Origin of the sequence: Cohnella xylanilytica (assembly GCF_014212175.1) — a bacterium.
GTDB classification, from domain to species: domain Bacteria; phylum Bacillota; class Bacilli; order Paenibacillales; family Paenibacillaceae; genus Cohnella; species Cohnella xylanilytica.
This window is the reverse complement of the sequence record NZ_JACJVR010000101.1, coordinates 378-42005: the sequence shown is the minus strand read 5'-3', so window position 1 is coordinate 42005 and position 41628 is coordinate 378. Positions and strand designations below refer to the sequence as shown.

The window sequence follows — 41628 nt, the reverse complement described above, 5'->3', positions numbered from 1 at the left end:
TTATCACAGACGTTTGACACGAATTTCATCCGTGTATTGACGAATGCTTTGGCGAAGAATATAATGGAGTCTAAATCGACCGAACATTTAACGGCCGTGAAGAGGAAGAAGCGGGAGGGCTCTTGAGCTCAGAGAGCGTCGGATTTGCTGAGACCGATGCCTTAATCCCTGTACGCTGGGTCTCCTCGGAGCTGTTCGCCTGAACCGCGGCGTCCGCCGCGTTGTAGGGGGAATCGGAATGACGCACGTTACCGCGTCCGAGGTATGAAGATCGGCGCTTGAGCGCTCAGGCGATCCGGCCATACTTTACGAGACCGTCGCCGCGAGGCGAGCGGTGAATCCGGGTGGTACCGCGGAAGGAACAGCCTTTCGTCCCAGAACGTCAATCGATGTTCGGGCGAAGGGCTTTTTTGATTTTCTTGGCGCCAATGCCAGAGAAGAATGAACATTCCGGAAGGAGGATGACGGATGAGCGCGCATAGTGCCACGCTGAAGTCCAAAGAAGAACTGATTGAGAAATGGAGCAAACCCGAAGTCATATCGGGATCGGAAATGCTGCTTCGAAGCCTGTTGTTGGAGGGTGTCGACTGCGTCTTCGGTTATCCGGGCGGCGCGGTTCTGTATATCTACGACGCCATGTACGGCTTCTCCGATTTCAACCACCTGCTCACCCGCCACGAGCAAGGAGCGATCCACGCGGCCGACGGCTATGCCCGCAGCACGGGCAAGGTCGGGGTCTGCATCGCCACCTCCGGCCCGGGGGCGACCAACCTGGTCACCGGCATCGCGACGGCTTACATGGATTCGGTGCCGCTCGTCGTCATCACCGGCAACGTCGCCACGTCGCTGATCGGCACGGACGCCTTCCAGGAAGCCGACATCGTCGGCATCACGATGCCGATCACGAAGCACAGCTACCTGGTGCGCGACGTCGAGGATCTGCCGCGCATCGTTCACGAAGCGTTCCACATCGCGAATTCGGGCCGCAAGGGGCCGGTTCTGATCGATATTCCGAAGGACGTGTCCGCCGCGAAGGCGCTGTTCCAGCCGGTGAAGGAAGTTCACCTGCGCGGATACAACCCGACGGTTCATCCGAACCGGAACCAAGTAGACAAGATGATCCGCGCGATCGAGCAGGCGGAGCGTCCGATCCTTCTTGTCGGCGGTGGGGCGGTATACTCCGGGGCGCATGAGGAAGTGTACGAGTTCGTCACGAAGACGCAGATTCCGATCACGACGACGCTGCTCGGCATCGGAGCGTTCCCGACCGGCCACGAGCTGCACATGGGCTTCCCGGGCATGCACGGAACGTGGACCGCGAACACGGCGATCCAGAACGCGGACCTGCTGATCAGCATCGGCGCCCGCTTCGACGACCGCGTGACGGGCAAGCTGTCGGGCTTCGCTCCGAAGGCGAAGATCGTCCACATCGACATCGACCCGGCCGAGATCGGCAAGAACGTGCCGACCGACATCCCGATCGTCGGCGACGTCAAGGCGGTTCTGGAGGTCGCCAACCAGCTGGCCAAGCGGGCGGACAAGGCCGACGCGTGGCGCGATCAGATTCAGGCCTGGAAGGCCGAGAAGCCGTTCGGCTTCAAGGATTCCGAGACCGAGCTGAAGCCGCAGTGGGTCGTGTCCATGATCCACGAGACGACGAAGGGCGAAGCGATCGTCACGACGGACGTCGGCCAGCATCAGATGTGGGCGGCTCAATTTTATCCGTTCAACAAGCCGCGCTCGTGGGTCACCTCCGGCGGCCTCGGCACGATGGGCTTCGGCTTCCCGTCGGCCATCGGCGCCCAGATGGGCAACCCGGACCGCACGGTCGTCTCCATCAACGGCGACGGCGGCATGCAGATGTGCGCCCAGGAGCTTGCGATCTGCGCGATCAACAACATTCCGGTCAAGGTCGCGATCCTGAACAACCAGGTGCTCGGCATGGTTCGCCAGTGGCAGGAGCTCATCTACGACAACCGCTACAGCCATATCGACCTTGCCGGCAGCCCGGACTTCGTGAAGCTGGCCGAAGCGTACGGCGTCAAGGGCTTCCGCGCGACGAACAAGGAGGAAGCGCGCCGCGCGTGGGAAGAGGCGCTTAAGCACCCGGGTCCCGCGGTCGTCGAGTTCGTCGTCCGCAAGGAAGAGAACGTCTTTCCGATGGTGCCGCAAGGCAGCACGATCGATCAAATGCTCATGGGGGATTCCGAATGAACCGCAAACATACCATTGCCATTCTCGTGAACGATCAGCCGGGAGTATTGCAGCGGGTGTCGGGGTTGTTCGGACGCAGAGGCTTCAACATCGAGAGCATTACGGTCGGAGCCTCCGAAGAACCCGGCCTGTCCCGGATGGTCATCGTCACGACGGGCGACGACCATACCCTGGAACAGATCCAGAAGCAGCTGTACAAGATCATCGACGTCATCAAAGTCGTCGACATCGGCTCGAATCCGATGGTCGGACGGGAGCTCGGCTTGATCAAGGTCAACGCCGAGCCTTCCGCCCGGCCGGAGATACTCGGCGTCGTCGAGACGTTCCGCGCCGCGGTCGTCGACATCGGACCGAACAGCCTGATCGTTCAGGTGGTCGGGGATTCCGAGAAGATCGACGCCATGATCGAGCTGCTGAAGCCGTACGGCATTCGCGAGCTGTCGCGCACCGGCGTGACCGCGATGACCCGCGGCAGCCGCTGATCGTCCAAGCGTCGGCGCCAGGCCGCCCTTATCGTTCTTCATCCGCTTCCCGCAGGAGCGGGTGTTCGAGGGGAGAAGCGGACGCATCGCCGCGGGCAAGGCTTGTCCGAGCCTGTGCACGAGCCCAGCTTCTCCCTTGGGACGCCCGTTCCATGAGGGTTGCCATACAAGGTTTATTTAATTAAGGAGGAACACATCAATGGCAGTCAAGTTATTCCATGAGAAGGACGCCGACCTCGGCGCTCTGAAAGGCAAGACGATCGCGGTCATCGGCTACGGCAGCCAAGGCCATGCTCAAGCTCAGAACCTGCGCGACAGCGGCCTGTCCGTCATCATCGGCCTGCGCGAAGGCAAATCCGCGGAAGCGGCCCGCAACGACGGCTTCGAAGTGCTGAGCGTCGCCGACGCGACCCGCAAGGCGGACGTCGTTCAAATCCTGATGCCGGACGAGACCCAAGCTTCCGTCTATAAGAACGAGATCGAGCCGAACCTGAAGAAGGGCGCCGCTCTCATGTTCTCCCACGGCTTCAACGTTCACTTCGGCCAGATCGTCGCTCCGGCGGACGCCGACGTTCTGCTCGTCGCTCCGAAGTCGCCGGGCCACATGGTTCGCCGCACGTACGTCGAAGGCTTCGGCGTTCCGGGCCTGATCGCGATTCATCAGAACGGCACGGGCAAGGCGTTCGAGATCGGCATGGCTTACGCGAAGGGCATCGGCTGCACCCGCGCGGGCGTCATCGAGACGACGTTCCGCGAAGAGACCGAGACCGACCTGTTCGGCGAGCAAGCCGTTCTGTGCGGCGGCGCCAGCGCCCTCGTCAAAGCGGGCTTCGAGACGCTGGTCGAAGCCGGCTACGCTCCGGAGATGGCTTACTTCGAGTGCTTGCACGAGCTGAAGCTGATCGTCGACCTCATGTATGAAGGCGGTCTCGCATCGATGCGCAATTCCATCTCCAATACGGCCGAGTACGGCGACTACGTCACCGGTCCTCGCGTCGTGACCGACGAGACGAAGAAGGCGATGAAGGCGGTTCTGGCGGACATCCAATCCGGCCGCTTCGCTCGCGACTTCATCCTCGAGAACCAATCCGGCCGCGCGTTCCTGACGGCTACCCGCCGCAACGAAGCCGAGCATCCGATCGAAGTGGTCGGCGCCCAGCTTCGCGGCCTGATGCACTGGATCAAGAAGTAAGCGACGAACGGCACCGGCTGTCCCGGGGGCAGGCTTCTGCCCTTGGGACAGCCTTTCTTTTACAGCCGCGGCGCCTTGGAATTGTGCTATAATTTAGAGCAGATGATCGTCTCTTCAGGAGGTGCGGGCCAACCCCTGCCATGAGGAAAATTTACGTATTCGACACGACTCTCCGCGACGGAGAGCAATCCCCGGGCGTCAACTTGAACACCCAAGAGAAAGTTGAAATCGCTCTCCAACTCGAGAAGCTCGGCGTAGACCGGATCGAAGCCGGATTCCCGGCGGCCTCTCCGGGCGATCTCGCGGCCGTCAACGCTGTGGCGCGCGCGGTGAAGAACGCGTCGGTCATGGGGCTTGCCCGTTCCGTGGAGAAGGACATCGACGCGGTATACGAAGCGCTGAAGGGCGCGGAGGACCCGGCGATCCACATCTTCCTCGCGACCTCCCCGATCCACCGGAAGCATAAGCTGCGGATGGAGAAGGAGCAGGTGCTCGAGACGGCGCAGAAGGCGATCCGCTACGCCAGGAAGTACTTCAGCCGGGTGGAGTTCTCGGCGGAAGACGCCGGCCGGACGGAGCTCGACTTCCTGTGCGAGGTGACCGCTCTCGCCGTTCGCGAAGGCGTGTCGGTCGTGAACATTCCGGATACGGTCGGCTACATGAACCCGCAGGAGTTCGGGAATATTTTCAGAACGTTGAAGGAAAACGTGCCGGATATCGAACGCATCCAGCTGTCCGCGCACTGTCACGACGACCTCGGCATGGCGACGGCGAACTCGCTGGCGGCGATCTTGAACGGAGCCGACCAGGTGGAAGGCACCATTAACGGCATCGGCGAACGGGCCGGCAATACCGCCCTCGAGGAAGTGGCTCTCGCCCTCGCGACGCGCGCGGATTATTTCGGCGCCCGGACGACGCTGAACCTGAAGGAGATCGCCAAGACGAGCCGGCTCGTCAGCAAGCTGACGGGGATGGTCGTGCCGGGCAACAAGGCGATCGTCGGCGCGAACGCGTTCGCCCACGAGTCCGGCATCCATCAGGACGGCGTCCTGAAGGAGAAGACGACGTACGAGATCATCTCGCCGGAGACGATCGGCCTGAAGGACAGCAAGCTCGTGCTCGGCAAGCACTCCGGACGCCACGCGTTCCGCGAGAAGCTGATCGACCTCGGCTTCGAGGACTTGACGGAGGACCAGGTCAACGCCGCCTTCGGCAAGTTCAAGGATTTGGCCGATCGCAAGAAGGATGTCAGCAACGAGGACATCATCGCTCTGCTCGAAGAGAAGATGGTCCAGACGCCGGAAGTGTTCGCCCTGGAGCAGCTGGTCGTCTCCTTCGACAGCCATGCCGCGCCGGCCGCGACCGTGCGTCTGAAGACGCAGTCCGGCATCGCCGAGACGACGGCGGGCGGCAACGGTTCCGTAGACGCGATCTACAAGGCGATCGACAAGCTGACGAAGGAAGAAGTCGTGCTGGACGATTACACGATCAAGTCGGTCACGGACGGAACGGACGCCCTGGGCGACGTACACGTCGTCCTGAAGCAAGGCGACGTCAACGCGCAAGGCCGAGGCGTCAGCACCGACATTCTCGAAGCGAGCGCCCGCGCGTACGTAGACGCGCTCAACCGGCTCGTCGACAAGCGCAACGCGCCGACCCGCAGCCGCAAGGACCGCGACAACGTCACGTTAATCTAATCGAACATGGATCACCGCCGCCCCATCGGACGACGGCAATATGAGAGCGGGGGCCCGCAGCTTCGCTGGGCTTCGCGACAAGGAATGGGGAACCCGAGATGAACTATCGGTTTTCCGCCAGACTGGGGAGCTTCTCCTCGTCGGCGGTTCGCGAGATTTTGAAGCTAACGCAAGGCGATTCCATTATTTCCTTCGCCGGCGGCTTGCCGGCCGAAGAGCACTTCCCTGTGGCGGCCATATCCGAAGCGTTCGGGCGCGTGATGCAGCTGGGGAACAAGGCGCTTCAATACGGCCTGACGGAAGGCTATTTGCCGTTGCGGGAGTCTCTGTGCAAGAGAATGGCCGGCAAAGGCATGAACGTGACGCCGGACAACATGCTGATCACGACCGGCTCGCAGCAAGTCATCGACTTGCTCACCCGCGTCTATATCGATCCGGGCGACGTCATCTTGGTCGAGCGCCCGACGTATTTGTCCGCGCTTCAAGTGTTCCGCTCTTACGGCGCTGTACCGGTGTCCGTGAACGGCGACAGCGACGGCATCGACCTCGACGATCTGAAGGCGAAGATCGCCAAGCATAAGCCGAAGATGCTGTACGTCATCCCGACGTTCTCGAATCCGACGGGACGGGTGTGGAGCGAAGAGCGCCGCCGCGGGGCTCTCGAGCTGTGCCATGCATCCGATACGCTTATTCTCGAGGACGATCCGTACGGGGAATTGAAGTTCGGAGACTCTTCCCGGAAGTATCCGTCGATCTTCGCGCTCGACCAGCATCCGGAAGGCTCCTGCGTCGTGTACACGAGCACGTTCTCCAAGACGGTCGCACCGGGTCTGCGCACCGGATGGGCTCTCGGCGACGCGGAAGTCATCCGCCAGATGGCTCGCGCCAAGCAAGCGGCCGATCTCCAATCCAGCTCGCTGGACCAGCAGACGCTTCATCAGCTGCTCGAGCACTTCGATCTGGACGGCCATATCGAGTTCGTCCGGAAGGAATACGAAGCCCGCATGAGGCAAATGGCCGACCTCATCCGGCAGCACGACTGGCCGGGCGCCGTCTGGGAAGAGCCGAAGGGCGGCATGTTCTTCTGGGTCGAGCTTCCCGAGACGATCGACACGGCCGAGCTTCTCAAGTCGGCTGTCGAGCAGGGCGTCGCGTTCGTGCCGGGCATCACGTTCTACGCGGATAACCCGCAGACCAACGCCATGCGCCTCAACTTCACCCACAACGATGCAGCAGGTACCGTCGCCGGCATGGAGCGCCTCTCCAAGGCTCTCGCCGCCGTGCTGGTTTAACCGCCGCGATCGTCCAATAGGTCCCGGGGTATCCATCTCGTCTCCCCGGTCCCATCCCAGCCGATCATTCGGGTTCATACCGGAATGGTCGGTTTTTTATTCGGCAGTAGTCCATGGCGTTCTACGTCCCCTTTCTCCCTCTTTTTAGTCTTATCCCCACTGCTCAGCCACGCCGCAAGAAGAAACTACACGTCTCAAATCGTACAATCGAAACCTCAGATGGAACAAATAATCGACTCGAATGGATAACGAACCCCGAATGGAACATAAAAGACTCGAATGTACAACGAACCCCGAATGGAATATAAAAGACTCGAATGTACAACGAACCCCGAATGGAATACCAATAACTTCGCATGCAACACCAAAGTGCTCGCATGCAATACCAAAAGCTCGCGCGCAACACCTAGAATAAAGCTACATATGGACATCACCGAAATAAAACTTCGAATAGAGTCCTCAAAAGTTCCATGGGCTCTCAAAGAAAGAATCCTCGAAACTCAATCCGAAGGCAGTCCAGACGGAATGATATACAAAGATAGGCTAAGTGAAGGGAGTCGCTGTCCTCAAATCGAAATCAGTTGTAGAGAAAGCATCTCCTCGGAATGCGTGTAGGCAGCCGAAGTCAGCTTGATCTTGCCATGCAATCTACCGAGAAGGAGTACTTGTTCGGAGAAGCGCTTCTACCGATCAATTGGGAGTATGTAACCACGGGGCGGAAAGAGCATTGATGCAGCAGGTCCGTAAGAATAGAAGCTCCGTCCTCCGATTCGAACCGGAAGCGGTATTCAAACTGGTTCAGGTACGCTTGAAGGTGCTTGGGGCCGAGGCCGCGGAACGTCTCGTTCATCCACCGCGAAGCCTCCTGGCATAGGCGGGCTAACGGGCGATGGCGGGCCGAGTTGTAGATGCCGATCGCTAACTGAACGGCGGATTCCGGCTTAACGTGATGCCGAATGAAGCTCTGAAAGCCGTCCCTCGTAATCATCCCGGCAAATAAATCGCCCGGAAGGACCTGATGCAGCTTAACGAGAACGATCCGGCCGTTCTCCGAGATAGAGGCGGCGGCGATCAGAGGATGCTTCTTGCGGCTCTGGTCGAACAGGGCGGTGAACGAAGTCGGCTCGTAACGGGCCTCGTTCACTCGTACGTTGCCGGCGAGCTTCACTTCGGATTCGGCCAGGCTTATCGCGCGGCGGATCTTATGGGCGATAAGCCAAGCCGTCTTGTACGTCACCTGGATCGAATCGGAGATGTGACGGGCGCTCGCGCCGAATGCGACCCAGTAAATGGCGAGGAACCATTTTCGAAGGGGGGTCTTACTCTTCTCCATGACGGTACCGGCAGTCAACGATACCTGATAGCGGCACTTCCGGCATTGATAAAGAGGGAGCCGCCGGGTACGAATGACCGATGCTTCGCGGTGGCGGCACAAAGGACACGTAAACCCTTCGGGCCACTTGGTTCGGTAGAGATGGCGAATGCAAGCATCCTCCGAATCCAGCAGCCGCAGGTGGTCGACAGAAGAAAATCGAGTCTCCATTGCAGCTCCTCCTTCGCCATAAACAGGAACATATGTTCGTTAATTTGATTCTACCAAACAAATGTTCCCATTTCAAGTTTTTTTGACGGGTGGAGGTTGGCTCGAAGCAGCTGAGGTATGGGGATAAGCCTAAAAAGGACGTTGATGGGCCTAAGGTATTGTAAGGGGGATGAAACATGAACGAAAGATGTAGACGCTAGTGGGAATAGATGGGTTAACGAGAGGGGAAGGATGGACGCCGGGGAAAAGATCAGGGGGAGTGGAGAGACGATCGGAGGAAAGACGAATTATGGAAGAGACGAATTGAGAAGGAAGAGATGAATTGAGAAGCAGGAGACCAAACGGAGAAGCAGGAGATGAATTAAGAAGCGGGAGATGAATTTGAGGGAGACGAATGGAGGCGGCTGAGCTGTGGGGATAAGGCTAAAAATGGCCGGGGAGCGGAAAGAGCCGAAAGAAATCGTGGCAGGCTGAGGAGGGGGGAGGATCGCGTCGGTTGCGAGGGGGACGTACGGTCGTGAGGGGAGTTCGAGAGGAATCGGAACGAGCCGGGCTGGTTGTTTATCCGAGCTCCATAGCTGCGGACTATAAAAACGATAGCTTTTATCTATTTTGCCATCGATGCCGAAGTGTGCTACAAATGATGTAGTGCCTTCATAGGACAATCGTATACGGGAGTGAACCTGAATCATGGCAGAAGTGAAGAAGATCGCCGTCATCGCCGGCGACGGAATCGGTCCAGAGGTCGTGGCCGAAGCGGTTAAGGTATTGAAGAAAACGGAAGAATTGTTCGGCTACAAATTCGAACTGGAATACGGTCTGTTCGGCGGCATCGCCATCGACGAGAAAGGAACTCCGCTGCCGCAAGAGACGCTGGAAATGTGCCAACGCGCGGACGCGGTGCTGCTTGGAGCGGTAGGCGGCCCGAAGTGGGACAACAATCCGAAGGAGCTTCGCCCGGAGACCGGCCTGCTCGGCATCCGCAAGGCGCTCGGCCTCTTCTCCAATATCCGTCCGGCGGTCGTGTTCGACTGCCTGAAGGACGCGTCCACGCTGAAGCCTGAAGTGCTGGAAGGCACGGACCTGATCGTCGTGCGCGAGCTGACCGGCGGCATCTACTTCGGCGAGAAGTTCCGCCGCGAGGGCGCGAACGGCCAGGAAGCGGTCGACACTTGCGTATACAACGTGCAAGAAGTCGAGCGCATCGTTCGCCAAGCGTTCGAGATCGCCCAGAAGCGCAGCAAGCGCCTGGCTTCCGTCGACAAGGCGAACGTGCTGGAGACGTCCCGCCTGTGGCGCGAGACGGTCAACCGCATCGCTCCGGAATACCCCGACGTGGAGCTCGAGCACGTGCTGGTCGACAACTGCGCGATGCAGCTGCTTCGCCGTCCGTCCAGCTTCGACGTTATCGTCACCGAGAACATGTTCGGCGACATCCTGAGCGACGAAGCCGCCATGCTGACGGGCTCCATCGGCATGCTCTCGTCCGCTTCGCTCGGAGAAGGCAGCTTCGGCTTGTACGAGCCGGTTCACGGCTCGGCTCCGGACATCGCGGGCCAAGGCATCGCCAACCCGATCGCGACGATTCTGTCCGTGGCGCTTATGTTCCAGCTCACTTTCGGATATGCTGAAGCAGGGCAAGTCATCGAGAACGCGGTGAAGAGCGTTCTGGACGCCGGCCACCGCACGGGCGACATCGCGGTCGACAAGAGCAAAGCGATCGGCACGAAGGAAATGGGCGATCTGATCGTCGCCGCCATGAGCCGCTAAACGGAAGATACTTATTTAGAATTGTTATAAATAAGTATTGATTCCATATTGATTTTCGTTCTCAATGATGGTACCATCTAGGTGTAGATCATGAGCCCGGCTGTTCAGGTCGGCAATATAGGAGGTTATTCACAATGGCAGAACGTTTGGTGGGCCGTCCGGCTCCGGATTTCACCCTTGAGACCGCCCTTGGCGACGGCAGCGGCTTCGGCAAGGCTTCCCTGTCCGATTACAAAGGCAAGTGGCTGGTATTCTTCTTCTACCCGCTCGACTTCACCTTTGTATGCCCGACCGAGATCGTCGCCCTCTCCGAAGCGGCCGATCAATTCAAGGCTCTGAATACCGAGATTCTCGGCGCGAGCGTCGACAGCATCCACAGCCACCGCGCTTGGATCAACACGCCGAAGAACGACAACGGCCTCGGCAAGCTGAACTTCCCGCTGGCAGCCGACATCACGAAGTCGGTCGCCCGCGACTACGGCGTCCTGATCGAAGAAGAAGGCATTGCTCTGCGCGGCCTGTTCATCATCGATCCGGAAGGCGAGCTGAAGTACCAAGTCGTCAACCACAACGACGTAGGCCGCAGCGTAGAAGAGACGCTCCGCGTGCTTCAAGCGCTCCAATCCGGCGGTCTGTGCCCGATCAACTGGAAGCCGGGGGACAAGCACCTGGTTGCAAAATAAGGATCGTCAAGCGCGATCGAGACGCATGCTTCGGCATGCGTCTTTGCTTTCTTCGGCATAATTCGCATATGATAAAAGCAGGGTTCGTCCCCCTCCGCTTCGACAAAAGGCTTCAAAAACATCGCGGCGGGGTAAAACGAATTCGGCAGGAATTCCATTTAAGCAGAGAGAATATAGTGTGTAGCATAGAGTCGTTCGATTCGTGCTCGACGAGGAGGGGGAGACGATGAGTTTCTGCTGCGGAGCCAGCATGATCGGGACCAAAGGAACGCTAAAGCATTATCGGACGCGTATCCATAACGTGCCGATCCTGTTCTGTCCGGTATGTCACCGGGTGGAAGTGCACTATCTGGTGGAGAACGAATACGAGATCTTGGCGGAGTACGCCCACGGCGACGGAGCCTCCGAGGTCGACTTCCACGATTATGTAGACGAGTCGGACAAAGCCCTCCACGAGAATTGCGTCAACAACGAAGAGGAAGATCCGATGGCGATCGTCCAGAGCCAGATCGATATGGCGCTCGACCTGCTGTCGTTCGCGAAGCAGCTGGGCGATTCGGAATGGGAGCAGCAGCTGAAGCGGCGCCTCGGGGTGCTGGCCGGACGCCGGCATAAGCTGCGCCTTAAGCGCGCGACCGGCGGGACCCTCTGAGACGGACGCCGCCGCCCGATACCGAGAACGAACGCTGCAGCCCCATCCGCGTCTAACGCCATCCCGCCGTTATCGGCCGTGCTTCCGGCGCCCCCGCGCCGCGAGCCGTTCGAATAAAGCCGGATAGGCGGGTCGGCGCGGATGAGGGCTTTTTTTGCGCGCGGCACCCCCTCAACCGACAACCAGACGACGAATGATATGAACGTGGGGTGAGCTCTTGCTGCTCTTACTGTGGAGAAAATGGACCGGACGGGGGAGCGCCGCCGTGGCCGAACGGCCGTCCATGTCGCCTGACGAGGCGATCGCGGCGATCCGGAACGGAGACGAGGCGCTCCGCAACGAATGGATCAAACAATATCAACCGTTCATCGCCAAGACGGCCAGCCGGTTCGCCAAACGGTACATCGACCCCGATCGCGACGATGAATTCAGCGTGGCCCTGGCGGCCTTCGACGAGGCGATCGACGGCTATTCGCCGGATGCGGGAGGAAGCTTCCTCGCCTTCGCGGCGCAGGTCATGAACCGCCGGCTTATCGATTACGCGCGCCGGGAGCGGCGGCACGCTTCCGTCGTGCCTTACAGCTCGCTGCAAGGCGAACGGGACGAAGAGTCGTCCATGCTGTCGGCGATCGAGGCGAAGGAAGCGCTGTCCGTCTACTCGCGCGAGAGGACGGCGGAGGAACGGCGGGACGAGATCGCCTCGCTGACGGCGGAGCTCGAGCCTTACGGGGTCCGCTTCGCCGACCTGGTCGATCAATCGCCGAAGCACCAAGATTCGAGGGACATGCTATTAAGCATCGGGGCGCGGTTGGCGCGGAACCCCGTTCTGTTCCGCCTGCTCGCGGACAAGCGTCAGCTTCCGCTCAAGGAGCTGTGCGAGATCGAGAACGTGTCGCGCAAGACGCTCGAGAGGAACCGCAAGTACTTGATCGCGGTTACCTTGATCGCGAGAGGGCCTTACCCGCTGCTGCAGGAATACATATATCCGTCGACGCCGGACAACAAGGAGGGGACGCTATGAACCGGGCCATCGTCATGTCACTGGAAGGCAATCGCGCGGTCGTGCTCGCGCAAGGCGGAAGGTTCATCCGGGTTCCGAGCCAGCCTCATTACCGGGTCGGCGACGAGATCGAACTGGAGCCGGAGGAAGCACGGCCTGGACGGCTCGCGTTCGCGCGGGGCGTCGGCGGCAAAGTCCGCGCGGCCGCGGCGGTCGTCGCTTCCTGCGCCGCCGTTGCGATGCTCCTGGCCGGCGTCTGGTGGTTCCGCGCTCCTTCGGTCGTCGCTTACGTCACGATGGACGTCAATCCGAGCGTGGAATTCGGAATCGACGGCAAGGAGCGGGTCCGCGAGCTTCGCGCGCTTAATCGGGACGCCGAGCCGATCGTCGCTTCCGTCGAGTACAAGGGAGAGAACGTCGAGGAAGTGACGGAGGAGATTGCCCGGGAGCTTGCGAAGCGGCATCTGCTGAACGGCGGCGACAGCGAGATCGTCCTGGCCAGCGTCGCGATCCGTCAGGTCGACGAGCAATGGGAGGCCGAGGTCACGGACAAAATGAAACGCGCGATCGAGGAAGCCGGCGCGGCGTCGAGCGGAGGCGACGCCGGAACGTCGGCGGGAACGAAGGCGCCGGAGAAGGCGGTACCGCGGATCACGACCGTGTCCGTGCCGAAGGAAGTGCGGGAGGAAGCGAAGGCGAACGGCTTGTCCGCGGGCAAGATGGCGTTCTGGCTGAAGGCCGAGAGCCAGGGGCACGACGTTCCGATCGAAGCGCTGAAGCACCGCTCGCTGAAGAAGATCGCTTCTTCCTGGGGCGGCGTTCAGGAAGTGCTCGGAAGCGGGAACGACGCTTCCGCCGGCCAGGACGAAGACTGGAACAAGCTTCTCCAGGAAGCGAGGAAGAAGCAGAAGGAGAAAGAAAAAGAGGACGAAAAACAAAAAGAGAACGAGCAAGGGACAGAGAACAAACAAGAGAGAGACAACGAGAACGGAACGGATAAAGCCGGTCCCAAGCCGCCAAGCAAAGCCAGCGGGAACGGAGACGCCAAAGGCCAGGCCGGTAACGGCAACGGAAACGGAAACGGAAACGGTAATGGTAACGGTAACGGCGTCCGCTACGGCGGCAAGGATACGGCCGGCTCCGGCAAGGAGAACGGCAAAAGCGGCAAGCCCGACGATGCCGCCAAGAACGGCAAGGACGGCAAAAACGGCGGCAGAAGCGGCAACGGAAGCGACGACATCAAAAGCAATAACAACGGCAAAGTAGACAAAGGCGCCGTCATCGGGAACGACGATAAAAACGGCGACGGCGATAAAAGCGGCAACGGCGAGAAGAACGGCAGCGACGGAGAAACCAGCAAAAAGGATAACGGCGGCAAGATTGATAGGTACGGCAGCTGGGGGAATGACAGCGACAACGGCAAAAACGGCAACGGCAAAGCGGGCGGCGGCTCCGCCAAAGGCGCCGTCACCGTCGTCATCGGGAACGATGAACCCGAAGACGGCCGAGGCGGCGGTGACAACCGGAGCGGTGAAGACCGCGCAAGCGACCGGGACGACAAGGACGACCGGAATTCCGGGCGCGGGAATCGCGAAGATCGGCGGTAAAATAGGCTTGTAGAGCCAAAAAAAGCCATTCGACAGTCCGCCGAGCCATTCGACATGATCTCTCATTGACAGGCCGAACGCCCGCGGCCTATGATAAATGTGAAATTTTGTCGGTATATTCCTTATCCTATCACCGATAAGTCCGGGAGGAACCCTTTATGGAAAGGTGGAAATCTCGCTATTTTCCGTCGCTGGCCGAATTCGCGCTAGCCGACGGAGAGGACCAGAACAAGGAGATCGCGGCGTTGCGGTACGATTTGCTGGGCGTTTCCACCGACGAAATTCTCGACCATCATGAAGAAAGCGTCCGATTCCTGCTCTCGAACGCCGACCCCGAAGACCGGATGACCTTGATGCACCGGTCTCTTTTGTTTCTCATGGAGCTTCTGGCGATGCTGCGGCTGCCGGAGGCCGCCGCCGGCGACGACGTCAGTGCCGACCGCCTGAAGGAAGCGGCCATCGATTCCCTCCCCATCGAGGAGGATAAGCCGAGCAAGTTCGAGACGGTTCTGCAGCATATGGACAGCGGCATCGCTTTGTTCGATACGTCGGGCCACCTGCGCTTCCTGAACGTCCAGATGTCCAGGCTGCTGCAGGCTCCCCGGCGAATTCTGATCGGCAATTCGCTGCGCCAGCTTTTTTTCCACCCCTATCTTCGCAAGTCGATCCGGATGATCTTCCTGCGCATGTACAAGGAGATGGTGTATTACCGCCGCTTCCACGGGGAGTTCCAGGACTCGAACGGCCGGTTCCTGCTTATCAGCATTACGCAGATCGACGAATTGGACGGCGACTACCTGATCAGCGTCAAGGACGTGTCCGAGTACAAGCAGATCGAGCAGACGGCGTTCCAGAACGACAAGCTGGCGATGCTGGGGAAGATCGCGGCGGCCATCGCGCATGAGATTCGGAATCCGCTTACATCGATCCGGGGATTCATCCAGCTGTTGAAGCCTTACCTGGAATCGATCGGCAAGCTCGAGTACGCCCGCATCATTCTGTCGGAGATCGACCGGGCGAACGACATCATCTACGAGTTCCTGAACTCCTCCAAGCCGTCCGCGCCGATGAAGCAGAAGCTGTCGGTGGCATCGCTCGTGAAGGAGACGATTCTGCTCACCGAGAGCGAAGCCCATATGAAGGGCTGCGAGCTGCAATACGAGATTTACGATTCCGAGATCGCGGTCGCCATCGACGTGAAGCAGATCAAGCAGGTGCTGCTCAACATCGTCAAGAACGCGATGGACGCCATTCTCGAAGCCGGGGACCAGCGCAAAGGCCTGATCGAGATGTCGGCCCGGCGAGAGGGGCGGTTCGCGGTCATCCGGATTCGCGACAACGGCAAGGGAATGGACCGGACGACGCTCAACCGGCTGTTCGACCCGTTCTTCACCACGAAGGAGGAGGGCACCGGGCTCGGCCTCTCGGTCAGCTACCGGATCATTCGGAACCATGGCGGAATGATCCAGGTCGACAGCCAGGTGAACGAAGGCACGGAATTCATGATTTATTTGCCGTTGGTCGCGGACAAGGAGTAGGGGGCGGGGCGCTAATGCTTTGCTAACAATTCCCGTTCTTGCCGGCCCATGAAACTAATGAAAATCAAATAAACGGCATCTAATTTCCCTAACAATTTCCTCCTATTCTTACGTTAGAGAATAATGGCTAATGGAGGAAGGGAAGGAAATGAGGTTATCGGATTTTTACAAAGACCTGTTCGAAGAGGCCTTTTGTAAATTCGAGCCTGTGTGGGAGGCGGACGCGCCGAGTCCGGCCGAGTATCGATGGTCCAAGGCCAACTATCCGTTCAGGGAGCAATTCCAGATCGTTCATTCGGAGGACGGGCATCCGGTGCTGCTGTTCTCCTTTTTGCTGCCGGAGCCGTATTTGGATTCCACGATCTTCGAAGAGGTCAAGAGCTACGAATCGAGCTACGGCCTGTCGCTGATCGTCATGGAGAGGACGCTCCGCCTCGTCGCGAAGCAGCCGGCCGAGAACATGCGGGAATCGATCCTGGGCTTCATCCACCAGGCGAGGAGCGAAGTGATGGACATTCTGGACCGCGTCGCCAAGCGGGCGAGAGGCCAACGGTCGCGGCCGTCCGCCCCCTGCTCTTGAGCGGGAGGGAACGCGGCCGTCCGCAGGCTCTCGTTTTTCCGATCGGTTAAAGGGTATAATGGGGGGGGAAGCGCCAATCGAGAAAGGAAGCGAGAGCATGAGCGTGTCGGACATCGGAAGCCGGGTGCCTCCGGGGCAGCGGCTCACGACGGGGTTCCCGGTTCTGCATCACGGGGAGGTGCCGTACTACGAGGACCTGAGCCGATGGGATCTGAAGCTGTTCGGGCTCGTGGAGGAGGAAGCGACGATCCCGTTCGACGAATTCATGAGCCTGCCGCGGCGGGAGTTCGTGAACGACATCCACTGCGTGACGACGTGGTCGAAGCTGGACAACGTCTGGGAAGGCGTGGCCGTCTCCACGGTGATGGAGCGGGTGAAGCTGAAGCCGGAGGCGAAGTACGTCATGCTGCACGCCGAGCACGGCTGGACGACGAACCTTCCGCTCGAGGACTTCCTCCGGGAGACGAGCTTCTTCGGCCTGAAGCACAACGGGGAGACGCTGACGCCGGAGCACGGCTACCCGGTCCGGATGGTCGTCCCGCACCTGTACTTCTGGAAGAGCGCGAAGTGGCTGAGGGGCGTCGAGTTCCGGGCGACCGACAAGCCGGGCTTCTGGGAGCGGAACGGTTACCACATGTATGGCGATCCCTTTCTGGAACAGAGATACGACTTCGACTAGAAAACGGCGAAGGAAAAGGCCTGCTGTCCCCAAGCAGGCCTTTAACCTTTTCATTCAGTACGTTAAACGGACGAGCTTGCTCGTTCTCTCGTTCTGCCGCAACCGGATGAGGATGAACGATAAAACGAAAGAGGATAATAAAGTGATCATGAAGTACAGCCAGCTGTAGTTCTTCTCAAGATTCATGGACAACAAGGAGAATACCTTCGGATAGACGATCATGAACAACGGATGCGTGCAATAAATCAGGACGCTGCTGTCTCTCAGCAGGCGGTAATCCAAATTCCAATCGGGCCATTTCGCGTTCAGAAGGAAATGAACCAGGAAGTAGGCGGACGGAATCAGGAACAGCATCATGTTGAAATCGACAGGATCCGTGTACGTATTCAATACATAAAACTCGATAACCAACCCCGCCAGAGATACGCAGCAGAGGAAGGCCGATACCGAAGGTCGAATCGCCGCCTTCTTGACGGCCATAAACGCTCCTAGCGAGACGTAGAACAATCCGAAGAACAGGCCGTTCCGAGTCGATACGAAGAGGCTCTCATAACCGTCTACAATCCCGGATAACGCCGAATTCCCCTCGATCAAGCCGCTGTACGAATCCCCGAATAGTCCTGCGAGGTAAAAGACGAAGGAGATGGCCAGAATCGTCTGGACGGACAGCATTCTGCTAAGCCAATAGAACAGAGCGATCGCGAAAATAAGGGCCGGGAAGTACCAAAGATGAAAATGGCTCCCGTCGAAAAAGAAATTCTGGACGAAGCTCGTTAAACCTTGGACGACATCTTGATGTTCCGAATAAATGACGTACGCGTGGTAGACGAAGTAAACGAGGCTCCAGAAGAGATAAACGAGGATTAAACGGTACAGGTATTTAACGACATATTGAGGATCGCCTTGCCGCTTGCGGATCTTCGAATAAAAAAGGTATCCGGACGTCATGAAGAAGAAGGGGACGGCAATTCTTGCGATCGAGGAGATGAATCCGAAGCTTAAGTCTTCGTTAAAGGACAACAAGGGCTTCGTATGTATGCAGACGACCAAGATTGCGGCAATGAACCTCATCAAATCAAGCGAATGAATGCTTTGGCTCCCAGATCGGGAAACTTCTCCCTCCAAACCTTCCACTCTCCTATCTTGGATATTTTTAGCTAAATGGTAACATACGAACAGATTGGGGTAAACGGGAAGGTTATCCGCGCGGGAAGGCCCGCGGGATACAGGGGGGCTACACGAAGACGGCGAAGCCGGGAGACGAGTTGGATCGAGAGGACGGGGCGGCCTTTGGGCGGCTTCTTTTTTATGTGGTATCAGCGGGCTAATAGCAACAAAAAAACCGACACGTAGGTGTCGGTTGGCTGTTTTAGACAGTTTTGAAGAAAAGATAGATGTCCTCGCCATCTATAATATTAGTATAACCGAAGGATGAATATAAGTCTATACTTTTGGGCGAATTTTGGATATATTTTTTCAGCATCTCAAAAAAGGAGGAGAATGGTTTGATCTCATTGCAAGGAATCAGCAAGTCGTTCAAGGTGGCCCGGCGCGCCGCGGGGCTGCGTCAGGCCGCCAAATCGCTGATCTTCCGCGAGCATACGGTCGTCGAAGCGCTCAAGGATATCACATTCTCGATCGGAGAGGGCGAGATCGTCGGCTACATCGGTCCGAACGGAGCGGGCAAGTCGACGAGCATCAAGGTGATGAGCGGCATTCTGGTGCCGGATCGCGGCTCCTGCACGATCAAAGGCTATACGCCTTGGAAGGAGAGAACCGCCTACGTCGGCCATATCGGGGTCGTGTTCGGCCAGCGCTCCCAGCTCTGGTGGGACGTGCCCGTCATCGACTCCTTCCAGCTGCTGAAGGACATCTACCGCATTCCGCCGGACGAATACCGGCGCAATCTGGCGCTGCTGACGGAGACGCTGGACCTGGGCGGCCTGCTCGAGACGCCGGTCAGGCAGCTCAGCCTCGGCCAGCGGATGCGGTGCGAGATCGCCGCGTCGCTGCTGCACGGGCCGAGCGTCCTGTTCCTGGACGAGCCGACGATCGGCCTGGACGCGGTCAGCAAGCTCGCCGTCCGCGACTTCATCCGGACGATCAACCGCGAGAAGGGAGTCACGGTGATCCTCACCACGCACGATATGAGCGACATCGAAGCGCTGGCGGACCGGATCCTGCTGATCGGCAAAGGAACGCTGCTCTACGACGGAACGCTGCAGCAGCTTAGGGGCAGGTTCGGGACGGAGCGCACGGTCACGGTCGACTATCGGGGAGGCTCGGGCCAGGGCCCGCTCGTCGTCGAAGGGGCCGAATCGGTCTCCTGGTCGCCGGAGCGGGCGGTGTTCCGCGTCGACACCGGGAAGACGCGGATCGCGGACGTGCTGTCGCGGCTGTCCGAGCAAGCCGAGCTGCTCGACGTCGCGATCGAGGCGAAGCCGGTGGAGGAGCTGATCGTCGAGCTGTACCGGGAGCATCGGATATGAGGCCGTATCTGTCCGTCTGGAAGCTGCGGTTCATCCTCGGGATGCAGTACCGCTCGGCCGCTATCGCCGGCATCGCCACTCAGCTGTTCTTCGGAATGATCTTCCTCATGATCTTCCAAGCCTTCTATAGCGGGAGCGCGGCGGAGCCCCCGATGCCTCTGGACCGCCTCGTCTCCTATGTTTGGCTGCAGCAGATCTTCCTCTCGCTCATTATGCTGTGGTTCCGCGACAACGAGATCTTCCAGCTCATCACGAGCGGCAACGTCGCCTACGAGTTGTGCCGGCCGTGCGGCCTCTATTCGTTCTGGTACGCGAAGCTGCTCGGCCAGCGCCTGTCGAGCGCGACGCTGCGCTGCTTCCCGATTCTGCTTATCGTCTTCTTCCTGCCGAAGCCCTTCCGGCTGAGTCCGCCCGCGAGTCCCGAGGCGTTCGTCCTGTTCCTGGCCGCCCTTGCGCTCGGCCTCCTGGTCGTCGTCGGCGTCTCGATGTTCATCTACATCTCCGTCTTCTGGACGCTGTCGCCGGTCGGCTCGACGCTTATGATCTCCGTGGCGGGCGAATTCTTCGCCGGCATGATCATCCCCGTCCCGCTTATGCCTCATTGGCTGCAGACGGTCGCCGGCTTCCTGCCGTTCCGCTGGACGGCGGACTTCCCGTTCCGCGTCTACAGCGGCGACATCCCGGCCGGCGAAGCCTTATGGGGCATCGCGGCGCAGCTCGTCTGGATCGCGGCGCTGACGGCGGCCGGCGCTTGGACCCTGCGAAGAGCGCTGCGGCGAATCGTCGTACAAGGAGGCTGATCGAGCCATGGTTCTCTACTTCAAATACTTGTCGATCTTGTTCAAGTCCCAACTGCAATACCGGGCGTCGTTCTGGCTGCTGACGTTCGGCCAGTTCTTCATTCCGTTCTCGGTCTTCGCCGGAATGTACCTGATGTTCGAGCGGTTCGGCGAGCTCCGCGGCTGGACGTTCTACGAGGCGGCGCTCGTCTTCGCGGTCATCCACCTGGCGTTCTCGCTGAGCGAATGCTTCGCCCGAGGCTTCGACATGTTCTCCGGGCTGATCGCAAGCGGAGGCTTCGACCGCCTGCTCGTCCGCCCGCGCAGCACGGCGCTCCAGGTGCTCGGCTCGCAATTCGAGTTCACCCGGTTCGGCCGTCTGCTGCAGAGCGCGATCGTCCTCGTCTGGGCGCTGGCGAAGCTGCCTATCGACTGGAACGCGCCGAGAGCGGTCACGCTCGCGCTTATGGTCGCGTGCGGCGTGCTTATTTTCACGGGGATCTACATGCTCTTCGCCACGCTCTGCTTCTGGACCGTCCAGGGGCTGGAGATCGGGAACATCTTCACGGACGGCGGGCGGGAGATGGCGCAATATCCGCTGGATATCTATAAAAAATGGGTCACCGTCTTCTTCACGTTCGTCATCCCGTTCGGGTGCGTCAACTACCTGCCCTTGCTCTACGTGCTCGGGAGGGCGCACGGCCACCCCGCCGGGTACATGGCGATGCCCCTCGCGGGCGTCCTGTTCCTGCTGCCGTGCCTGGCGGTCTGGCTGATCGGCGTGCGGCATTACCGGTCGACGGGCTCCTGACCCGGGCGACTCATTCGTTCGACACATGAAAAATATCGGCGGCTTCCGACCCTCTCCATGGTACAATAGAGCAAGTTTTGACATCGCTGAACGACGAGTGAGGGAACCGTAGAAAATGAAGGATGGAGTCCAAGAGAGACAAGCCGGACTGTCGCGGGGCATGCTGCTGCTGATGGCCTTCTCCGCCGGCATGACGGTGGCCAACCTGTATTACAACCAGCCGCTGCTCGCGGATATCGGGCGCTCGTTCGGCGTCGGGCCGGACGAGGCGGGGGTGATCTCGACGTGCACCCAGATCGGCTACGCGGCGGGCATGTTCCTGTTCGTGCCGCTGGGAGACATCAAGGAACGGAGAGGGCTGATCTCCGTCCTGCTGGCGCTCGTCTGCGTCTCCCTGATCGGGGTCGCGGCGGCGCCCAACCTGATCTGGATGTACGCCGCCAGCGTCGCCGTCGGGCTGACGACGATCGTGCCGCAGGTGTTGATTCCGCTTGCGGCCACCTTGGCCGCTCCCGGCGGGCAGGGCAAGGCCGTCGGCACGGTGACGAGCGGCCTGCTGCTCGGCATTCTGCTGACGCGAACGGTATCGGGCCTCATCGGAGGCACCTGGGGCTGGCGCGTCATGTACGGGATCGCCGCTGCGGCGATGCTCGTCCTGCTCGCGCTGCTGCGGATGAAGCTGCCGAAGAACGTGCCGTCTCAGACGCTCGGATACGGGCAGCTGCTCGGCTCGATGTTCGGCCTCGTGCGAAGGCACGCCGTTCTGCGCGAGTCGGCGCTGATCGGGGCGGCCAACTTCGCGGCGTTCAGCATCTTCTGGACGGCGCTGTCGTTCTATCTGGAGGGAGAGCCCTACCGCTACAGCAGCCAGGTCGCGGGGCTGTTCGGGCTGATCGGAGCCGCGGGCGCGCTGGGCGCCCCGCTCGTCGGGCGGCTCGCCGACCGCTTCCGGATCTCGCGGATCATCGGCGTCCTCCTCGCGCTCAACCTGCTGTCCTGGCTTCTGTTCGGAGCGCTCGGCGGCTCTCTCGCGGCGCTGATCGCGGGCGTCGTGCTGCTCGATCTCGGCGTGCAAGGGACGCAGGTCGCCAACCAGACGAGAATCTACGCGCTCGATCCGCCCGCGCGGAGCCGCCTCAACACCGTTCAGATGGTGACGACCTTCCTCGGAGGGGCGGTCGGCTCTTCTCTGGGCAGCTTCGCTTGGCACGAGTGGGGATGGAGAGGCGTCTGCCTGTCGGGAGGCGGCGCGATGCTGTTCGGGTTCCTCGTCTGGGCCGTCCACCGGGTTCGCTTCTCCCGTTCGGCCCCGGTGCGCCGGGACGCGGCGTAAGGCGCGGGGCCCCGCGCCTTGTCGGATCGGAAAGATTCCTGCTATTATTAGCTTATGCGAAGCTCCGGCCTTGGACGGCCGCGAGCCCGATCGGGAGCAAGCCGTCGATCCGACTCCAGGATGAGGGGAGGAATTGCCATGGCGGATTCGAACAAAGCGCAGGAGATGCTGGCGATGATGGCCCGCAACGGCTGGCGGATTACCGACCAGCGACGGACGCTCGCCCAGATTTTCTCCGCTACGGACAGCTACTTGTCGCCCAAGGACGTCTACGACCAGCTGACCGCCAAATACCCGAGCGTCAGCTTCGATACCGTGTACCGCAACTTGAGGATGCTGAGCGAGATGGGCGTCCTGGAGCAGTTTTACTTCATGGAAGGCGGTTTGAAGTTCAAGGCTTCCTGCCTGGATCACCACCACCATCACCTGATCTGCATGAATTGCGAGAAGACGCTGACCTTCGACTTCTGTCCGATGAAGGAATCGCTCGATTTGCCCGGCCGCTACAAAATCGTGAACCACCGCTTCGAGATTTACGGCATCTGCGAAGAATGCCAGAAGGAAGCGGCCGCGGTCACGAGCGCGGAGTAAGTTCGCCGAGGCCTTGGAATCGCGCTTGCGGCGCATCGAGAGAGTCCTGCGGCCTCGCCGCCGATCCCGCTCCTGCCGGCTTGCCATCGCCCGGCTTCGAGCGGGATTTTCGGTTATATCGGGCGGCTCGGCGGAAGATGGGCGTTGACGTACGAGACATCCGTTGCTACACTGTTAATACGTAATAATTACGATTAAACGAAAGGGCTTGGGCGGCAATAAGGGATTTGTCGCGGTAACGACTCGTTTTCTAATCGTAATAATTACATATATTGAACGTCGGGGGAGGAACGCGAATGTTGCTGGCGTCCATGAAGGAAGTGACGTTCGGCTACTCGGACGCTCCGTGCCTGGTCGATGCCAATCTCGACCTCCTGCAGGGGGAGTTCGTCGCGCTGACCGGGCCGAACGGGGCTTCGAAGACGACGCTGCTCAAGCTGCTGCTCGGGCTTCTGAAGCCGTGGACGGGCGAGGTGCGCTGGCCGGGCGAACGGAACGAAGGGCGCGGCCGCTCCGTCGGGTACGTGCCGCAGCAGATCGCGGCGTTCAACGGCGGGTTCCCGAGCACGGCGGAGGAGTTCGTCCGTTCGGGCCGATTCGCCCGGGGCTCGTGGCTTCGGAGAACGACGAAGGAGGACCGCGAGCGGACGGAGGAGGCGCTTCGGCAGGTGGGGATGTGGAACCTCCGCGGCCGCCGGATCGGCGAGCTGTCGGGAGGGCAGAAGCAGCGCGTCTGCATCGCGCGGGCGCTCGCCATGGACCCGAAGCTGCTCGCGCTGGACGAACCGACGACCGGGATGGACGAGGAGAACCGGTACGGCTTCTACGAGCTCATGCATCGCGAAGTCCGGGAGAACGGGCGGACGGTGCTGATGGTCACGCACGGCCTGACGGAGGTTCGGCCTTATCTGGACCGAGTCGTGGAACTGGAGAGGAAGGAGGACGGGGGATGGAGATGCTGCGATACGACTTCATGCAGCGGGCATTTTGCGCCGGCGCGCTCGTAGCGGTCGTCGCGTCGGTGCTGGGCGTCTACTTGATGCTGAGGCGGCAAGCCCTGATGGCGGATATGCTGTCGCACGTCTCGCTCGCGGGCATCGCCGCGGGCGCCTATCTGTATGTACATCCGACGATCGCCGGCTTCGTCGTGGCCATCCTCGGAGCGATCGCGGTGGAGTACGTCCGCCGGACGTACAAGACGTATAGCGACGTGTCCGTCGCCATCATCATGGTGGGAGGGCTGTCGACCGCCGTCATTCTGATGAGCCTGAGCCCGAGCGCGAACCGAAGCTTCTCGTCGTACTTGTTCGGCTCGGTCGTCGCGGTAGGCCGCTCGGAGCTGGTCCTGATGTTCTGCGTGGCCGTCGCGGGAGCGCTGTTTTTCTGGCTGCTGCGGCGTCCGCTGTACCAGATGGCGTTCGACGAGGAGACGGCCCGGACGAACGGCTTGCCGGTATCGGCTCTGTCGATGGCGTTCAGCGTGGCGACCGGCATGATCGTGGCCGCCGCGATGCCGATCGTCGGCGTGCTGCTCGTCTCGGCGCTGATCGTCCTGCCGGCGGCGCTGGCGATCCGGATCGCGCCAAGCTTCGCGGCGGCGCTCTGGATCGCGGCCGCCGTCGGCGTCTCCGGCGTCTTCGCCGGGCTGACGGCTTCGTATCGGCTCAGCACGCCGCCGGGCGGGACGATCGCGCTCTCGCTGCTGCTCGTATTGATCGTCGGCCTCTTCGCGAAGAAGATCGCGGTCAGGGCGAGCAAGAGGCGCGGCCGCGTGCGCGGACGGGCAGAGGGGGCGGGGGAGGCGGCTAAGTCGGCTTGGCTCGCTGAGACCGCCGGGACCGCCGAGACCGCCGAGATTACGGGAGAGTCGATCCCCCGCTGGCCGAAGGGAACGTCGATTCATTGAGTGGACGGATTTTTGAGGATATGAGATGCCGGGTCAATGCAACGCTGGGTAAATAAAGTCGAGTAAAACGAAGGCGGGTACTAAAAGTCGGATAAAACGAAAGTCGAGACCATAATAGTCGAGTGCAAATAAAGTCGCGTAAACGAATAGATGAGCCTATAAATAGTCGGATAAACGAAAGTCGAGTCCATAATAGTCGAATCCTTAAAAAGTCGGGAAAACGAAAAGATGAGTCTATAAATAGTCGGATAAACGAAAGACGAGTTCATAAAAAATCGAGTTAAACATAGAGGCGGGTCAGTCCAAGAGCAAGTCCATCCAAGTTGGACTCATTAGGAGGAGGAATAGACGAACATGCAGGCAATAAAGACGGCGAAACGGGCGGCAGGATCAGGAGAGTCAAGAGAGGCAAGTGAGTATAGGGAGTCTAAAGAGTCTAGAGAGTCAAGAAGGGCAAGAGAGGCAAGTGAGTCAAGAGAGTCGAAAAGGTCGAGAAGAGCGAGAGGGCCGATAGGGGCGATCTGGACCTTGACGGCCGCCTTGCTACTGGCGGGGTGCGGTTCGAACGCGGGTACGGGAGGCGGTGCGGGGTCCGAAGCCTCCGGGCTGAGCAGCGGGGATAAGGCCGCAAGCGCGGGGTCCGAAGCCTCCGAGCTGAGCAGCGGGGATAAGGCCGAAAGGATGGGCGAAGGAGCTGGCGCGAGCTCGGGAGCTTCCGGCGAGGCCGAGACGAAGCTGAAGGTCGTGACGACCTTCTACCCGATGTACGAGTTCAGCCGGCAGGTGGCCGGCGATAACGCGGACGTCGTCGCCCTCGTGCCGGCGGGAGCGGAGCCGCACGATTGGGAGCCCAGCGCCAAGGACATGGCGCTGATCGCGGATGCCGACGTGTTCGTGTACAACGGCATCGTCGAAGGGTGGGCGGAGAAGGCGCTGGCTAGCGCCGGCAACGCCGATCGGATCGTCGTCAAGGCGAGCGAGGGCATCGCCCTGAAGGAAGGGGTTGCCGAGGAGGAAGACGATCACGGTCATGGCGACGAAGCGGAAGGGGCGGAGGATCGCGATCATGACCATGGCCACGAGCTCGATCCGCACGTCTGGCTCGATCCGTCCCTGGCCAAGCGGGAAGTCTCGAACATCGAGGCGGCCCTGGCCAAGGCCGATCCGGAGCATGCGGCCGACTACGCCAGCAACGCCGAAGCGTTCAACGCCAAGCTGAGCGAGCTGGACCAGGCGTTCCGGGACGGGCTCAAGGACGCGAAGCGCAAGGAGTTCGTCACCCAGCACGCCGCGTTCGGCTATTTGGCCAAGGCGTACGGCCTGACGCAGGTGCCGATCTCCGGCTTGTCGCCGGATCAGGAGCCGTCGCCCGAACGGATGGCGGACATCGTGAAGGAGGCGAAGCGGCGCGATGTGAAGACGATTTTCTTCGAGACGCTTGTCGACCCGAAGGTGGCCCGGACGATCGCGGACGAGATCGGAGCGGCAACGGACGTGCTGAATCCGTTGGAAGGCCTCACCGACGAAGACCGGAAGAACGGGCTGGATTATATCGGGATTATGCGCAACAACTTGGCTGCTCTGAAGAAGGCGTTAAACCAATAAGTACAAATCGTAATAATTACATGTAGGAGGGCGAAAACAAATGAATCAAAGGCCAATACCGGTGACGGTGCTGAGCGGCTATCTGGGGGCGGGCAAAACGACGGTGCTCAACCACGTGCTGAACAATCGCGACGGGCTCAAGGTGGCGGTTATCGTCAACGACCTGAGCGAGGTGAACGTCGACGCGGAGCTCGTTCGGGACGGCGGAGGGCTCTCGCGGACGAACGAGAAGCTCGTCGAGATGTCGAACGGCTGCATCTGCTGCACGCTGCGGGAGGATCTGCTCCGCGAGGTGGAGAGATTGGCCGGCGAAGGCCGGTTCGATTACATTCTGATCGAGTCGACCGGAGTCGGCGAACCGGTGCCCGTCGCGCAGACGTTCACCTATATCGACGAGGAGCTCGGCATCGACCTGTCGAAGCTGTGCCGGCTGGATACGATGGTGACGGTCGTCGACGCCTACCGGTTCTGGAGCGATTATGCCTCGGGCGAGACGCTGCTCGAGCGGGGCCAGGCGACGGGGGAGGACGACGGGCGAGAGGTGGTCGACCTGCTGATCGACCAGATCGAGTTCTGCGACGTGCTCATTCTGAACAAGTGCGACCGGGTCGGGGCGGAGGAGCTGGACGAGTTGGAGAAGGTGCTGCGCGCCCTCCAGCCGAAAGCGCGGCTCATCCGCGCCGTAAATGGGCGAGTCGACCCCGCGGCGATTCTGAACACCGGGCTGTTCGACTTCGAAGAAGCGAGCCGGTCCGCGGGGTGGATTCAGGAGCTTGAGAAGCCCCATCATACGCCGGAGACGGAGGAGTATGGCATCTCCTCGTTCGTCTACGAACGGGCGTTGCCTTTTCACCCGGAGCGATTGATGGAGTGGATGTCGAACTGGCCGGCCGAAGTGGTGCGGGCCAAGGGGACGCTGTGGCTGGCGACGCGAAGCGACTTCGCGCAGACGTTCAGCCAGGCGGGGCCGTCCATCCGGATCGGGCCGGCCGGCTATTGGGTCGCGGCTCTGCCGGAGAACGAGCGGGCGGGGCTGTTCCTCGAGGATCCCGAGCTCGAGAAGTCGTGGCATCCCCGGTTCGGCGACCGGATCAACAAGCTCGTGCTGATCGGCATCGGGCTGGACCGCGCCGAACTGGAGGCACAGCTCGACGAATGCCTGCTGACGGAAGCCGAGCTGGCCTCGGATTGGAGCCGCTTGGCCGATCCGTTCCCCGGAGCGGCCGTGGAGGAATTGGAGTTAGGAGCGGGCTGATCCCCGCAAGCGCAAACCACCCCGGCCTAAGGCATCCCGGCCGGGGTTTTGGCGTTGTCCGCTTTTGATATCGAGCTCAAGTGCCGAAATCCAGATCCCCGTAAACGTAAGGGTCCTTGGGAGCTTTGATCTTGACGGCCTCCTCCGCCTTCAGGAGCAGGACGTCGTTATCGCCGTACTTCGTCGTGGCGAGGGTGCCCGTTATCGTCAGCCATTCGTTGTCGTCGTGCAGCCCGGCGTCGGGAGAGTCGACGAGAATTCCGTAGGGCATGGCATCCGCGGCGCAGCATTGGACGGCGAAGCGGCCGATGACGAATTTGTCTTCCGGGACGGACGAATCGCGGTAGACGAAGCCGGAGATACGGACCTTGTGTCCCGCGAAGGCGCCCGAGTACAGATCGAGCGTCGTCAGGATTTCCATGTAGCTTTTTTCGGTCACTTCGATGAGGGGGCTTCCGTAAATCTTCTTGCCGTATTCGGCGTACGCTTCGCTGAATGGATCCGGCGGGAACAAGGCGTCCAACGGATCGGACGAATGGGGGACGTCCCGGCCGCCCCCTCCAAGGCCTCCATTGTCCGCATAGCCGCCATCCCCGCCAACCTCGCCATCCCCTCTATTGCCGCCATCCTGACCGGAGGGGATAGGGGCGCTGTCGGGCGAGACCGAAGGGGCCTCACTGGAGGTCCCCTCTTCCGCCGCCGTCCGAGAAGCCGGCTCGCGGTTCTTCTCCTTGATGCCGGCTGCGCTGCTCAGGTTCATCCCCTTCTGCGAAGCCATGGCGCTGCCTATCGTCGTATCCGGCGTCAGGAAGAAGACCGCCAGCGGCACGAGGAACAAGCCGTAGAGGGCGAACTGCCGCAAGGCGGAAGGGCGCGCGGGCTCCGCGCAATGCTCGCAGGCTTCCTCTTCGCGGCTGCCGTTCCAAGCCCTGAGCGCTTCGAAGAGGAGAACGGCCGCCACGAGGTAGAGGCCGACCGCGGCCAGCTTGACGTAAATCGTCATTCGCGGAGCGATGTACAAGGTCAGGCGTCCGGCGTTGTGCAGATGCACGATGTAGAAAGCGATGCCCGCCAGAATGACGGCCCGGACGAGGCGAACGACGATCGAGCCGCGGCTCAAAGTCTCGGTCATGAACATTCCTCCTTCAGGGCTAGCCGATCAGGCGTCCGGCCGCGAGAGAGGCGATCAGGACGACGACGGCGACGAGAACGGTCAGATTGGCGACGAAGCGGGCGCGGAAGACCGTTAGCATCATGAGCGTGTTTTTGAAGTCGATCATCGGACCGAATACGAGAAAAGCGAGCAAAGCCCCCTTCGGGAAAACGCCCGCGAAGGAAGAGGCGACAAAGGCGTCCGACGTCGAGCAGAGGGAGATCGCGTACGCGAAGCCCATCATCAGGACGTGGGCGCCGAACGTTCCGCCGCTGAGGGAGACGAGTTCGGCGCGGCTGACGAACGTTTGGACGAGCGCGGTGAGCAGGGCTCCAAGCAGGAGGAATTTGCCCATCTCGAAAAATTCGTCCGCCGCGTGGCCGAAGACGGAGAGGAACCGGCCGCCCCGGACGGCGCCTGAACGATCGCGGGTATGGAGATGCGCATGGCCGTGGCCGTGATTATGCTCATGTCGATGCGCATGCCCCTTCTCCGGGCGAAGCGGATTGCCCTTGAGCGTCCAATGGAGGACGAGCCCCGCGCAGAAGGCCGCGATGAACGCTAGAATCAGACGATAGATGGCGATGCGGGGGTCGGACGGGAAAGCCATGGCCGTCGCCGCGTAGGTGACGGGGTTGATGACGGGAGCGGCCAGCACGTAGGCGATCCCGACGGGAATGGGCATCCCCTTGCGGATCAACCGGCGGACGATCGGGATCATCCCGCATTCGCATACCGGAAGAACGATGCCGAGCAGGCAAGCGATCGTCACTCCGAGAATCCGGTTGCGCGGAATCCACCGCCGGATCGCATCCTCCGGAACGAACAGGTGGAGCGCCGAGGAGACGAGAACCCCGAGAAGAATAAAGGGGAGGGCCTCGAGGAAGATGCTCACGAACACCGTCTTGATGTTTTGCCACTGGGAGCCGGGAATGTTGGCCAGCGCGGCCAGCTCGGTCAGACGATGGCCGGAGAAGATGAGATACAGCAGGACGAGACAACCGGCCGTCGCCAGATTGAGACTCCACTTGTACACGGATCCGGGCAAACTCGGCACCGCCTTGTTAAAAGTAATTATTACGATTATTATAAAGGGGGCCCGTCCGCCGGCATACGGACTTAAGGAGCATTTTAGGGGAGCCGCTTGACGAAAAAAAACCGCGCTATTCGTCGGAATAAGCGCGGGGCGGCGGCATTCGGATAGAGAGTTGTCGCTATAACGGAGCGGTCCGACTGACTTTACGGCATTCGGAGCAGCTTCGGATCGAAGGCGGGAACGAGCCCTTCCTTCGCGGCCCGCGTAAGCAGCCCTTCGATCGCCGCGTAGCCGTCTTCGCCAAGATCGGCGGTGAACTCGTTGACGTACAGGTCGATGTGCTGCTTCGCCACTTCGGGCGCCATCTCCTGGGAGTGGCTCAGCACGTATTCGCGCGAAGCGTCGGGATGGGCCCAAGCGTACTTCACGGAGGCGCGGATCCATTCGGAGATCGCCTTCGCGTCCAGGGAACGCCGGACGATAATCGCGCCGAGCGGAATCGGCAGGCCGGTATCCTCTTCCCACCAGCTGCCCATGTCGGCCATCAGGCTCAGGCCGTAGTTCGGGTACGTGAAGCGGGCTTCGTGGATGACGAGGCCGGCGTCGATCTTCCCGTCCCGGACGGCCGGCATAATCTCGTGGAACGGCATGACGACGATCTCGCCGATGCCGCCGGGAACCTTCTGGGCCGCCCACAGCCGGAACAGAAGGTAAGCGGTCGAGCGCTCGCTCGGCACCGCGACGCGTTTGCCGGCCAGAGAAGCGGGATCCTGGGAGCTGGACGCGGTCAGCACGAGCGGGCCGCAGCCCCGGCCGAGCGCGCCTCCGCAGGGGAGCAAGGCGTAGTCCTTCAGCACCCAGGGCAGGGCGGCGTACGAGATCTTGAGCACTTCCGGGCCGATCCCGTCCGCGGCCCAATGGTTCGTCTTATCGATATCCGCGTAAGTGACGTCGAGCTCCGGAGCGCCGGGGATCAGGCCGTGAGCCCAGGCGTGGAACACGAACGTATCGTTGGGACATGGGGAGTAAGCGATGTTCATCGTAGAACCTCCTTCAGAATGGAGCTAGCGGCTTCGAGGGAATGCAGGGCGTCGGGGATGCGCCAGGCCGAGCGGTCGCGAGGCCCAATGGGGTTGGAGACGGCGCGGATCTCCATCGCCGGCAAGCCGAATTGGCGCGCGGCGACGGCGACGCCGTAGCCCTCCATGCCTTCCGCCGAGGCGCCGGGCACCCGCTCGGCCAGCTTCGCGGCGGTCTCCGCCGTGCCGGTGACGGTTGACAGCGTCAGAATCGGACCGGCCACGGCGACGAGCCCCGCCGCGTTCAGCGCTTCCGTCCAGCGGCGCGCGAGCTCCGCGTCGACGAGAACGACCGACGAGCCGAAGCCGAGCTCGTCCACGCTGGCGTAGCCGTCCGGCGTCTCGGCGCCCAGGTCGGCGGCCACGATCTCGCTGGCCACGACGAGGTCGCCGATCTTCGCCCGTCCGGCGAAGCCGCCGCCGATGCCGGCGCTGACGACGAGGCCGTAGCCGCCGGACGAGAGCTCGGCCGCGGTGCAGGCGGCCGCGGCGGCGGGTCCGACGCCCGCGATTCGCACGTCGTAGCCGGCGGCGCCGCCCAGTCCGCGGACAACCGCGTCCCGCTCGGCTTCGACGGCGGTCATGATCAGCACCTTTGTCTCCATGTTGCTTGCTTGCGTCATTGCTTGAATCATCTCCCGTTCGGTCTCTCTATCTATCCTATCAAATTCAACCCGAAATTCCCAAACGACAAAAAGCTTTGCGTATTGGCGGAAGATCGGTTACAATCAGATTAGAATTATTCTAAATAAGCGAGTTAAGCGAACCGTCATTAAGACCGAAAGGCGGGTGACCTCATGACGATTGCGGAACATATGGATAAATTAAGCAAGCAATTGCTGAATAAAGGATACAAGCTGACTCCGCAGCGGGAAGCGACCTTGCGGGTTCTGCTCGAGAACGAGAAGGACCACCTGAACGCGGAGGAAGTTTACATGCTCGTCAAGGCGAAGAACCCGAATATCGGGCTCGCGACCGTGTATCGGGCGCTCGAGCTGCTGAGCGGACTTCACATCGTCGAGAAGATCAACTTCGGCGACGGAGGCGCCCGGTTCGACCTTCGCAGCGACGATCAGCCGCACATGCACCACCACTTGATCTGCACCCGTTGCGGCAAGGTGGAGGAGATCATGGACGACTGGCTGCTGCCGATGGAGAACCGGATCGAGCGGGAGTTCGGGTTCAAGGTGACGGACCATCGCCTCGACTTCCACGGCGTCTGCCGGGAATGCAACGCGAAGGAACGGGAGCGCGCGCGCAAGGCCGTCTCCTGAACGGAAATATGGGGGAGCATATAAGCGCGCATAAGCGCGCATGAGGACAGCCGACGAGGCTGTCTTTTTTTGCGTTGGACATACTGAGAAGGTTAACCCGTTCGCCGAAGCCTTCCGCAATTATTTAACGTTGACGTTAACGTTAGATGGGTGTACAATCGATGTCGACAAGCAGAACTGCCGAGGAGAGGGTCATGGAGCTGTACAAGATCGACGACGTCGCCAAGATGAGCGGATTGACGAAGCGGACTATCCGGTACTACGAGGAGATCGGGCTGCTGCCGGCTCCCAGTCGGAGCGAAGGCGGGACGCGGCTGTATACCGGCGAGCATATCGAGACTTTGAACAAGCTGATCCGCGCGAGGGACGCTCTCGGCTTCTCTCTTCAGGAGCTGCAGCGGTACGTTGAGGCGTCCGATATTCTGGAAGGCAAGCGGCAACACTACCGACAGCTGACGGATACGTTGACGCCGGAAGAGCGCAAGGAGAAGCTTCTCGACATGGACGAGACGCTCGTGAAGCAGCTGGAGCTGATCGAGAGCAAGCTGGCCAACATTCAGGCGATCAAGGCCGAATTCGAAGAGCTGAGGGAACGGATCCGCAGAAGGCTCGAGACATTATAGTCCGGGCTCCGGGATACGGGCTCGCTCGGTTGCAAGCATTTGCTTTTCCGCCCGCCAGGGCTATTTTTTATGGCAAAAATGAAAATCATTTATTCACCATGGAGGTTGGCATCATGAGCGCGAATCATTCGGAATTAGAGAGACGCAAGGAGAAGGCGGGGCTGCTGAACCAGCCCAAAGCGGTGTGGGCCGTGGCCTTCGCTTGCGTCATTTCCTTCATGGGACTTGGGCTCGTCGACCCGATTCTCCCCGCGATCGCCGAGCAATTGAACGCGTCGAAGAGCCAGGTGTCCCTTCTGTTTACGAGCTATAACCTCGTCACCGGGGTGGCCATGCTCATCACGGGCATGGTATCGAGCCGGGTCGGCGTCAAATGGACGCTGCTGACGGGGATCTTCTTTATCGTCGTCTTCTCCTTCCTGGGAGGAACGGCCGACAGCGTCGGAGGCATCGTCGGCTATCGGGCCGGCTGGGGACTCGGCAACGCTCTCTTCATCGCGACGGCTCTGTCCGCCATCGTCGGCTTGTCCGTCTCCGGAACCGCCAAGGCGATCATCCTGTACGAAGCCGCGCTCGGCGTCGGCATCTCGGTCGGGCCGCTGCTCGGCGGCGAGCTGGGCTCCATCTCCTGGCGCGGCCCGTTCTTCGGCGTCGCCGTCTTGATGCTGATCGCTTTCCTGTCCATTACGATCCTGCTGCCGAAAATTCCGAAGCCGAAGCAGCGCACGACGCTGGCCGACCCGTTCAAGGCGCTGGCTTATCCGTCCCTGCTGACGCTGGGCATCGTGGCGTTCCTGTACAACTTCGGCTTCTTCACCCTGATGGCTTACGCTCCGTACGAGATGGGGCTCAAGGAACGCGGGCTCGGCTACGTCTTCTTCGGATGGGGGATGCTGCTGGCGTTGACGTCGGTGTTCGTCGCGCCGTGGATTCAGAAGCGCTTCTCGCTCGTGAAGTCGATGAGCGCGATGCTCACGCTGTTCGCTCTCGATCTGGGCGTCATGGCGGTCGGTACCTACAATCATTCCCATACGACGGTTATCGTCGGGACGATCGTCGCCGGCATCTTCCTCGGCATCAACAACACGCTCATCACGACCGCCGTCATGCAGGCCGCTCCCGTCGAGCGGTCGACGGCTTCGGCCGCGTACAGCTTCGTCCGGTTCCTTGGAGGAGGCATCTCGCCCTGGCTGGCGAACAAGCTGGCCGAATGGTTCGCGCCGGAGATTCCGTTTTACTTCGGCGGCCTGATGGTGCTCGTCGGGGTGTTCGTCCTGATCGGCCGCCGGCTTCACCTGAAGCATATCGACCGGACGGCGGCCGCTCATTAAGCGCCGCTCGCAGCTCCGGGTATAATCCATGGCGGCAGTTGCGGCGTCGCCTCCGCGACGACGGGAGAGATCGCTTCGGTTCTCGCTTCGGACCGTCGCAAGGACGAGGGCGTCGGCAACTTCAGCACCCGGTCACAATGGAATCGGCAGCAGGCAACCAGAAGGGAAGAGGCGAATGAAGAATAGGCGAAAATGGGGATACGGGATCGTCGTCGCGGCGATAACCCTGCTCCTGGCGGCCTGCGCCGGCCATTCGGACGAATCGGCGGGCTCCGGCACAGTCGCTCGCGAGGCGGCACAGTATTCCCTTGACGTAAAGGCGGAACGGTTCGAACCGCCGCCGGAAGGGACGAAGGTCGACCCCTTGCCGAGAACGAGCTCCATCTATATCGAGTCGGAGCGGACGAAGGCGGACGTGCGCCTCGACTTCTCGCTGAACCGGAAGGGAGACTTCACGCTTGCCGAAGGGAAGGGAACGTTGACGATCAAGGGCCGAGACATTCCGTTCACCCTCGACCAAGTGTCCGTCGTCCACACGGAGAAGCTAAGGGACGGTACGGAATTCGTGTTCGGAGGCTTGCAAGCGAACGCCGGCGCCGGCATCGAGCCGCCCGCCTTCGCCTTCGGTTTCCGCTTTATCCCGCAGACTCAGGAGCTGGAGCTTCGGCTGTCCAACGGCGAAGGACTCCTCGTATTCGGACACGGCAACACGATAGCGCGGCACGAGAAAGAGATCGACGACATCGAAGCGAACAATCGGCCGCAAAATACGTAAACACGATCTTTCGCTCCCAGCCGCGATACACAGCCGCGATGCCAGCCTTGACTGGCTGAGATAGGAAACGTATAATGGGGAATAATTCCGAGTTATTGTGTAGGATATAACTTGACCGATAGAAAAGGAACGTGATTCCCATGGCCAAAATCGTCATTCTTCTCGGCAGTCCGTCCGAAAGGTCCCGTCTTCACGGTGTTCTGGACCGGGTACTCTCCATCGCCTCGGCATCCGGCGTCGAGACTTCCGTCATCTCGGTTCGCGATCTTCCGGCCGAAGATCTTCTCTACGCGCGCTTCGACAGCGAAGCCATCAAGTCGGCCAACCGCGTCGTGGAAGAAGCGGATGCCGTCATCGTCGCGACGCCGGTCTACAAGGCCTCCTTCCCCGGCGTGCTGAAGGCGTACATCGACCTGCTCCCGCAGAAGGGGCTCGAGAACAAAATCGTGCTTCCGATCGCCATCGGAGGTACGATCGCCCATCTACTGTCGATCGACTTCGCCATGAAGCCGGTCCTGTCCACGATGGGCCCCCGCAACATCTTGGCGGGAGTGTTCGTCCTCGATTCGCAGGTGAAGTGGAACGAAGACGGCACGGCCGACATCTCCGAAGACATCGCCGGTCGTCTCGACGAATCCGTGCGTCTTCTTCTCCAGGAAGTCGCCTGGCAGACAAACAAAGCCAAAGCTTAATCGATTCGGGTCACGACAGGGACTTCGCCAGGCCGGCGAGGTCTTTTGTTTTTTTTCCCGCTCATACCCCTATCCCCTCCGCTCAGGAAGTTTCGGAGATCCCTCTCATCCCGCTTAGCCCATGTTCCGCATCGCACCTCGACATACCATTATCCCCTCCGCTCAGGAAGTTTCGGAGATCCCTCTCATCCCGCTTAGCCCACGTTCCGCATCGCACCCCGACATACCATAATCCCCTCCGCTCAGGAAGTCACGGGGGCCGCTTAGTCCCATCACAGAAGACCCGACATCGCAATAGAACCGTCACTGCAGTAAAACCGTGCAGAAGATCCTCAACGCAGAAGACCCATCAGGAGAGAAGGCCCATCAGGGGAGAAGCCCCATCAGTGCAGAAGCCCCATCAGTGCTGAAGACCCGTCAAAGCGGATCCTTGTAGCAACCTAAGCGGCAGCCAATATCGTCGAATCCGACGAGAATAGGCAGCCATACGGAGGCAGACAAGGGCGGGAAACCGATCCTGCCACGAGCGAAAATGAAGGGGAAAATGTGCCAACAACCTTGTTCCTCTTTGAGGGACAGACAGGAGTGGAAAACAAAGAGCACAGCAAGTCGCGGTCGAAATAGAAAAGAGCATAGAAGCATGCAAAAAACAATAACTTTTGGGACGGACAGTTATAAACGAAGGAGAACAGCGAACCGTTAGGCTGTCCAGGCGCTGAGGTGTTTTCCCTTCCACTTGGCGCGGCTGCCCCAGATTCGCCAGGGAACGGGAAGGACGGGCTTCTCTCGAATCAGTACCTTGTATATCAGGGTGTTTGTCGCGGCGCACAAGCGAATAAGCCGATTCAAAACGGGGATATCTCGCAGCATAGCGTTGATTCTGAAGCAGAACTCATCCAAGTAAGCCTGCAGATGCTTGGCTCCGATGCCGTTAAAAGTAAAATTCAGCCAAGCGCAGGCCCCTCGTTTGAAGCCGGTCAAGGAAGGCAGCGATTTATCGAAACGAGCCGGCGTACGAACATTTCGCCCGTCGGTATGATCGGATACGAATGCGTCGATCCCAGCCTTCTCAATCTGTCTTCTGCGGCTATGAACATGAGCCGGGTCTGGTTGTTTGATTTTGACAAGGATAGGTTGTTCTTCCTCGTTGAGAGCTGCGCCGATCACAAGCGGCTGTTGAGCATCCAGGTACAGAAACGAACCGTAGTTGAACGTCTCCACCCGAACGGCGCCCGTCAGCGCCTCTTCCTGGTCCGCTTGTTGAAGGGCGTGGCGGATTTTGTGAGAGATGAGCCATGCCGTCTTGTACGTGACTCCGAGCAGCTCGGACAGGCGCGACGAACTTATGCCGGACGGGCGGGACAATAAATAAAAGGCTCGGAACCAGAGGGGCAGGGGTGTCGAACTTCCTTCCATAACGGTTCCGGCGGTGACGGAGGTTTGGCGTTTGCAGGATACGCATTCGTACAGAGGCAATCTACGCGTCGAAATAAGGTAGCAACGGGAGTGGGAGCAAGCGGGGCAACGGAAGCCGTTCGGCCATCGAGCTTGATACAGCGCCTCGGAACAAACTTCATCGGTGCCGAATCGTTCGCAGAACTCCTCGTAGGCGGCATTTTCCGGAATCATGCGTTGCTTCCCTCCCTGTCGCATCGGGTTTTTCTGTTTTCATTATACCAAACGTTTGTTCGCATATCAATACTAAAATGGAATTATGGAGGAAAAAATGAGGTGAAAGAGGACCAATGAGCATTACGGCGCTGAAGTTGCATGGAGAAGATTGAGGGCGCGAGGTAGAGCATGCGGTGACTATCGGGAAGAAGAAAAATCCTGACCGAAAGGGATAAGGGCATGAGATAAGGAGAGTGCGGGAGGCAAGCTCCTGATTAGAAGGGATAAGGTGCAAGGTCAAGGGGGATCTCATACGGCCGCTAACTGAAAGCCCTGAATGCTGGGGATAGAGGGATGAAGGAGAAGAAATCGAGGGGAGGGCCGGCGCCTGAGCGAGCGGGATACGGGGATGAGGCGGCGGGCGAGGAGAGCTTGGCGGGGCTCGTGCTATAAGGATAGCGGGACGAGGAGACGGGAAGAGAGATGCGCAACAGGGGCCGGACCTGAGCGGATGGGATAGTTGTCTGGGGAAGCGGGAGAACGGTGAGGCGGTGGAGCGTCTGAGCGAAGGGGATAGCGGGATGGGGGAACGGATTGAGGCGACGGTAGAAAAAGAGTATCGGCCCCGAACCTGAGCCAAGGGGATAGCGGTCTAAGGCAGGAGAGAGGGCGAAGGGACTGGGGCAAGTTGGGAGAGTCCCTTGTTAAACCGATGGTTTTCGTTATAAACTAAGTACCATGTTCATACAGGTTCGCAACAGATCGAGCAAAGGAGTAATCGAATCATGACGGTTCACAGCAAAACGAGCCATTGCAAAATCGTCGACTGCACCATTCGCGACGGCGGGCTTGTCAACAATTGGGATTTCAGCGTCGAGTTCGTCCGGGATTTGTACGAATCGCTCAACGAAGCGGGCGTCGAATACATGGAGGTCGGCTACAAAAATTCCCCCAAGCTGCTTAAAGGATCGGAAGGCGCGGGCCCTTGGCGCTTCCTCGACGACGACTTCCTGCGCAAGGTCATTCCGGAAAAGAAAAAAACGAAGCTGTCGGCGCTCGTGGACGTGGGCCGCGTCGACGAGAACGACATCCTGCCGCGCAGCGATTCTCTGCTCGACCTGATCCGCGTCGCTTGCTACGCCAGAGACACGGCGAAGGCGATCGAGCTCGCCACGCTGTTCCACGAGCGCGGCTACGAGACGACGATCAACATCATGGCTCTGTCGAACGTCATGGACAACGAGCTGACCGAGGCTCTGTCGATGATCAGCGAGAGCCCGATCGACGTCGTGTACATCGTCGATTCCTACGGCAGCCTGGATCCGGACGACATCCGCTATCTGGTGGAGAAATTCCGCCGCGGCTTGAAGCACAAGCGGCTGGGCGTGCACACGCACAACAACATGCAGCTCGCTCTCGCGAACACGCTGACGGCGGCCGAGATGGGCGTCGAGCTGCTGGACGCTTCCGTCTACGGAATGGGACGCGCGGCGGGCAACTGCCACACGGAGCTGCTGCTCGCGAAGCTGGCCAAATCCGACTACAACCTTCGCCCGCTGCTGGGCGTGATCGAGCGCCACATGGTCGATCTTCGCCAGCGCGAGGAGTGGGGGTACCTGATCCCGTACATGCTCACGGGCGTGCTGGACGAGCATCCCCGCTCGGCCATGGCATGGCGCGCGTCTCCCGAACGCGACGAATATTTGAATTTCTACGACAAGCTGACGACGCCGGAGACGTTCCCGAAGTCCTGAAGCCGACGACCAAGAGAGGTTCTCCCCGCGGAGAGCCTCCTTTTTTTACAAACCGCCGCGCATCTCGACAAATCCCGCGCGATGGGATAAGGTGATAGATAAACGTATTGCTCGTTTAACGCTTTACCGGAGAGGAGCGTCGAAGCATGAACCCCAATTCGATCGAACGTCTAATCTCGGCGTTGGAGAGCCGGCCTTATCCGCCCCCGCTCGCGCCGCGTCACGTCTGGCAGCCCGGTCTGGACGAGGAGATCGCGGAGCTTGCCGCCCGCGTTCCCGGAGACGACCCGCGGGACAAGGAAGCTTCCCAAGCCGTTCAAGCGATGGCGACGGCGCTTCATCTATGGAACGACAGCCTCGAAAGCGCGCACCGAATTGTCCAACTTTTCGAATATATTCCGACCTTCGATCTGCTGCACGGCATCGTTCACCGGCGGGAAGGCGATTACGCCAATTCGAGATATTGGCTGCGGAACGCCGGCCATCATCCCGCTTACTACGGCTTGCAGGCGCGGGCGTCCCGCCTGCTCGAAGGGAAGGATTGGACGGAAGTAGACGCGGAGGCGGGGAGCGCCTTGAACGCCATGGCGGAGCAAGGGGAATGGAACCCGTATTTGTTCCTGGAGGCGGTCGCCATTCGGCAGTCCCGCGTCGGAGGGGAAGAGGCGAAGGAAGTCTTGGAGCAACTGCAGCTGTTGGAGCTGAGGAGCATCGTCCGCTACCTGGAAGGCCTGCTTCGGCAGGAGGGCCGGGAGGGGGACGAGGCATGAACCGGGAAGATAAGAAAAAATACACCCGTCACCGCATTATCGAGTCGGCCATCGAGCTGTTCGAGGAGCAGGGCTACGAGTCGACGACGGTGCAGCAGATCGCGAACAGGGCCAAGGTGGCCAAGGGCACTTTTTTTAACTATTTCGCGTCCAAAGAGGACATGATTCTCGAGCTGCAGGGCTTTATTCTGATGAACGTGATCGAGAGCAAGCGGGAAGCGGCGGGATCGATCGTCGGCGGGCTCCGCGACAGCCTGCTCGCCTACGCTCGGAACTTCCCGATGACGCCGTCGGTGACCCGGGCCGTGCTTCAAGGCACGTACGGCAAACCGAGGCTGGGCTTGGCGCAGTCGGAGAGAAGCCGGGAGTTCCTGGCTTATCTGGCGCCGATTCTGGCGGAAGGGCAGGAGCGGGGCGAGATCCGCAAGGACGTGTCCGCGGAATGCATCGCCCGGATGGCGGTTCAATGCTACTACGGCGTGCTGATGCTCTGGGTTCTGGAACAGGAGCAAGTCTCGCTCGAAGAGCGGATGACGCTTCAGTTCGACGTTTTTTTCCAAGGGCTCCGGGCTTGACGCAATTACTTGTTTAGACTAACGCGAAGGGCTCGAAGCATAGCCCTCCAACTCGCCGATGCCGCGGATGGCGGCGGCGCGGTGGGCCGGGTTGGGATGGAAATAGCCGTCCCCGTTCAGGTTCTTGCCTCCGATCGTGACGGTCCGTACCGCGACGGCGATCTCCTCGGACCGGGCGAATCGGTTCAGCAGCTCTTCGTCCGAAATTCCGTCGATATCGATATACCAGGATAACGTTCCGTATTCGTGAATGACCATCAGCTTGGCCCTCTCGAACGAGAGTGTCCAGTTCTCTTCGTTCTGCGACATTTTCAAGGATGCCAATTCATAGTTCTCCATTAAGCGACAACTCCCGATGGGCTTGATGAGATCGCTCGCGCGGCGAAGCCGGGGCGAGACGCGTTCTTGAAGATTGTAGCCGGAGGGGGCGGGTTTTGGCAAACGGGAGGCCTCTTGGATAAGGGGGAGAAGCATGGGAGAGTGGACCATCGCGCCGCTGGGGGACGCCGGATTCGCGCTGCGCCCCCGGGGTTATTCGCGGGATAGGCTTCCTTCCGTTCTGGCCGAAGCGGCATCCCGCTGCCGCCGCGTTCCATGGATTACGGACGCGGTGCACGCGTACGATTCGGTGACGGTCTATGCGGATTGGCGGGAGCCGGATGGCCGGGAGGACGGACGATCGCCGGAAGAAGCCGCGGCTTTTCTGCTGGAGACGGTTGCCGACATTGCGGGAGGGGAGTTCGAAGGCCGAAGGACGGTCGTTCTCCCCGTCTATTACGGCGGAGAGGACGGGCCGGATCTCGCGTCGGCGGCGGAGCGAAGCGGCTTGACGGAGGAGCGGTTCGTCGAGCTCCACTCCGGCACGGAGTACGACGTGGCGATGATTGGCTTCGCCCCGGGTTTTCCGTATTTGGCGGGAATGCCGGAGGAGCTGGCCCAGCCCCGCCGCCCGAATCCGCGCAAGCGGGTGCCGGCGGGCTCGGTCGGGATCGCGGGAGTCCAGACGGGGGTGTACCCCGTCGACTCGCCGGGAGGCTGGCAGATTATCGGCCGTACGCCGGTTCGGCTGTTCCGTCCCGAATCGGAGGAGCCGTTCCCGCTACGCGCGGGCGATAAGATCCGGTTCCAGCCCGTTCGGGCGAGAGAGGCGGAGCCGGATTCTTATGGGGACAGGGAAGAGATCGCGATCGCGGGGAAGGCAGGAACAAACGGGAAGGTAGAAAGGGAGAGGGAGCAGGAAAAGGAAAGGGAAAAGGA

Annotated in this window: 39 protein-coding genes; 31 read left to right on the top strand and 8 right to left on the bottom strand. The window is 60.4% G+C overall.

All coding sequences use genetic code 11. From position 1 onward, the window contains the following. Positions 1–468 precede the first annotated feature (468 nt). The 5 genes from ilvB (at position 469) to H7B90_RS25385 (ending at position 6877) form a co-directional block, all read left to right on the top strand. Positions 469–2214 carry a biosynthetic-type acetolactate synthase large subunit gene (gene ilvB / locus H7B90_RS25405; protein ID WP_185138702.1) on the top strand — a complete coding sequence of 582 codons (1746 nt, stop codon included), beginning with the start codon at positions 469–471 and terminating at the stop codon, positions 2212–2214. Continuing rightward, positions 2211–2696 carry an acetolactate synthase small subunit gene (ilvN, locus tag H7B90_RS25400; protein WP_185138701.1) on the top strand — a complete coding sequence of 162 codons (486 nt, stop codon included), beginning with the start codon at positions 2211–2213 and terminating at the stop codon, positions 2694–2696. Before ilvB ends, ilvN begins: the two co-directional genes overlap by 4 nt. 199 nt (positions 2697–2895) lie before the next feature. Next, positions 2896–3888, top strand: coding sequence for a ketol-acid reductoisomerase (gene ilvC / locus H7B90_RS25395; RefSeq protein ID WP_185138700.1), 993 nt, complete (start codon positions 2896–2898; stop codon positions 3886–3888). A gap of 140 nt (positions 3889–4028) precedes the next feature. Continuing rightward, entirely contained in the window at positions 4029–5585 is a 1557-nt protein-coding gene (locus tag H7B90_RS25390) for a 2-isopropylmalate synthase (RefSeq protein ID WP_185138699.1), read from the top strand. 98 nt (positions 5586–5683) lie between these two features. Further along, positions 5684–6877, top strand: a complete 1194-nt coding sequence (locus H7B90_RS25385; RefSeq protein ID WP_185138698.1) for an aminotransferase-like domain-containing protein — start codon at positions 5684–5686, stop codon at positions 6875–6877. Between the two features lie 625 nt (positions 6878–7502). Here H7B90_RS25385 and H7B90_RS25380 read toward each other — a convergent pair. Beyond that, positions 7503–8420, bottom strand: a complete 918-nt coding sequence (locus tag H7B90_RS25380; protein ID WP_185138697.1) for a transposase — start codon at positions 8418–8420, stop codon at positions 7503–7505. 690 nt (positions 8421–9110) lie between these two features. On the opposite strand from H7B90_RS25380, the gene leuB reads away from it, so the two are divergent. The 8 genes from leuB to H7B90_RS25340 all read left to right on the top strand — a co-directional run bounded on the left by leuB (position 9111) and on the right by H7B90_RS25340 (position 16929). Then, the gene (leuB, locus tag H7B90_RS25375) at positions 9111–10190 is read left to right on the top strand and encodes a 3-isopropylmalate dehydrogenase (protein ID WP_185138696.1); all 1080 of its coding nucleotides are present in this window, start codon (positions 9111–9113) and stop codon (positions 10188–10190) included. 134 nt (positions 10191–10324) lie between these two features. Further along, positions 10325–10873, top strand: coding sequence for a peroxiredoxin (locus H7B90_RS25370; RefSeq protein WP_185138695.1), 549 nt, complete (start codon positions 10325–10327; stop codon positions 10871–10873). Positions 10874–11099: 226 nt separating this feature from the next. Beyond that, positions 11100–11525 (top strand): hypothetical protein, encoded by a 426-nt coding sequence (locus H7B90_RS25365; RefSeq protein WP_185138694.1) that lies wholly within the window; start codon positions 11100–11102, stop codon positions 11523–11525. A gap of 217 nt (positions 11526–11742) precedes the next feature. Further along, entirely contained in the window at positions 11743–12546 is an 804-nt protein-coding gene (gene sigI / locus H7B90_RS25360) for an RNA polymerase sigma-I factor (RefSeq protein ID WP_246578675.1), read from the top strand. After that, positions 12543–14132: an anti-sigma-I factor RsgI family protein gene (locus H7B90_RS25355; protein ID WP_185138693.1), complete on the top strand. Its 1590-nt coding sequence runs from the start codon at positions 12543–12545 to the stop codon at positions 14130–14132. Before sigI ends, H7B90_RS25355 begins: the two co-directional genes overlap by 4 nt. A gap of 158 nt (positions 14133–14290) precedes the next feature. After that, positions 14291–15670 (top strand): two-component system sensor histidine kinase NtrB, encoded by a 1380-nt coding sequence (locus H7B90_RS25350; protein WP_185138692.1) that lies wholly within the window; start codon positions 14291–14293, stop codon positions 15668–15670. A gap of 148 nt (positions 15671–15818) precedes the next feature. After that, positions 15819–16250, top strand: coding sequence for a hypothetical protein (locus tag H7B90_RS25345; protein ID WP_185138691.1), 432 nt, complete (start codon positions 15819–15821; stop codon positions 16248–16250). A gap of 97 nt (positions 16251–16347) precedes the next feature. Next, positions 16348–16929, top strand: a complete 582-nt coding sequence (locus H7B90_RS25340; protein WP_185138690.1) for a sulfite oxidase-like oxidoreductase — start codon at positions 16348–16350, stop codon at positions 16927–16929. A 54-nt stretch (positions 16930–16983) separates the two neighbouring features. On the opposite strand, the gene H7B90_RS25335 is transcribed toward H7B90_RS25340, so the two are convergent. After that, entirely contained in the window at positions 16984–18336 is a 1353-nt protein-coding gene (locus tag H7B90_RS25335) for an acyltransferase (RefSeq protein WP_260411218.1), read from the bottom strand. 98 nt (positions 18337–18434) lie between these two features. Here H7B90_RS25335 and H7B90_RS25330 point away from each other — a divergent pair, with 98 nt between their 5' ends. From H7B90_RS25330 to H7B90_RS25290, 9 genes are all read left to right on the top strand, one after another. After that, positions 18435–19418: an ABC transporter ATP-binding protein gene (locus H7B90_RS25330; protein WP_185138688.1), complete on the top strand. Its 984-nt coding sequence runs from the start codon at positions 18435–18437 to the stop codon at positions 19416–19418. Next, positions 19415–20218 (top strand): ABC transporter permease, encoded by an 804-nt coding sequence (locus H7B90_RS25325; RefSeq protein ID WP_185138687.1) that lies wholly within the window; start codon positions 19415–19417, stop codon positions 20216–20218. Before H7B90_RS25330 ends, H7B90_RS25325 begins: the two co-directional genes overlap by 4 nt. A 7-nt stretch (positions 20219–20225) precedes the next feature. Next, entirely contained in the window at positions 20226–21008 is a 783-nt protein-coding gene (locus H7B90_RS25320; RefSeq protein WP_185138686.1) for an ABC transporter permease, read from the top strand. A gap of 115 nt (positions 21009–21123) precedes the next feature. Continuing rightward, positions 21124–22341 (top strand): MFS transporter, encoded by a 1218-nt coding sequence (locus H7B90_RS25315; RefSeq protein ID WP_185138685.1) that lies wholly within the window; start codon positions 21124–21126, stop codon positions 22339–22341. Between the two features lie 138 nt (positions 22342–22479). Then, a complete protein-coding gene (locus H7B90_RS25310; protein WP_185138684.1) occupies positions 22480–22932 on the top strand; it encodes a Fur family transcriptional regulator in 453 nt (150 codons plus the stop codon). A 296-nt stretch (positions 22933–23228) separates the two neighbouring features. Further along, positions 23229–23939: a metal ABC transporter ATP-binding protein gene (locus H7B90_RS25305; RefSeq protein ID WP_185138683.1), complete on the top strand. Its 711-nt coding sequence runs from the start codon at positions 23229–23231 to the stop codon at positions 23937–23939. Then, a complete protein-coding gene (locus H7B90_RS25300; RefSeq protein WP_185138682.1) occupies positions 23882–24838 on the top strand; it encodes a metal ABC transporter permease in 957 nt (318 codons plus the stop codon). The genes H7B90_RS25305 and H7B90_RS25300 overlap by 58 nt, the downstream gene beginning before the upstream one ends. 681 nt (positions 24839–25519) lie before the next feature. Further along, positions 25520–26443 carry a metal ABC transporter substrate-binding protein gene (locus H7B90_RS25295; RefSeq protein ID WP_260411219.1) on the top strand — a complete coding sequence of 308 codons (924 nt, stop codon included), beginning with the start codon at positions 25520–25522 and terminating at the stop codon, positions 26441–26443. Positions 26444–26483: 40 nt separating this feature from the next. Further along, entirely contained in the window at positions 26484–27698 is a 1215-nt protein-coding gene (locus H7B90_RS25290) for a GTP-binding protein (protein ID WP_185138680.1), read from the top strand. A 76-nt stretch (positions 27699–27774) separates the two neighbouring features. Here H7B90_RS25290 and H7B90_RS25285 read toward each other — a convergent pair whose 3' ends face one another. The 4 genes from H7B90_RS25285 to H7B90_RS25270 form a co-directional block, all read right to left on the bottom strand. Continuing rightward, entirely contained in the window at positions 27775–28830 is a 1056-nt protein-coding gene (locus H7B90_RS25285) for a TIGR03943 family putative permease subunit (protein ID WP_185138679.1), read from the bottom strand. Positions 28831–28849: 19 nt separating this feature from the next. Then, a complete protein-coding gene (locus tag H7B90_RS25280; protein WP_185138678.1) occupies positions 28850–29899 on the bottom strand; it encodes a permease in 1050 nt (349 codons plus the stop codon). A gap of 191 nt (positions 29900–30090) precedes the next feature. After that, on the bottom strand, positions 30091–30927 hold the full coding sequence (locus H7B90_RS25275) for a 1,4-dihydroxy-6-naphtoate synthase (RefSeq protein ID WP_185138677.1): 837 nt from the start codon (positions 30925–30927) through the stop codon (positions 30091–30093). After that, a complete protein-coding gene (locus H7B90_RS25270) occupies positions 30924–31589 on the bottom strand; it encodes a futalosine hydrolase (protein WP_246578674.1) in 666 nt (221 codons plus the stop codon). Before H7B90_RS25270 ends, H7B90_RS25275 begins: the two co-directional genes overlap by 4 nt. 180 nt (positions 31590–31769) lie before the next feature. On the opposite strand from H7B90_RS25270, the gene fur reads away from it, so the two are divergent. The 5 genes from fur to ssuE all read left to right on the top strand — a co-directional run bounded on the left by fur (position 31770) and on the right by ssuE (position 35661). After that, the gene (fur, locus tag H7B90_RS25265; RefSeq protein ID WP_185138704.1) at positions 31770–32240 is read left to right on the top strand and encodes a ferric iron uptake transcriptional regulator; all 471 of its coding nucleotides are present in this window, start codon (positions 31770–31772) and stop codon (positions 32238–32240) included. A 194-nt stretch (positions 32241–32434) separates the two neighbouring features. Then, positions 32435–32863 (top strand): MerR family transcriptional regulator, encoded by a 429-nt coding sequence (locus tag H7B90_RS25260; protein WP_185138703.1) that lies wholly within the window; start codon positions 32435–32437, stop codon positions 32861–32863. A 113-nt stretch (positions 32864–32976) separates the two neighbouring features. Further along, entirely contained in the window at positions 32977–34194 is a 1218-nt protein-coding gene (locus H7B90_RS25255) for an MFS transporter (protein WP_185138675.1), read from the top strand. A 175-nt stretch (positions 34195–34369) separates the two neighbouring features. Next, positions 34370–34969, top strand: coding sequence for a hypothetical protein (locus tag H7B90_RS25250; RefSeq protein ID WP_185138674.1), 600 nt, complete (start codon positions 34370–34372; stop codon positions 34967–34969). A gap of 140 nt (positions 34970–35109) precedes the next feature. After that, positions 35110–35661, top strand: coding sequence for an NADPH-dependent FMN reductase (gene ssuE, locus H7B90_RS25245; RefSeq protein WP_185138673.1), 552 nt, complete (start codon positions 35110–35112; stop codon positions 35659–35661). A 699-nt stretch (positions 35662–36360) separates the two neighbouring features. Here the strand turns inward: ssuE and H7B90_RS25240 are convergent. After that, positions 36361–37290 (bottom strand): transposase, encoded by a 930-nt coding sequence (locus tag H7B90_RS25240; protein ID WP_185138672.1) that lies wholly within the window; start codon positions 37288–37290, stop codon positions 36361–36363. Positions 37291–38057: 767 nt separating this feature from the next. On the opposite strand from H7B90_RS25240, the gene H7B90_RS25235 reads away from it, so the two are divergent. The 3 genes from H7B90_RS25235 (at position 38058) to H7B90_RS25225 (ending at position 40371) form a co-directional block, all read left to right on the top strand. Beyond that, a complete protein-coding gene (locus H7B90_RS25235) occupies positions 38058–39026 on the top strand; it encodes an aldolase catalytic domain-containing protein (RefSeq protein ID WP_185138671.1) in 969 nt (322 codons plus the stop codon). Between the two features lie 146 nt (positions 39027–39172). Then, entirely contained in the window at positions 39173–39796 is a 624-nt protein-coding gene (locus H7B90_RS25230; protein ID WP_185138670.1) for a hypothetical protein, read from the top strand. Beyond that, the gene (locus H7B90_RS25225) at positions 39793–40371 is read left to right on the top strand and encodes a TetR family transcriptional regulator (protein ID WP_185138669.1); all 579 of its coding nucleotides are present in this window, start codon (positions 39793–39795) and stop codon (positions 40369–40371) included. Before H7B90_RS25230 ends, H7B90_RS25225 begins: the two co-directional genes overlap by 4 nt. A gap of 18 nt (positions 40372–40389) precedes the next feature. Here the strand turns inward: H7B90_RS25225 and H7B90_RS25220 are convergent, their stop codons facing one another. Further along, a complete protein-coding gene (locus tag H7B90_RS25220; protein ID WP_185138668.1) occupies positions 40390–40710 on the bottom strand; it encodes a hypothetical protein in 321 nt (106 codons plus the stop codon). A 133-nt stretch (positions 40711–40843) separates the two neighbouring features. Here H7B90_RS25220 and pxpB point away from each other — a divergent pair. Beyond that, a partial coding sequence (gene pxpB / locus H7B90_RS25215; protein ID WP_185138667.1) for a 5-oxoprolinase subunit PxpB occupies positions 40844–41628 on the top strand: 785 nt, incomplete at its 3' end.

What these genes read in the sequence shown, in the direction of transcription:
- ilvB (WP_185138702.1), top strand. Translation starts at nt 469, where the DNA reads ATGAGCGCGCATAGTGCCACGCTGAAGTCCAAAGAAGAACTGATTGAG.
- ilvN (WP_185138701.1), top strand. Translation starts at nt 2,211, where the DNA reads ATGAACCGCAAACATACCATTGCCATTCTCGTGAACGATCAGCCGGGA.
- ilvC (WP_185138700.1), top strand. Translation starts at nt 2,896, where the DNA reads ATGGCAGTCAAGTTATTCCATGAGAAGGACGCCGACCTCGGCGCTCTG.
- H7B90_RS25390 (WP_185138699.1), top strand. Translation starts at nt 4,029, where the DNA reads ATGAGGAAAATTTACGTATTCGACACGACTCTCCGCGACGGAGAGCAA.
- H7B90_RS25385 (WP_185138698.1), top strand. Translation starts at nt 5,684, where the DNA reads ATGAACTATCGGTTTTCCGCCAGACTGGGGAGCTTCTCCTCGTCGGCG.
- H7B90_RS25380 (WP_185138697.1), bottom strand. Translation starts at nt 8,420, where the DNA reads ATGGAGACTCGATTTTCTTCTGTCGACCACCTGCGGCTGCTGGATTCG.
- leuB (WP_185138696.1), top strand. Translation starts at nt 9,111, where the DNA reads ATGGCAGAAGTGAAGAAGATCGCCGTCATCGCCGGCGACGGAATCGGT.
- H7B90_RS25370 (WP_185138695.1), top strand. Translation starts at nt 10,325, where the DNA reads ATGGCAGAACGTTTGGTGGGCCGTCCGGCTCCGGATTTCACCCTTGAG.
- H7B90_RS25365 (WP_185138694.1), top strand. Translation starts at nt 11,100, where the DNA reads ATGAGTTTCTGCTGCGGAGCCAGCATGATCGGGACCAAAGGAACGCTA.
- H7B90_RS25355 (WP_185138693.1), top strand. Translation starts at nt 12,543, where the DNA reads ATGAACCGGGCCATCGTCATGTCACTGGAAGGCAATCGCGCGGTCGTG.
- H7B90_RS25350 (WP_185138692.1), top strand. Translation starts at nt 14,291, where the DNA reads ATGGAAAGGTGGAAATCTCGCTATTTTCCGTCGCTGGCCGAATTCGCG.
- H7B90_RS25345 (WP_185138691.1), top strand. Translation starts at nt 15,819, where the DNA reads ATGAGGTTATCGGATTTTTACAAAGACCTGTTCGAAGAGGCCTTTTGT.
- H7B90_RS25340 (WP_185138690.1), top strand. Translation starts at nt 16,348, where the DNA reads ATGAGCGTGTCGGACATCGGAAGCCGGGTGCCTCCGGGGCAGCGGCTC.
- H7B90_RS25335 (WP_260411218.1), bottom strand. Translation starts at nt 18,336, where the DNA reads ATGGCGAGGACATCTATCTTTTCTTCAAAACTGTCTAAAACAGCCAAC.
- H7B90_RS25325 (WP_185138687.1), top strand. Translation starts at nt 19,415, where the DNA reads ATGAGGCCGTATCTGTCCGTCTGGAAGCTGCGGTTCATCCTCGGGATG.
- H7B90_RS25320 (WP_185138686.1), top strand. Translation starts at nt 20,226, where the DNA reads ATGGTTCTCTACTTCAAATACTTGTCGATCTTGTTCAAGTCCCAACTG.
- H7B90_RS25315 (WP_185138685.1), top strand. Translation starts at nt 21,124, where the DNA reads ATGAAGGATGGAGTCCAAGAGAGACAAGCCGGACTGTCGCGGGGCATG.
- H7B90_RS25310 (WP_185138684.1), top strand. Translation starts at nt 22,480, where the DNA reads ATGGCGGATTCGAACAAAGCGCAGGAGATGCTGGCGATGATGGCCCGC.
- H7B90_RS25305 (WP_185138683.1), top strand. Translation starts at nt 23,229, where the DNA reads ATGTTGCTGGCGTCCATGAAGGAAGTGACGTTCGGCTACTCGGACGCT.
- H7B90_RS25300 (WP_185138682.1), top strand. Translation starts at nt 23,882, where the DNA reads ATGGAGATGCTGCGATACGACTTCATGCAGCGGGCATTTTGCGCCGGC.
- H7B90_RS25295 (WP_260411219.1), top strand. Translation starts at nt 25,520, where the DNA reads ATGGGCGAAGGAGCTGGCGCGAGCTCGGGAGCTTCCGGCGAGGCCGAG.
- H7B90_RS25290 (WP_185138680.1), top strand. Translation starts at nt 26,484, where the DNA reads ATGAATCAAAGGCCAATACCGGTGACGGTGCTGAGCGGCTATCTGGGG.
- H7B90_RS25285 (WP_185138679.1), bottom strand. Translation starts at nt 28,830, where the DNA reads ATGACCGAGACTTTGAGCCGCGGCTCGATCGTCGTTCGCCTCGTCCGG.
- H7B90_RS25275 (WP_185138677.1), bottom strand. Translation starts at nt 30,927, where the DNA reads ATGAACATCGCTTACTCCCCATGTCCCAACGATACGTTCGTGTTCCAC.
- H7B90_RS25270 (WP_246578674.1), bottom strand. Translation starts at nt 31,589, where the DNA reads ATGACGCAAGCAAGCAACATGGAGACAAAGGTGCTGATCATGACCGCC.
- H7B90_RS25260 (WP_185138703.1), top strand. Translation starts at nt 32,435, where the DNA reads ATGGAGCTGTACAAGATCGACGACGTCGCCAAGATGAGCGGATTGACG.
- H7B90_RS25255 (WP_185138675.1), top strand. Translation starts at nt 32,977, where the DNA reads ATGAGCGCGAATCATTCGGAATTAGAGAGACGCAAGGAGAAGGCGGGG.
- H7B90_RS25250 (WP_185138674.1), top strand. Translation starts at nt 34,370, where the DNA reads ATGAAGAATAGGCGAAAATGGGGATACGGGATCGTCGTCGCGGCGATA.
- ssuE (WP_185138673.1), top strand. Translation starts at nt 35,110, where the DNA reads ATGGCCAAAATCGTCATTCTTCTCGGCAGTCCGTCCGAAAGGTCCCGT.
- H7B90_RS25240 (WP_185138672.1), bottom strand. Translation starts at nt 37,290, where the DNA reads ATGATTCCGGAAAATGCCGCCTACGAGGAGTTCTGCGAACGATTCGGC.
- H7B90_RS25235 (WP_185138671.1), top strand. Translation starts at nt 38,058, where the DNA reads ATGACGGTTCACAGCAAAACGAGCCATTGCAAAATCGTCGACTGCACC.
- H7B90_RS25230 (WP_185138670.1), top strand. Translation starts at nt 39,173, where the DNA reads ATGAACCCCAATTCGATCGAACGTCTAATCTCGGCGTTGGAGAGCCGG.
- H7B90_RS25225 (WP_185138669.1), top strand. Translation starts at nt 39,793, where the DNA reads ATGAACCGGGAAGATAAGAAAAAATACACCCGTCACCGCATTATCGAG.
- H7B90_RS25220 (WP_185138668.1), bottom strand. Translation starts at nt 40,710, where the DNA reads ATGGAGAACTATGAATTGGCATCCTTGAAAATGTCGCAGAACGAAGAG.